Annotated in this window: 53 protein-coding genes, 6 tRNA genes and 1 riboswitch (2 of these 60 running past the window's edge); of the genes, 53 read left to right on the top strand and 6 right to left on the bottom strand. The window is 29.2% G+C overall.

Annotated features, from left to right (window positions below):
• Nucleotides 1-206, top strand: partial view of an oligoendopeptidase F gene (gene pepF, locus SCHRY_RS04315; RefSeq protein ID WP_016339238.1) — the end only. 1,597 nt of this gene lie to the left of the window's left edge; 206 of the gene's 1,803 nt are visible here — the last part of the coding sequence; the start codon falls outside the window, past its left edge; its stop codon occupies nt 204-206.
• Between the two features lie 25 nt (nt 207-231).
• Here the strand turns inward: pepF and SCHRY_RS04310 are convergent, their stop codons facing one another.
• Nucleotides 232-771: a cob(I)yrinic acid a,c-diamide adenosyltransferase gene (locus SCHRY_RS04310; RefSeq protein ID WP_016339237.1), complete on the bottom strand. Its 540-nt coding sequence runs from the start codon at nt 769-771 to the stop codon at nt 232-234.
• Between the two features lie 12 nt (nt 772-783).
• Complete coding sequence (locus tag SCHRY_RS04305) at nt 784-2,157, bottom strand: YitT family protein (protein ID WP_236607987.1); 1,374 nt, start codon at nt 2,155-2,157, stop codon at nt 784-786.
• 185 nt (nt 2,158-2,342) lie between these two features.
• Here SCHRY_RS04305 and SCHRY_RS04300 point away from each other — a divergent pair, with 185 nt between their 5' ends.
• From SCHRY_RS04300 to SCHRY_RS04285, 5 genes are all read left to right on the top strand, one after another.
• Entirely contained in the window at nt 2,343-3,554 is a 1,212-nt protein-coding gene (locus tag SCHRY_RS04300; protein ID WP_016339235.1) for a hypothetical protein, read from the top strand.
• A 125-nt stretch (nt 3,555-3,679) separates the two neighbouring features.
• Nucleotides 3,680-4,666: a fructose-bisphosphatase class II gene (locus SCHRY_RS04295; RefSeq protein WP_016339234.1), complete on the top strand. Its 987-nt coding sequence runs from the start codon at nt 3,680-3,682 to the stop codon at nt 4,664-4,666.
• Between the two features lie 45 nt (nt 4,667-4,711).
• On the top strand, nt 4,712-5,212 hold the full coding sequence (locus SCHRY_RS05605) for an aldo/keto reductase (RefSeq protein WP_016339233.1): 501 nt from the start codon (nt 4,712-4,714) through the stop codon (nt 5,210-5,212).
• Between the two features lie 39 nt (nt 5,213-5,251).
• Entirely contained in the window at nt 5,252-5,518 is a 267-nt protein-coding gene (locus SCHRY_RS05600; protein ID WP_236607986.1) for a hypothetical protein, read from the top strand.
• Between the two features lie 50 nt (nt 5,519-5,568).
• Nucleotides 5,569-6,711, top strand: coding sequence for a hypothetical protein (locus SCHRY_RS04285; RefSeq protein WP_016339232.1), 1,143 nt, complete (start codon nt 5,569-5,571; stop codon nt 6,709-6,711).
• 31 nt (nt 6,712-6,742) lie between these two features.
• Here SCHRY_RS04285 and SCHRY_RS04280 read toward each other — a convergent pair whose 3' ends face one another.
• Complete coding sequence (locus SCHRY_RS04280) at nt 6,743-7,603, bottom strand: Cof-type HAD-IIB family hydrolase (protein WP_016339231.1); 861 nt, start codon at nt 7,601-7,603, stop codon at nt 6,743-6,745.
• Nucleotides 7,604-7,769: 166 nt separating this feature from the next.
• On the opposite strand from SCHRY_RS04280, the gene SCHRY_RS04275 reads away from it, so the two are divergent.
• From SCHRY_RS04275 to dnaJ, 5 genes are all read left to right on the top strand, one after another.
• Nucleotides 7,770-9,911 carry an ATP-dependent Clp protease ATP-binding subunit gene (locus SCHRY_RS04275; RefSeq protein WP_016339230.1) on the top strand — a complete coding sequence of 714 codons (2,142 nt, stop codon included), beginning with the start codon at nt 7,770-7,772 and terminating at the stop codon, nt 9,909-9,911.
• 93 nt (nt 9,912-10,004) lie between these two features.
• Nucleotides 10,005-11,027 (top strand): heat-inducible transcriptional repressor HrcA, encoded by a 1,023-nt coding sequence (hrcA, locus tag SCHRY_RS04270; RefSeq protein WP_016339229.1) that lies wholly within the window; start codon nt 10,005-10,007, stop codon nt 11,025-11,027.
• Nucleotides 11,028-11,045: 18 nt separating this feature from the next.
• A complete protein-coding gene (locus SCHRY_RS04265; protein WP_016339228.1) occupies nt 11,046-11,690 on the top strand; it encodes a nucleotide exchange factor GrpE in 645 nt (214 codons plus the stop codon).
• Between the two features lie 56 nt (nt 11,691-11,746).
• Nucleotides 11,747-13,522 (top strand): molecular chaperone DnaK, encoded by a 1,776-nt coding sequence (gene dnaK / locus SCHRY_RS04260; RefSeq protein WP_016339227.1) that lies wholly within the window; start codon nt 11,747-11,749, stop codon nt 13,520-13,522.
• A 72-nt stretch (nt 13,523-13,594) separates the two neighbouring features.
• On the top strand, nt 13,595-14,728 hold the full coding sequence (gene dnaJ / locus SCHRY_RS04255) for a molecular chaperone DnaJ (RefSeq protein WP_016339226.1): 1,134 nt from the start codon (nt 13,595-13,597) through the stop codon (nt 14,726-14,728).
• Between the two features lie 29 nt (nt 14,729-14,757).
• On the opposite strand, the gene SCHRY_RS04250 is transcribed toward dnaJ, so the two are convergent.
• The gene (locus SCHRY_RS04250; protein ID WP_144060289.1) at nt 14,758-15,081 is read right to left on the bottom strand and encodes a rhodanese-like domain-containing protein; all 324 of its coding nucleotides are present in this window, start codon (nt 15,079-15,081) and stop codon (nt 14,758-14,760) included.
• Between the two features lie 109 nt (nt 15,082-15,190).
• On the opposite strand from SCHRY_RS04250, the gene SCHRY_RS04245 reads away from it, so the two are divergent.
• The 24 genes from SCHRY_RS04245 to trxA all read left to right on the top strand — a co-directional run bounded on the left by SCHRY_RS04245 (nt 15,191) and on the right by trxA (nt 38,383).
• Nucleotides 15,191-17,299, top strand: coding sequence for a polyribonucleotide nucleotidyltransferase (locus SCHRY_RS04245; RefSeq protein WP_041611901.1), 2,109 nt, complete (start codon nt 15,191-15,193; stop codon nt 17,297-17,299).
• A gap of 96 nt (nt 17,300-17,395) precedes the next feature.
• Nucleotides 17,396-18,400: a phosphate acyltransferase PlsX gene (plsX, locus tag SCHRY_RS04240; protein ID WP_016339223.1), complete on the top strand. Its 1,005-nt coding sequence runs from the start codon at nt 17,396-17,398 to the stop codon at nt 18,398-18,400.
• Between the two features lie 2 nt (nt 18,401-18,402).
• Nucleotides 18,403-19,143, top strand: coding sequence for a ribonuclease III (gene rnc / locus SCHRY_RS04235; protein WP_016339222.1), 741 nt, complete (start codon nt 18,403-18,405; stop codon nt 19,141-19,143).
• Nucleotides 19,144-19,218: 75 nt separating this feature from the next.
• A complete protein-coding gene (locus SCHRY_RS04230; RefSeq protein WP_016339221.1) occupies nt 19,219-22,737 on the top strand; it encodes an ABC transporter permease in 3,519 nt (1,172 codons plus the stop codon).
• A gap of 82 nt (nt 22,738-22,819) precedes the next feature.
• Nucleotides 22,820-23,086, top strand: coding sequence for a hypothetical protein (locus tag SCHRY_RS04225; RefSeq protein WP_016339220.1), 267 nt, complete (start codon nt 22,820-22,822; stop codon nt 23,084-23,086).
• Between the two features lie 354 nt (nt 23,087-23,440).
• Nucleotides 23,441-23,827 (top strand): hypothetical protein, encoded by a 387-nt coding sequence (locus SCHRY_RS04220; RefSeq protein WP_016339219.1) that lies wholly within the window; start codon nt 23,441-23,443, stop codon nt 23,825-23,827.
• Nucleotides 23,828-23,897: 70 nt separating this feature from the next.
• Nucleotides 23,898-24,566 carry a hypothetical protein gene (locus SCHRY_RS04215; RefSeq protein ID WP_016339218.1) on the top strand — a complete coding sequence of 223 codons (669 nt, stop codon included), beginning with the start codon at nt 23,898-23,900 and terminating at the stop codon, nt 24,564-24,566.
• 71 nt (nt 24,567-24,637) lie between these two features.
• A riboswitch (purine riboswitch) is annotated at nt 24,638-24,736 on the top strand.
• Nucleotides 24,737-24,800: 64 nt separating this feature from the next.
• A complete protein-coding gene (locus SCHRY_RS04210) occupies nt 24,801-26,234 on the top strand; it encodes an NCS2 family permease (protein WP_016339217.1) in 1,434 nt (477 codons plus the stop codon).
• Nucleotides 26,235-26,356: 122 nt separating this feature from the next.
• On the top strand, nt 26,357-27,493 hold the full coding sequence (locus tag SCHRY_RS04205) for an SPE_1075/MLC_0560 family membrane protein (RefSeq protein ID WP_016339216.1): 1,137 nt from the start codon (nt 26,357-26,359) through the stop codon (nt 27,491-27,493).
• 149 nt (nt 27,494-27,642) lie between these two features.
• Nucleotides 27,643-27,718: transfer RNA gene (locus SCHRY_RS04200), tRNA-Asn, on the top strand.
• 27 nt (nt 27,719-27,745) lie between these two features.
• Nucleotides 27,746-27,821 (top strand) — tRNA-Glu (locus SCHRY_RS04195).
• 4 nt (nt 27,822-27,825) lie between these two features.
• Nucleotides 27,826-27,901 (top strand) — tRNA-Val (locus tag SCHRY_RS04190).
• A 15-nt stretch (nt 27,902-27,916) separates the two neighbouring features.
• Nucleotides 27,917-27,992, top strand: a tRNA-Thr gene (locus SCHRY_RS04185).
• 38 nt (nt 27,993-28,030) lie between these two features.
• Nucleotides 28,031-28,106, top strand: a tRNA-Lys gene (locus tag SCHRY_RS04180).
• A 19-nt stretch (nt 28,107-28,125) separates the two neighbouring features.
• A tRNA-Leu gene (locus tag SCHRY_RS04175) sits at nt 28,126-28,210 on the top strand.
• Between the two features lie 258 nt (nt 28,211-28,468).
• On the top strand, nt 28,469-29,341 hold the full coding sequence (locus SCHRY_RS04170) for a MurR/RpiR family transcriptional regulator (RefSeq protein WP_016339215.1): 873 nt from the start codon (nt 28,469-28,471) through the stop codon (nt 29,339-29,341).
• An 89-nt stretch (nt 29,342-29,430) separates the two neighbouring features.
• Entirely contained in the window at nt 29,431-30,225 is a 795-nt protein-coding gene (locus tag SCHRY_RS04165) for a hypothetical protein (protein WP_016339214.1), read from the top strand.
• Between the two features lie 18 nt (nt 30,226-30,243).
• Nucleotides 30,244-32,091, top strand: a complete 1,848-nt coding sequence (locus tag SCHRY_RS04160) for a PTS fructose transporter subunit IIC (protein ID WP_016339213.1) — start codon at nt 30,244-30,246, stop codon at nt 32,089-32,091.
• Between the two features lie 17 nt (nt 32,092-32,108).
• Nucleotides 32,109-34,808 (top strand): glycoside hydrolase family 38 N-terminal domain-containing protein, encoded by a 2,700-nt coding sequence (locus tag SCHRY_RS04155; protein WP_016339212.1) that lies wholly within the window; start codon nt 32,109-32,111, stop codon nt 34,806-34,808.
• Entirely contained in the window at nt 34,789-35,247 is a 459-nt protein-coding gene (locus SCHRY_RS04150; RefSeq protein WP_016339211.1) for a PTS sugar transporter subunit IIA, read from the top strand. Before SCHRY_RS04155 ends, SCHRY_RS04150 begins: the two co-directional genes overlap by 20 nt.
• A complete protein-coding gene (locus SCHRY_RS04145; protein ID WP_016339210.1) occupies nt 35,248-36,105 on the top strand; it encodes an ROK family protein in 858 nt (285 codons plus the stop codon).
• A 379-nt stretch (nt 36,106-36,484) separates the two neighbouring features.
• Entirely contained in the window at nt 36,485-37,102 is a 618-nt protein-coding gene (locus SCHRY_RS04140) for a hypothetical protein (protein WP_144060288.1), read from the top strand.
• A 124-nt stretch (nt 37,103-37,226) separates the two neighbouring features.
• A complete protein-coding gene (locus SCHRY_RS04135) occupies nt 37,227-38,036 on the top strand; it encodes a Cof-type HAD-IIB family hydrolase (RefSeq protein WP_016339208.1) in 810 nt (269 codons plus the stop codon).
• A 38-nt stretch (nt 38,037-38,074) separates the two neighbouring features.
• Nucleotides 38,075-38,383 (top strand): thioredoxin, encoded by a 309-nt coding sequence (gene trxA, locus SCHRY_RS04130; protein ID WP_016339207.1) that lies wholly within the window; start codon nt 38,075-38,077, stop codon nt 38,381-38,383.
• Nucleotides 38,384-38,565: 182 nt separating this feature from the next.
• On the opposite strand, the gene SCHRY_RS04125 is transcribed toward trxA, so the two are convergent.
• Nucleotides 38,566-38,982: a hypothetical protein gene (locus SCHRY_RS04125; protein WP_016339205.1), complete on the bottom strand. Its 417-nt coding sequence runs from the start codon at nt 38,980-38,982 to the stop codon at nt 38,566-38,568.
• A 369-nt stretch (nt 38,983-39,351) separates the two neighbouring features.
• Between SCHRY_RS04125 and SCHRY_RS04120 the strand changes: the two genes are divergently transcribed.
• The 18 genes from SCHRY_RS04120 to SCHRY_RS04040 all read left to right on the top strand — a co-directional run bounded on the left by SCHRY_RS04120 (nt 39,352) and on the right by SCHRY_RS04040 (nt 57,207).
• The gene (locus SCHRY_RS04120; protein ID WP_016339204.1) at nt 39,352-39,582 is read left to right on the top strand and encodes a lipoprotein; all 231 of its coding nucleotides are present in this window, start codon (nt 39,352-39,354) and stop codon (nt 39,580-39,582) included.
• 640 nt (nt 39,583-40,222) lie between these two features.
• Nucleotides 40,223-42,649, top strand: a complete 2,427-nt coding sequence (gene leuS, locus SCHRY_RS04115) for a leucine--tRNA ligase (protein WP_016339203.1) — start codon at nt 40,223-40,225, stop codon at nt 42,647-42,649.
• A gap of 104 nt (nt 42,650-42,753) precedes the next feature.
• Nucleotides 42,754-43,602 (top strand): class II fructose-bisphosphate aldolase, encoded by an 849-nt coding sequence (locus SCHRY_RS04110; RefSeq protein WP_016339202.1) that lies wholly within the window; start codon nt 42,754-42,756, stop codon nt 43,600-43,602.
• Between the two features lie 174 nt (nt 43,603-43,776).
• A complete protein-coding gene (locus SCHRY_RS04105; RefSeq protein ID WP_016339201.1) occupies nt 43,777-44,931 on the top strand; it encodes a sodium:calcium antiporter in 1,155 nt (384 codons plus the stop codon).
• 62 nt (nt 44,932-44,993) lie between these two features.
• Nucleotides 44,994-45,806 carry an NAD(+)/NADH kinase gene (locus SCHRY_RS04100; protein WP_016339200.1) on the top strand — a complete coding sequence of 271 codons (813 nt, stop codon included), beginning with the start codon at nt 44,994-44,996 and terminating at the stop codon, nt 45,804-45,806.
• The gene (locus SCHRY_RS04095) at nt 45,806-46,171 is read left to right on the top strand and encodes a PTS transporter subunit EIIB (RefSeq protein WP_016339199.1); all 366 of its coding nucleotides are present in this window, start codon (nt 45,806-45,808) and stop codon (nt 46,169-46,171) included. The genes SCHRY_RS04100 and SCHRY_RS04095 overlap by 1 nt, the downstream gene beginning before the upstream one ends.
• A 51-nt stretch (nt 46,172-46,222) precedes the next feature.
• Complete coding sequence (locus SCHRY_RS04090; protein ID WP_016339198.1) at nt 46,223-47,053, top strand: aldo/keto reductase; 831 nt, start codon at nt 46,223-46,225, stop codon at nt 47,051-47,053.
• 113 nt (nt 47,054-47,166) lie between these two features.
• A complete protein-coding gene (locus tag SCHRY_RS04085; protein WP_016339197.1) occupies nt 47,167-47,664 on the top strand; it encodes a DUF1129 domain-containing protein in 498 nt (165 codons plus the stop codon).
• Between the two features lie 140 nt (nt 47,665-47,804).
• Nucleotides 47,805-49,697 carry an ABC transporter ATP-binding protein gene (locus SCHRY_RS04080; protein WP_016339196.1) on the top strand — a complete coding sequence of 631 codons (1,893 nt, stop codon included), beginning with the start codon at nt 47,805-47,807 and terminating at the stop codon, nt 49,695-49,697.
• Nucleotides 49,698-49,783: 86 nt separating this feature from the next.
• Nucleotides 49,784-50,488: an ATP-binding cassette domain-containing protein gene (locus SCHRY_RS04075; RefSeq protein ID WP_016339195.1), complete on the top strand. Its 705-nt coding sequence runs from the start codon at nt 49,784-49,786 to the stop codon at nt 50,486-50,488.
• Nucleotides 50,488-51,351, top strand: a complete 864-nt coding sequence (locus SCHRY_RS04070) for an ABC transporter permease (protein WP_016339194.1) — start codon at nt 50,488-50,490, stop codon at nt 51,349-51,351. The genes SCHRY_RS04075 and SCHRY_RS04070 overlap by 1 nt, the downstream gene beginning before the upstream one ends.
• A gap of 78 nt (nt 51,352-51,429) precedes the next feature.
• Complete coding sequence (locus SCHRY_RS05425; protein WP_016339193.1) at nt 51,430-51,582, top strand: hypothetical protein; 153 nt, start codon at nt 51,430-51,432, stop codon at nt 51,580-51,582.
• Between the two features lie 97 nt (nt 51,583-51,679).
• A complete protein-coding gene (locus tag SCHRY_RS05295) occupies nt 51,680-51,904 on the top strand; it encodes a hypothetical protein (RefSeq protein ID WP_051090940.1) in 225 nt (74 codons plus the stop codon).
• 21 nt (nt 51,905-51,925) lie between these two features.
• Nucleotides 51,926-52,609 carry a DNA alkylation repair protein gene (locus SCHRY_RS04060; RefSeq protein WP_016339192.1) on the top strand — a complete coding sequence of 228 codons (684 nt, stop codon included), beginning with the start codon at nt 51,926-51,928 and terminating at the stop codon, nt 52,607-52,609.
• A 144-nt stretch (nt 52,610-52,753) separates the two neighbouring features.
• Entirely contained in the window at nt 52,754-53,959 is a 1,206-nt protein-coding gene (locus SCHRY_RS04055) for a hypothetical protein (RefSeq protein ID WP_016339191.1), read from the top strand.
• A gap of 224 nt (nt 53,960-54,183) precedes the next feature.
• On the top strand, nt 54,184-54,957 hold the full coding sequence (locus SCHRY_RS04050) for a YwaF family protein (RefSeq protein WP_016339190.1): 774 nt from the start codon (nt 54,184-54,186) through the stop codon (nt 54,955-54,957).
• Nucleotides 54,958-55,118: 161 nt separating this feature from the next.
• Complete coding sequence (locus SCHRY_RS04045) at nt 55,119-55,943, top strand: DegV family protein (RefSeq protein WP_016339189.1); 825 nt, start codon at nt 55,119-55,121, stop codon at nt 55,941-55,943.
• 88 nt (nt 55,944-56,031) lie between these two features.
• Entirely contained in the window at nt 56,032-57,207 is a 1,176-nt protein-coding gene (locus SCHRY_RS04040) for an IS3 family transposase (protein ID WP_016338826.1), read from the top strand.
• Nucleotides 57,208-57,232: 25 nt separating this feature from the next.
• On the opposite strand, the gene SCHRY_RS04035 is transcribed toward SCHRY_RS04040, so the two are convergent.
• A protein-coding gene (locus SCHRY_RS04035; protein ID WP_016339188.1) for a DUF1295 domain-containing protein crosses the window boundary here: on the bottom strand, nt 57,233-57,671 show its 3' portion. Its footprint extends 431 nt past the window's final position; 439 of the gene's 870 nt are visible here — the last part of the coding sequence; its start codon lies beyond the right edge, outside the window; its stop codon occupies nt 57,233-57,235.

Raw genomic sequence — 57,671 nt, 5'->3', positions numbered from 1 at the left:
TTGCTTCATTTAAACTTTATAAAGATGTTTTGAATCAACATTCTGAACAGTTAATTAATTTCTTAAAACAAGGTGGAAATAAAGAACCACTTTTAATTTTAAAAGATATTGGGATAGATTATACTGATCAAACGGTTTATGATCCATTAATTCAAAAATTAACATCTTTAATTGATGAATTAGAATTGCTATTAAAAAATAAATAAAAAGTCCGAGAAATTTCTCGGACTTTTAAAATTCAATTCCTTTACGAGCAGGAACTTTATCGTAAAAATAGTGTTTTTCAGCAGAAACAAAACTAATTAAGTCAACAGCACTAGCTAAAGTTGGGGTCATATGATGACCTGAAAAAGCCATTTCAATTTTTGGATTTTTATTCTTTATTACAGCAATTAATTCTTCTTCAGTGATTAATTCATTAACAATACATCCTAATAATTCATCAACAATAATTAAATCAATATTTTCTTGCTGAGATAGTTCTTTTAATTCTTCAAAGCCTAATCGCATTTCGGTTTTTAATATCGCCTTTTCTTCATCATTCATTTCTCAAAAAAACTTTGTATTAGAAGAATAATAATTTTTAATTTCTAAATTTGGATGCTTAATTTCTTCAAAGAAAAGCATTTCCCCTGATTGACGATTTTTTAAAAATCGTAAATATTTAACATTTCAGTGATAGCCAAGGGCTCGAATTGTCATACCGTTTAAAATAGAAGTTTTTCCTTTTCCATTGCCATAATAAATATGGGTATAGCCTTTTAATTTCATTTATACTTCTCCTTATTTTTTATCCCGGGGCATTTCCCCAATTTTATATGCTGATTGGGAACGAATAATGGCTCCAGGGTCAGCTAGTAGAACAGTTTCTTTTATTTCCCGAAAAAAAACTAGCGGAATTGTAATCATAATTAGAATACTATCATCTCTAATATTATCATCAAATGTTCAATCTACTTTTCAAGCGCATTGATTATGAATTCCTTTTGTTTTTAATCGGTCTGAAACAAGAATTGGTTTTTCGGAAATAATAAATAATGTTGTATTACGATAGCGAGGGAAAATTTTGTTGGCAACCAAACCAGTAATAAAAATAACCATAAATGAAGCAAAGAGTGGGGCTGAGAAGTAGTAAAGACCAAAACTAGGGTTAGGTGTATTTGATTTAATCCCATAGCTAATTGCTCAAGACCCTAATAGTATTATGCTATTAACCAAAATTGAAATATTACCAATTGGTTTTTCTTTTTTTCGAGCAATATAGTTATTAATAAAGTCGGTTCCTCCTGGGCAAGAACCAACTTTATATAACATTCCATAAGCAATACCAGTTAAAATAGCTCCAATTAATCCAAAAAAGAAAATTCATAGGTCAAGGATTGTTTGATCTTTTATTGTATTTAGATTTTGTAAAAAGTAAAAGTCATTTGAATTAAGATAAGGAATACCATGATATGAGCCAATCCCATTAATAATAATATGAAATAGGATTTGACCAATCATATACATTAGACTTTTAAGAGTAAAACTAACACCAAGAACCTTTCAACTAAAAATAATTAAAGGAATATTTAAGACAATAAAAAAGATGTAATATAGTAGATTAGAATTATTGATATTATCAATACTTAATGGTGGAAAAATAAATTGGGCAAAAATACGTCCTAGGGCTCCAATTCCGGGAGGCAAAATTCGACTTGGTGAAAAGAAATAATCAAAAGCAATTGTTGCAATTAAAGCTGCTAAAAATATATAACCATAATTTTTTCAGTTTGTGACTTGAAAATATTTTTTTAATGAAAAGGGAATTTTCTCTTTTTTGCTTTTATAATTGGGTTTTAAAACGGCAATCGGATTTTTAATATTTAAGTAATTTTCAGCAATAATTAATTCTTGTTCGTATTCAACAATCTTTTCAACTAATTTATTAATTGTGCTTTTTTCTGTAATTTTTAATTGTTCAAGAGCAACTTTCAGTTTAAATTCTTTTTTTTGATCAGGATTTGCTTCTAATTTTGCCAATCGTTTTTTGATATTTTTTCGTGTTAATTCAGTTTGATTAATACAATGTTTTAAGGTTTTTTGTGCTTGGCGAATATTTTCTTTAATATTTTCATATTCTTGTTGGGTAATTTTTCGTTTCTTTTCCACCGTCATGACTCCTAAGTTACTTTAACTATACAATAATTAGTATATGCTTAAAATGCTTAAAATGTAAAAATATTTTAATATTTTTAACTATTTATTTTTTTTTATGTTATAGTAATAAGAAATAATTGTAATTATTTTTTTTCAAAACAAGCACAATATAGAAAATTAAATAGAAGAGGGAAAAAACAAGAATGAGTCTAAGAAAACTTGAAAAACCAAAAGCCACTCAGTTAGTTTCAGCCGCTGAGTTTAAAAAAATTAAATCAAAAAAAACAGTAATTGTTGGAATTTCCCATGGTCTTATTGCGGCCGTAATTTATTCCCTTGTGCCATTACTATTATATATCCTGCCGGCAAATGGAGGTTATGGTGATTTAAATTCAACTTTAAATACAACTTTTTATGTAACAATACAAGAAATAATGGCAGCAGTTGTAATGTTTTTATTTTATAAACCGACTAATTTTATTCGTTATTTTAAAAAATTACGTCATAAAACAGCGTGATTAATTATTTTATTTGGATTCCTTGGGGGACCATTCGCAATGATTTTTTTACAATTAGCAGTCTTAATGACAATTAATGCAGCTGGAAAAGTTGATGGAACTGTCCCAAATTTATTATTAAATTTAAATGTTATTTTAGCAGCAGTTGGAAGTATAATTTTCTTTCGTGCCCGTCAAAGTAAATATACATGAATTGCTTTAATTCTTTCAACAACATTAATTATTGGAATGTCAATTAACTTTGCTGTTGAACAAGGGTTAAGTTGAAGTTCAATTGGGGGAATGTGTTTAGCGTTAGTAACAGCTGGATTATATTCTTTAGAAGCATTAGGAATGTCACATTTAATGCGTAGCTCAAAAGTTAAATTTACTGACAAAGAAGCAGTTTCAATTAAAACTGGTTCATCAGCGCTTATTATGTTAGTTTTTGGGTTACCAATCGCAGCGTTAGTTGATAATCCTCATCAAGGTTTTTGAGTTGGTTATCAAATATTTAGTAATTTTCAATATTATCAATATTTAATAATCTTCTTATGTGGAGGAGTTATTATGGGAACAGGGCGAATGCTGTATTATTCAGGGTTATCAAAAGCGGGACCAACTTATACAACAGCAACGCAGTTATTAATGTTCTTTTGAACACCAGTCTTCCAATACTTATTTATTGCGATTGGCGTTCCAACCGAAATTTTACCACCAACATGATATTATTGAATTTATGTTATTCCAATTATTTTTTGTACCTTCTTGATTTCAATTAATGAATATATTATTTTTGCTACAGAAGTCGGTTGACGTAAGGCCTTATCCGAACTCTTTCATAAGGTTGAAGTGGTTGATTCCTTACATGATGAAAAAGCAAAAGATAAATTAATTGATAAAACTAATAAAGAATAGAAAAAAATAAATAAGGTTTTGCCGAAAAAAAATTTTAAAAAGATAAAATTATTCGCGCAAACCTTATTTTTTTATGATTAAATTATAATAACAAAAAAGAAATAATTAGATGGGCGAGGAAAAGTATGGAAACAAATAGTCTTTTATTTTTACGAGCGGTTGAATTAGCTGTCATTGCCGCGTCACCATTGGTTGGAAAACATGACAAAAATACCCTAGATCAAAAAGCGGTCGATATTATTAATAGACTATTAACAAATAACAATGCTAAAGCAAAAATTGCAATTGGTGAAGGAGAATTGGATGCGGCACCAATGTTATACCAGGGCCAAACGTTTACGGAAAATCAAGCTATTACAATTGATATTGCTGTTGATCCAATTGAGGGAACTTCGCCTGCTAGTAAAAATGAAGAAGGTTCAATTTCATGCATTGCCATTGCGAAATCAGATTCAATGTTGCAAATTCCTGAAATGTATATGGAAAAATTATTTATTGGCAAAAATTTAGCAAAATATGTTGATTTTAATTTAGAAATTTTTGAAATTCTTAAAAAATTAGTTTCAATTAAACCAAATTTATCATGTATTATTTTGGATAAACCACGTCATCAAGCAATAATTGCTAAAATGCGTACCTTAGGGATTCAAGTGTGGTTGATTAAAGAAGGAGATGTGTTAGGGGCTATTGATGTGGCCCTAAGAAAAGCGGATTTTTTATATGGGACTGGGGGTGCCCCTGAAGGGGTTTTAATGGCTTCTCTTGCAATTGCAACAAACCATCAAATGTGAGCAAAATTAGTTGGATATGATCAAATCTGGCCAAATGAACCAGAAACATTAGAACGGGTTGGAATTGAACAAAAGGTCTTACAACAAAAAAAATTGACTTTTAATACAATTTTCACTGAACATGATTTAGTTCAAGATGAAAGTACGATGTTTTTTGCCGCAAGTTTAACTGGTGGAACAGTTTTAAAACCACTAACAGTAATAAATGATGAATTTGTCGTGAATTCATTTATTGGCTATAACAATATTTATCATCAAATCATTTCAAAATATCCAATTAGAAAAACAATGGATGAATTATTAGTTCATTATAGTAAGTAACAATAGTACTAAATTTATTATTAATTAATAGATGGAGGTATTAAAATGTTGAACCAAGTGGAAAAAGTTGTGTTGGGAACTATGGACATTGAAGATGAAAATGTCATTATTAATGCTTTAAAAAATGGGTATGAAATAATTGATAGCGCGGAAGAATATCAAAATGAGAAAATAATCGGGCGAGCAATTAAGCATTATCTTAATGAAACCCATCATGAGCGCACAGACTTAATTATTGCGACAAAAATAAGTGCTCATAGTGTTGAGAAAAATCAAACTAAAAAAGTTGTCTACCAAGCATTAGAAAATCTGCAATTAGATTATTTGGATATTGTTTTATTACATCATCCTAGTCTTAATTTTGAAGCAACAATTAAAGCTTATCAAGAGTTATTGACCCTTAAAAAAGCAGGATTAATCCGGACGGTTGGAGTTAGCAATTTTGACAAAGATATGATTAAATTATTATATGCCAAAACAGGCTGCTATCCTGAAATTAATCAAATAGAATTTAGCCCATTTAACCAACGATGAGACCGGATTTAATTTTGTCAAAATAAAAATATTTTAGTTCAGGGTTATGCGGTGTTGAGAGGTTTAAAATGTAGCGGTTTATTATCACAAAAAACTTTACAAGCAGAAGCTGAAAAATATAATTGTACTGTTTTTCAGCTAATCTTATTATGAGTTAAATATTTTAATATTCAGCCAGTTGTTAGCGCCCATAAACTTAGTCATTTACAGCAAAATATTTTGTTACCAAAAGTTAAATTAGCAAGAAGTACCATTAAATTAATTAGTAGTTTAAATATGTATGAAAATATTTATCCAGAATTATTTAATGTAATATAATAAATTAAGTTATTCAAGCGTAAAAATTATTTTTAAAGGGGGAAAAAAAGATGGTTAAAACTACAAAAAATTTAGTTTTAATAATTATTTTAGTTTCAGCAATTGTTGCTGGGACAATTATTGGGATTGTTGTCTGGTACTTTACTAGTGTCGCAAGTCAACAAAATCCTTATGCAACAAATTGTCTACTATATCAAAATCATAGTTCAGAAAAAGTCGATTTAAGTCGAGAAAATAATTCAGAAGAATTATTAAATCAATTGGCATCCGACAATCTAATTTTAAACAATCAGCATCGAGTTGTTCCTGACATTAATAACGATGATGTTGCTTTAATTAAACGTTGTGAAAGCAACATGATTTATAAGGCTAGTTCGCAAGCGGTTAATAATTTTAATAAATTAGTTAGTAACCCAAAATTTACCGACCTAAGACAAATTGAACAAGCCTTAAGAAATAATAGCTATTATCAATATGAATTGACAAGTTTAAGTCAACAAGCAGATTTTGGGGATCAAGTGAATTTTAAAAATAATATCTTAAAATTCTATAATGCTTTTTATAACCTATATGGTCAAGAAATGTTTGAAAAATTACTTTATAATATTCAAATATTAGATGTGCTTGAAGACTCTATAGCTTATACTAATAGGTTAGCTGATCGCCGCGGATTTTTCCAATGTATTGTCTTTGGACCTTTAGTTGGTCAGGCCAGTCTTTCAAAAAAACAGTATGATCAAGGATGATGAGCGGCTCCCGATAATAGTGAAGTAGTTGTTCATGAAACAGGACATGCGTTAGCTAATTTTGCATATATTTTAAAAGGAAGCCGTAATTTAATTCATAGTAATTTTAATCCCAAACCAGGTGTTTGTTCAAAGTTAGATTCAATTGGGGGCGATGTCGAAATATATGTTAATAAAGTTGATCCTAATGATTATCTTGTCAAATATTTAGGGGAACGAGCAGGAATTAGTAGCGCTTTTCCCAAACAACAAACATTAGCAGCATGATCATTTGTTCAGTCAGAATATGGCCGTAGTGGAGTTAAAAATTATGGGGGGAATAGTGAATTATTTGCTGAATCTTTTGTCCAATGATTTTTAACACCAGACGATAAAAAAGGACTAAATTGAGAAATTTTAAATGAATTTTTTACTAGTGCTTTAAAAGATAATTATTTATTATCATAAAAAAATAGGTTTAATAACTAAACCTATTTTTTTATACTTCTTCTCCAGCCAGTAGTTTTTCTAAATAGTGACCAACCCCACCTTCTTCATTAGTTAAATGGGTAATTCCCCGTGCTACAGTTTTTAGGGCGTCATTACCATTTTTCATGGCCACCCCGTAGCCAACAGCTTCTAACATTTGTTGATCATTCAACTCATCACCAAAAGCAATCACATCACGAATATCAACATTATAGTATTGGGCTAAAATAACAGCGGTAAAACCTTTTGAAACAATTTTATTAGTAATATTAATCATTAATTTACCATCGTTACTTTTTGCCCCAATGTGGGCATGAACTGAATTTTTATAATTTTCTAAAGCCCGAAAAATTGTATCTTTGTCTTTTTCATCTTTAAGATATAAGGCCATATTACTAGCAGGACCACGTCATAGTTCATAAGGGTTAGCAATAAAATATTCATCATCAATTTCATTATCAAGATGAAAATAGTTTTCAATTGTGGCATCTTTTTTTCAACAAATTGCTTTGTCATAGTGCTCAATTAGTAAGTTATCAAGTTTACCAATAATATTGGGATGATTTATGATCCCAATAATAACATCATAGGAAATTGAAAAGACAATTCGTTTAAATTCTCGTTTTAACGGATCATGAATATGACCACCATCAAAATTATTTAATAGTGTATCTAAGCCTAATTGACGATAAAAACGAATACTTGCCCGGTATGGGCGTCCAGTAATGATACAAACTTTATGACCATCCATTGTCGCTTTTTGTAAGACAGTTAATGTTGTTGGGTGAATTGTTACTCCATCATTCATTAATGTTGTGCCATCAAGGTCAATTAAAATTAAGCGCTTCTTATTTAAATGTTGTAATTGCATTGTTATCCCACCTTACTATTTCCACATTAATTATATCCAATATTTATTATAATTGGAAAATTTTGATAATTTTAGCAGTAATACCTTGTATTTGCTAGAATATCTGCTATGATTAAGATATATTAGCAATCATAATAAACGAGTGCTAACTAGGGAGGTAGGTATTATGGAATTTCAACAACAGTATGAACCAGGCAAAGATCCAAAAATTCTTGAAAAATTTACCAAAAACTTAAATAAAGAGGCAAGTATTGGTAAATTAGAACCAATTATTGGCCGTGATGATGAAATCAATCGTGTTATTCGAATTTTATCACGGAAAACTAAAAATAATCCCGTTTTAATTGGGGAACCAGGGGTTGGGAAAACAGCCATCGTTGAAGGCTTAGCCCAACGTATTATTAAAGGAGATGTTCCAAGTAATTTAAAAAATAAAGTAATTTATGAATTAGATATGGGAGCTTTAATTGCTGGGGCTAAATTCCAAGGGGAATTTGAAGAACGATTAAAAGCTATTATGAATAAAGTTAAAGAATCAAATGGAGAAATTATCTTATTTATTGATGAGCTACACTTAATTGTTGGAGCAGGTAAAACGCAAGGAAGCATGGACGCTGGAAACTTATTAAAACCAATGTTGGCCCGTGGTGAACTACACTGTATCGGGGCCACAACTTTAGATGAACATCGCTTATACATTGAAAAAGATGCGGCGTTAGAACGAAGATTTCAAAAAGTAATGGTTAATGAACCAACCATTGAAGAAAGTATATCAATTTTGCGGGGATTAAAAGAGCGTTTTGAAACTTATCATGGGGTTAAGATCCATGATAATGCTTTAGTTGCGGCGGTTAACTTATCTTCACGTTATATTAGTGATCGTTTTTTACCTGATAAAGCAATTGATTTAGTTGATGAAGCATCAGCGACAATTAAAACGGAAATTGCCTCAGTTCCAACAGAATTAGATACATTAAATCGTAAAATTATTCAGTTAGAAATTGAAAAAGCAGCGTTGCAAAAAGAAGCTGATCAAATTTCAAAAGGTCGTTTAGCTGATATTGAAACAGAATTAGCGCCATTAAAAGTAAAACAAGAAAAACTAGAAGCGCAATGAAATAGTGAAAAAAATGCCATCAAAAATCTAAAAGAAGTTAAATCACAAGTTGAAAAATTAAAAAAAGAACTAGATTTAGCCCAGTTAACAGGGGACTTTAATCGTGCTGGGGAAATTAAATATTCATTATTACCAGCATTAGAAGAAAAATTACACCAAGAAGAACAGATGGCTTCGGAATCACATTTATTAAAAGAAGATGTGACAGAACGTGATATCGCTAAAATTGTTGGCAAATGAACAGGGATTCCTGTTGATCGCTTAGTTGAAAAAGAAAAAAGTAAATTATTAAATTTAAATAAAATTTTACGAAAAAGAGTCCGTGGTCAAAATGAAGCAATTGAAGCTGTTGCTGATGCAATCTTAAGAAGCCGTAGTGGCATTAAAGACCCTGACAAACCAATTGGAAGTTTTCTTTTTTTAGGACCAACTGGAGTTGGTAAAACAGAAATTGCTCGTAGTTTGGCATATGTCTTATTTAATTCAGAAAAACAAATGGTGCGACTAGATATGTCAGAATATATGGAAAAACATGCCGTAAGCCGCTTAATTGGAGCACCTCCGGGCTATGTTGGTTATGAACAAGGAGGACAATTAACAGAAGCCGTTCGTCGTAACCCATATTCAATTGTGTTATTTGATGAAATTGAAAAAGCTAATCCTGAAGTATTAAACATTTTATTACAAATTTTAGATGATGGTCGTATTACTGATGGCCTTGGTAAAACCGTTGACTTTAAAAATACAATCATTATTATGACTTCAAATATTGGATCAGAATATTTATTAAATGAAAACAATGAAGGGGTTGGGGTGAAAATTCAAAAAGAATTAGCAAAACATTTCAAACCAGAGTTTTTAAACCGTATTGATAATGTTATTGTCTTTAGTGCTTTATCAAAAGAAATTATTAAAGAGATTGTTGAAAAAGAATTAGGGGAATTAACACAACGAATTGAAACAAATAAAAATATTCGATTAGTATTTTCCGAAGCTGTTTTAGAAAAGATCATTACTGAAGGTTATGATCGGGAATTTGGGGCTCGACCAATCAAACGTTATATTCAACGCAACATTGAAACGCTAATTGCTCGCGCAATTATTACCGAAGAAATTAAAGAAGATAATTCATACACAATTGATGTTGATAATAAAGAATTAGTAATAAAAACCAGCACAAAATTAAATTAGCACTTGAATTATTGAAATGATAATTTATAATGTTATTGTTAGCACTAAATAGTGTTAATTGCCAGAATATTATTTGGAAAAGGAGGTGCTGATATGTTAACATCACGACAAGCTAATATTCTAAAGATTATTGTTGAGGAATATACAAAAACAGCACAGCCAGTTGGTAGTAAAACAATAATGGAAGCAGATTTAATTGATGCTTCTTCGGCAACAATTCGCAATGATTGTGCATTACTTGAAAAAGAGGGTTTTTTAGAAAAAGAACATGCTTCTTCAGGACGAATTCCTTCAACAAAAGGTTATCGTTATTATGTTGATAATTTAATGCATAGTAAAAATATTGATGATATTAAAAACCGGATTGAGTTATTGTTTTCAAACCGAAATATGACAATTAATGATATTTTAGATCAAACAGGCCAAATTCTTAGTGAAATGACAAATTTAACAACAGTAGTTGTTGGACCTAACTTTCAAGAAGAACGGTTAAAAAAATTGGAGTTATTACCAATTTCAGATAAACAAACTTTAATTATCTTTGTTTTATCAAATGGCCATGTTCAAAACAAGTTGTTCACAATTGATGATAATATTTCAATTGAAGACTTACAAATTTCAATTGAATTATTTAATACGCGGTTGGAAAATACCAAATTAAATGAATTATCAGCTAAATTTGAGGTGATTCGCCCAATTTTAGAACAACAAGTTCAACACCATGAATATATTTTAAAACAATTTGCTAATGCCTTAACAAGTATTATTAAACCATCATATTCAACCCATGGGATGCAGTATATGTTACAAAATCCTGAATATAATAATCCAGAACGAATTAAACAAATTATTCAGTTTATTGAAAATGTTTCACCGTTTAACTTTTTTAAAAAAGTTCAAAATGGTAAAAGTAATGCTGTTTCAATTCAAATTGGTAATGAAATCCAACTTGATAATGGCAATGATGATGTTGCCTTATTATCAACAACATATAAAGTTGATAATGTTCAAGAAGGAGGAATTGCCTTAGTAGGACCAAAACGATTGGAATATGATAAGGTTCATGAAATTCTTGAGTGATTAGCTAATAAAATCCGAGAAACATATCAAGAATAAGAGAAGGAGGTCTAAAAAGTGAGTAAAGAAAATATAAATGATACTTCACCATCAAAGTTAAAAGAAAAAATTGAACATTTACGTAGTGAACTTGTTAAAAATCAAGATTTAACAAGTAAAAATATTCGTCATGAATTAGATCCAGCCGAAGAAGGTTTAACAAAAATTACGGAAGTTAAAGATAATTTGGAAGTTGTTATCTCTGAATTAGAACAAGAAATTGACTTATTATTAAAAGATAACAATCGCTTACGCGAAGAAAAGTTGTTGGTTTTAGCTGATGGGGAAAATTTAAAGAAACGAATTCATGAAGAACTTGGTGAAGTTAAACGATTCCGTGCCTTTGGTTTTGCCGAAAAATTATTACCAGTGTTAGATAACTTTGAACGGGCTTTAGAAGTTGAAAATGTCAGTAGTGAAGTTAAAAACTTTTTAACCGGGTTTGAAATGATCTATAAATTAATTAAATTAACATTTAGTGAAGAGGGAATTGTTGAAATTCCAGTCAAAACAGGTGACGAATTTAATCCGCAGTTACATGCGGCAATTGAAACAATTGAAAGCCAAGAAGTAAAATCAGGGTCAATTATTCGTGTCTTGCAAAAAGGTTATTACTTACATGGTCGTGTCTTACGCCATACCGCGGTAGAAGTCGCAAAATAAAAAATTAAAAAAATAAATTATGAGAAAATAAATGCAGAAAAGGAAGGAATGATATTATGTCAAAAATTATTGGAATTGATTTAGGAACTACAAACTCTTGTGTTGCTGTCATGGAAGGAAAGGAATTTAAGGTTTTAGAAAATCCAGAAGGGCAACGTACAACTCCCTCAGTAGTTTCATTTAAAAATGGAGAAATTATTGTTGGGGATGCTGCTAAACGTCAAGCAGTAACTAACCCAAATACAATTAGTTCAATTAAAAGAAAAATGGGAACTAATGAAAAAGTAGATATTAATGGTAAAAGTTATACACCAGAACAAATTTCAGCTGAAATTTTACGTTACTTAAAAACTTTTGCCGAAAAGAAAATTGGTCAACCAGTTACCAAAGCAGTTATTACTGTTCCAGCTTACTTTAATGATGCTCAACGTCAAGCAACAAAAGATGCTGGGAAAATTGCTGGGTTAGATGTTGAAAGAATTATTAACGAACCAACTGCTGCTGCTTTAGCATATGGAATTGATAAAACAGATAAAGAACAAAAAGTTTTAGTTTACGACTTAGGGGGAGGAACATTTGACGTTTCGATCCTTGATTTAGCTGATGGAACATTTGAAGTATTATCAACTTCAGGAGATAACCATTTAGGGGGAGATGACTTTGATGAAGTTATCATCAATTGAATGGTTGAAGAATTTAAAAAAGAAAATGGCATTGATTTAACAACAGATAAAATGGCAATGCAACGTCTAAAAGAAGAAGCTGAAAAAGCGAAAAAGAATTTATCAGCACAATTACAAGTTGAAATTGCAGCCCCATTTATTACAGCTCGTGATGGAAATCCATTACATATGAATTTAACTTTAACACGTGCTAAATTTGATGAAATGACAAAAGGTCTAGTAGAAAGAACAATTGAACCAGTCCGAAAAGCATTAGCTGATGCAAAATTAAAACCAAGTGATATTGATCAAGTTCTATTAGTTGGAGGAAGTACAAGAATTCCTGCTGTTCAAGCAGTAATTAAAAAAGAATTAAATAAAGAACCAAACCGTACAATTAACCCAGATGAAGTTGTAGCGATGGGAGCTGCAATTCAAGGTGGGGTTTTAGCTGGAGATGTTAAAGATGTTTTATTGCTTGATGTGACACCATTATCATTAGGAATTGAAACATTAGGGGGAGTCTCAACGGTCTTAATTCCTCGTAATACAACAATCCCAACTTCAAAAGCACAAGTATTCTCAACTGCTGTTGATAATCAACCTGCTGTTGATATCCATGTCTTACAAGGAGAACGTAAATTAGCGGCCGATAATAAAACGTTAGGTCGTTTCCAATTATCAGGAATTGAACCAGCGTCAAAAGGAATGCCACAAATTGAAGTTAAATTTTCAATTGATGCAAACGGAATTGTCTCAGTTTCGGCAAAAGACTTAAAAACAAACCAAGAACAATCAGTGACAATTACAAGTGGTCAAGGGTTAAGTGAAGAAGAAATTCAAAAAATGGTTCGTGAAGCCGAAGAAAATAAAGAAAAAGATGAATCAAAATTAAAAAATATTGAATTACGTAATAAAGCAGAAACATACTTAGCAACAATTGATCAAGCGTTAGTTGGGAACCGTGATAAAATGGCCCCAGAGCAAATTGAGCAAACAGAAATAATGGTAAAAGAAATTAAAGAATTATTAGAAAAAGAAGATTATGCTGGTCTAGAAGCAAAAATGCAAGTTTTAGAAGAAGCAATGGCCCAAGCAGCGCAATTTATGAATCAAGCTCCAGATAGTGATGAAGAAAAAATTGCTGAAGACGAAACAAAAGAAGACTAATCTAATTAGTTGAGATAACTAAAATTTTAGTTATCTTTTCTTTCGAGAGTAGAAAATAGGATGGTGAACAAAATGTCAAAAAAAGACTATTATGAAGTGTTGGGAGTTAGTAAAACAGCGACTGACGATGAAATTAAAAAAGCATTTCGCCAGTTAGCAAAAAAATATCACCCAGATGTTTCAAAAGCCCCTGATGCCGAAGCAAAATTTAAAGAAGTAAATGAAGCCTACGAAGTTTTATCTGATCCTTCAAAACGCGCTAACTATGATCAGTTTGGTCACAGTGGAATGGAAGGAATGGGTGGCTTTGGTCAAGGTTTTGGTGGCTTTGGTGGTTTTGGTGGTTTTGAAGATATTTTCTCTGGTGGTTTTGGTGACATTTTTGAAAACTTTTTTGGTGGGGGTGGCAAAAAGCAACGAGCAGGTCATAGCCAACCAATTAAAGGACAAGACTTAGCTGCCCAAGTATCAGTTTCTTTAAAAGAATTAATGTTTGGTAAAACAATTACATTAGAAGTTGAACTAGATAAACCATGTACTAGTTGTGAGGGAACGGGGGCTAAAAACCCAAAAACTGATATTCATCAATGTACAACATGTAAAGGATATGGTTATGTAAATATAGAACAACGCAGTTTGTTTGGAATTGTTCAATCCCAACAACCTTGTCCGGATTGTAAAGGAAAAGGAAAAGTAATTGTTAATAAATGTCAAAGTTGTAAAGGGAAAGGTCGTAGTTTAGCAAAAGAAAAAATTGATTTGGAATTACCAAAATCAGTAGCTGGAAACCATCTACGTTTCCGTCAAAAAGGAAACTATGGTTATAATGGTGGACCACGGGGTGATATTTTTGTTGATTTAATTATTAAACCAAATAGTTATTTTAGCCGTCTTGATGAAAATACTTTAGGATTAAAACTACCGGTTAGTTACTTAGATGCTTTACTGGGTGGCGAAATTACCGTCCCAACATTTGATGGGGATGTGCGCTTAAAATTACCACCAAATACAAAATCAGGGTCAGTTTTTAATATTCCAAATCATGGTTTTTTCCGTTCACCAACTGCAACAAAACGTGGGGATTTAATTGTCACAATTGATATTGCCATTCCAACGACTTTATCAAGTGCTGAAAAAGAAAAACTAAAAGATTTAAAAGAAACCAGTGATTTTAAAGTTAATAATAATTTTTATGAAAATTTATAAAAAAATTGTAGATATTACTACAATTTTTTTTATTTTAAACTATCTTGCCAACGATAATAGCCATAAATGCCATGTTCTAGAACAAAAGCATTATGATAACCGTGCTGACGTAATTCATGAGCGGCATCACTACTGCGATTACCTCCATTACATAAAGTGATAATTAACTCATCTTTATCATCAATAAAATTTTCAGGATTAGTTATTAAATCATAAAGATAAACATTTTTACTATTAGGTAAGGTTTTTAAGGAATTAAATTCAATTGCTGTTCGAACATCAAGGAGTAAAGCTTTATCTTTTAGATTTTCAAAAGTAGAATTATCAAGATAAATTGAATGATTTTTCATCATAACAGACCTTCTTTCTGCTAATTTCCATTATAATAATATCATAACATCTCTGAGGCAAATAGAAATAATGTATGATAAAATTAACAAGAATATAAAGAAAGGCGATACTATGGCAAAGCAAATATTTAAAAAAATAATTAATAATAAGGAAATTACCGTTGAACATGGCCAGTTAGCAAAACAAGCAAGTGGTTCAATTTTAATTCGTTTAGGTAAAACTGTTATTTTGGCAACTGCTACAACAAATCCAACTCCAACAGAATTAGATTTTTTCCCCTTAACAGTTGTATTTCAAGAAAAGTTATATTCAGTTGGAAAAATCCCAGGTGGGTTTTTAAAACGCGAAGGAAAACCTTCCGAATATGGAATTTTATCAGCACGAGTAATTGATCGGGCATTACGACCATTATTTTCCGAAAACTTCCGTAATGAGGTGCAAATTGTCATTAATGTCTTAGCTGTTGATAATGATCATGATGTTCGAATTGCCAGTTTATTTGGGGCTTCATTAGCTTTAGGAATATCAAAAATTCCCTTCAATGGCCCCGTAGCTAGCGCCTTAGTAACAATTGATGAAAAAAATCAAATCATTGTGATGCCAACATTAGAACAATTAAATAATGGGCGTATGGAATTGATTGTTGCTGGAACCGAAAATGAAATTAATATGGTTGAAGCTGGTTGCCAACAATCATCCGAAGAAGAAGTCTTGCAGGCAATAATGGTGGGTCATCAGTTTATTAAAGAATTAAATGCTTTCCAATCTGAAATTATTAGCGCCGTTGGTGAATCTAAAATGGTAGTTGAATTATTTACAATTCGAGAGGAAATCAGCAATTTTGTGCAGCAACATTATGCTGATCAATTAATTAAAGCTGCCCAAATTCGTGAAAAAATTGAACGCTATCAGACAATTAGCGAAATTGAAAAACAAGCAATTGTCAAATTTCCTTGGTCAGAAGAAAAGGATGAAAAATTAAAACGCCGAATGTTGTTAGAATTATCAACGTGTTTAAAAAATGTTGTTCGCGATGAAATTCGTCATCAAATTACTGTTCAAAAATTACGCTTAGATAATCGTCAGCTAGATGAAATTCGACCGTTAGATAGTGAAATTGATTTATTACCAATTGTGCATGGTAGTGCTTTATTTACAAGAGGAGAGACACAAGTTCTATCTATTGTTACTTTAGGGGCATTAGGGGAAAACCAAATTATTGATGGCATTACTGATGAAGAAGGTAAACGTTTTATGCATCATTATAATTTTCCGCCTTTTTCAGTTGGAGAAACTGGGCGAATGGGAGCACCATCACGTCGTGAAATTGGTCATGGGGCTCTTGGCGAAAAGGCGTTATTACAAATCCTACCAAGCGAAAAAGAGTTCCCTTATACAATTCGAATTGTTTCAGAAGTATTAGAATCAAATGGATCAACTTCGCAAGCCGCAATTTGTGCTTCAACATTAGCATTAATGGCAGCAGGGGTCCCAATTAAAACCCCAGTTGTTGGAATAGCTATGGGTCTTGTTAAAAATGATGAAAATTACACTATTTTAACAGATATTCAAGGAATGGAAGATCACTTAGGAGATATGGACTTTAAAGTTGCTGGTACAAAAGATGGAATTTGTGCTTTACAAATGGATATTAAGATCAGTGGAATTACACAAGAAATTTTATGAGAAGCTTTATTAGCGGCAAAAAAAGCTCGCACAACATTATTAGCAAACATCTTAGCAACAATTCCGGCACCGCGAATAGAATTAGCCCCAACAGCTCCAAAAATGAAAACATTTATGATTCCAGTTGAAAAGATTCGGGATGTAATTGGGACAGGGGGAAAAACCATTACCAGCATTATTGAAAAATCAAATAATGTTAAAATTGATATTGAAGATGATGGTCAAGTGACAATTTATCATAAAGACTATGAGGCAATAAATAGGGCTTATCAATTAATTAAAGATATAGTTTTCCCTGTTGAAATAAATCAAGAATTAATTGGAACAGTTGTTAAAATTGAAAAATTTGGGGCATTTGTTAATTTAAAAGAAAATCTAGATGGGTTAATTCATATTTCCAAACTAGCTGATCATCGCGTTGAAAAAACCGAAGATATTGTTAATGTCAATGACCAAGTTAAAGTTAAAGTAATTGAACTTGATAGTAAAGGAAAAATCAAACTTAAATTATTAGAAGTAATAAAAAGCAAATAGTTAGTTTGTTTTTTATTTTTTTAATTTCATCTTTTCAAACCGATATTTTGCTATAATTAGTATAATAAATGTATTAATAGAGTAGGAGCGAGAATTATGCACAAAATTGCAATTGATATGATGGGAACAGATTTGGGAATCCCCCCAATTGTTGATGCTTTAAAAGTTTTTGTTAAAAAATATTCAGATGTTTTCTTTGTCTTAGTTGGGGATAAAGCAGTGATTAAAGAAGGGCTCCATAATAAAAAAATTAATCCAAGTCGGTATGAAATTTTTCATACTAGTGAAGTAATTGCAATGACAGAAGGAATGATGGAAGTCCGTCGTAAACCAGATAGTTCAATGGTTCGTAGTGCGGAGTTATTAGCAAATGATAAGGTAGAAGCTTTTGTATCAGGAGGTTCAACAGCAGCTTATTTATCGGCTTGTCATTTTATTATTGGGGAATTAGAAGGAATTAATCGTCCAGCTTTTATGCCTTTTATTCCAACAATTAAAAAAGGTAAAAGTGTTATGATGTTAGATGTTGGAGCTAATTTAGAGAATAATGCACGTGATTTAGTTAATTTTGCATTAATGGCAACTGTTTATGCAAAAGTAATTATGAATTTAAATAGTCCAACCGTTGGACTATTAAATATTGGTCATGAAGAATCAAAAGGAAAAGACTATCATAAAGAAGCCTATAAAATGTTACAGGTAAATAATAATATTAATTTTTATGGTAATATTGAGCCTCGTGATATTACAAGTAATATTGTCGATATTATTGTTACCGATGGCTTTACAGGTAATGTTGCCTTAAAAACATTAGAGGGGATGGCTAAAAATTTAATGGCTGTTTTAAAGCAAGAATTAACAAAAAATATTTTTCGAAAATTAAAAGCCTTAAGTTTACGAAAAGCCTTTCGTGGTGTTCGTGAAACATTTGACTATCGTAATAATGCCTCGGCATTAATGTTGGGGCTAAAAAAAGTAGCGGTTAAAACCCATGGTAGTAGTGATGCTAAATCATGAATTAGTACACTAGAAATGACTAGAAAAGCTATAATCAATGATTTTGTTAAAAAAATTGAAGCTGAAATTAAAAAAGGAGTATAAAGATGACATTTCATTTGCAAAACCCTGCCCACTTATTTAATAATTTACAAAAGTATTTTGAACAGTATCAAATTAAGATTAAAAATGAGCAATTTTATTTTAAAGCTTTAACTCATAATTCATATGCGAATGAAAATAATCTTAATTATACATATCAGCGCCTAGAATTTTTGGGTGATGCTATTTTACAAAAAGAGGTATCACTATATTTATTTTTAAAATTTCCTGAAATGAATGAAGGAGAAATTACAAGTTTAAGAAGTAAAATGGTTCGAGAAGTAACATTGGCAGAATTAACACGTAATATTAATTTGGGACAATTTCTTTTAATTGGTAAAGGGGAAATCAAAACTAAGGGATATGAAAAAGATCGGATTTTAGCCGATATTTATGAATCAATGATTGCTGCTCTTTATCTTGATTTAGGAGAAGAAGCAGTGCGATATTTTATTGAGCAAACATTACTAAAGATGGTTTCTGACACTGATTTTTTAGAACAAATCCGCGATTACAAAACAGAGTTACAAGAATTTTTACAAGCAGGTGATAGCCGAGTTTTAGAGTATAAATTAATTGGGGAAGAGATTTTAGAAGGTAATCGATCAATTTATACTGTTGTTGCGGAAATTGATAAGGTTCGTTATGGGCAAGGACAAGGTTATACCCATAAAAGTGCTGAACAATTTGCTGCGCAAGATGCTTTGCAAAAACTAGCAAAAACTAATTTAATAACAAAAAATTAAAAAAAACAGTTTTTATAACTGTTTTTTATTTTTCTATTGCTATAATTAAAATAGATTTAGGTTGCAGGTGTTAAGATGGTTAGTTTAGTTTTGTTAAAAAATTTCTGAAAAAGTTTTTTAAAAAATAGTCTTCAAGTTTTAGGATTATTTTTAATGCTTGGCGCAGTAATAACATTATTTTGTGGAATGCAGCTTTCTCATGATTTAACAAGTACACAGTTAAAAATTATGGGAAAAGATCTTTTTGCCACAAATACTAGTTTTGAAATTACTCATCCCTTAGAAATTGTTAATAGTGATACTAACTTGTCTTATAGTTTAACTAATATTAATTATATTAATAATGATGGCACTCTTAACAGCAAAAAAGCCCATACTGCTAATTTTAAACTTACTCCAGTTGAGGGGACAAAATATTATCAAGTAACATTTGATTCGCATTTAGATAATACTAATAATTGAATTGGTTCAAAAAGCCAAAACCAATATTTTAAAGACCAATTAGAAGATAATGGCGAAGTTACTTTAAAATTTGATCCGTTATTTTTAGCCAATAATTCGTATTTCTTATCAGCAAAAGAATTTGCAGAATTACGTAGTTATTTAATTGACCCTAGTGGTTTAATTCCATTTGTGAGTTCCCCGGATAATGCTCAATTACAAAATGATGCTTATTATCAAAGTAAATATTACAAATTTGGAAATAATCAAGCACGGATTAATCAATTAGAAATTAAATTATTAACAAGTATTATATTTGGTTCAGTATCACAGAAAGCCTTAATTTCTCAAACAATGGATATTTATGATATTTTCCGCACCCAATATTTTTATTTGCAAAGTGTAAATGAAGATTTTTGAACAAACCCAATTATGATTAGTGGAAGTTATGATCAATTTATTAATTATCAATCTACAGATGATATTTTACCAGTTATTATCAATCCAACATATGCTGCTAGTCATGGTTATCGGATTGGAAGTCTTATTAATATTTATAATTATGATTTTGAAATTGTAGGTTTTGCAACAAATGCTTATCTTAATTCTAATTATTTTGCCAAACCTTTTAATCAAAATGCTTATGCCTGGTTACGCGAGGATGATTATAATCGAATCAAAAGTTCAATGAGTAGTGAAAATGACAAGTTTATTACAAATGATAGTTATAATTTTTATGGGGCAGTTTATTCACTCCAAGATGAATTAAACCCTGGTTTTTTAAAAGACCAAAATAGTTGATATGATCTTGCTAATTTATTTAATAACGCAAAATTTAATAATTGAGAAAAACCTTGAAGTCCGTTAGATGAAATTGCAAATTTTATTAAAGCAAAAGAGACAATGACGTGATCGTTAATTAGTGCAATTTCGATTTTATTAGTTGTTTCTTGTTTTATTATGATTAGTATGATTATTAATAAACTATTGGCAACGAATCGTACCATCATTGGTAATTTAAAAGCCCAGGGTTATTCAACAATAACAATAACAACTAATTTAGTAACATGTTTTTTCTTTTTGGCGTTGATTATTACTTCCTTATCGTTATTATCAAGCTGAATATTCTCCTTTATTTTAAATATTACATATAAAAACTTTTTAGAATTTACAGCTTATTTGTCAGTTCCTACCCATTGAACAATTCTAACAATTATTGTTTTTCCAATTTTAGCAATTTGTTTATATGCAACAATTTTTATTCTAATAAGCATTCGTGTTCCCGCTTTAAAATTAATGATGACTAATATCAAAAAACCTAAAATCCCAAAAAATACTTTTTGAGCTCATTTTTTCACCAAATTAAGTTTTCAGAAAAAAATAACCTTAAAATTTGCAACAACCGCAAAATGAAAATTATTATTAACGATTATTGCGACAAGTATTTCGGGGGCAATGTTGTTTTCAGCCTTTACAACTATTCTTAATTTTGGGCAAGTGAGCTATAATTTAAAAAATAATTTAAATTGACACTATGCTTATAATTATGATAATTCTTATGAAACCAAGTCGCCTCCATATGATTTTTTAGTTTATGAAAATTTTGATGAAATTAAAGACCCTAATGTTGCCGGGAAAAAAATTTTAAATCCCAATGAGGAAGTTTTTACAAAAGAACTAGTGTTAGAAAAAGTTATTACCCCTCAACAAACAGTTTGTGGTCCAACCTTGGGTGAGCCTTCAAAGATAACGAGTTTAAAATATTTATGATTTTATGCAAAAACATATGATTGATATGCTAAAAATTGTCAGAATACGAAATATTATGAAGAAATTACTAATCTAATTGATAATAGTATTTATGGATATATTATTGACCAAGTTAGTCAAGAAAATGGTATTATTACGATTGGTTATGAACCAATTATTTATGGGCCAGAATATCAAGAATTATTTGTAAACAATTATAGTATTAATGGTTATGAGGCACTAAATATTGGTGATTTATATGGTTTTTTAGATTCTTATCAAAAAGCCAATCGTAATTCGGCAGATGATTTAGCAATTAAAAATTTTTATAATAACTTTTCCCAACCGTATAACTTAAAATATTTACATGCCTCTTCGCTTGAATTTTATAATTATCGCGATGATAATATTTTATTTAAACCAAATTTATCAACAGATTTATCAATGGAGTGATTTTTTAATGGGATTGATAGTTTTGATGAGGGAAGTAATAGTTTATTAGAATATGCCAAAAAAGGTATGTTTAGTCCAAAAGTTAATACTGCGATTCGTAACGTTGCAGCGATGAAAGAGTTGATTCATTCCAAAAAATGATTTCATGAATCCGATCCAAATTGAGATCAAAATAATTATCCAGTTAAAGTTTATCCAATTATTATTAATAAGGGAATAAATTTTATTAGTAATTTTAATATTGGTGATATTATTAATCAAAGTTTTGAAGCTGAAGGGGCTAGTTTTTATATTGTTGTTGATAACTTTTGAAATGGACCCAAAAATAATGTTTTAGTTAACTGATATATTAATTCTCACTTAACCCAGAAAGATTTACGAACATTATATTCAACAGGTAAAACAAATAGTTTATTTAATTATTTAGGAATTTATGAAAAAAATGGTAATTATGAAATTAGCAAAGACCCCAGCTATGATGGAGCAATTGTTTATCAAGGGGCGATGAATTTAGACAAAACTATGAGTAGTACTTTGAATTTACAAGCCTTATTATTCATTATTTATATATTAATTTTAATTGCCACTATTTTAGCATGTATTTTCCAAATCTTTATTATTACAAATATCATTATTAAAGATAACTTAAAAGTCTTAAATACCTTTAAAGCCTTAGGATATTCTGATTGATGAGTCTTTAACCGTTTGTTTATGATTTACTTACCAATCATCTTAATTAGTTGAGTTATAGCAATTCCAATTGGGATTTGGGGAATCAATATGGTCCGTTTCCAAATAATTTGGAATATGATTGCTTATGTTTCAAACGATATTATTTGAGTTGATTATTTAATTAGTTTCCTTGGTTTATGATTAATGTTTATTATTGCCTTTTTAATTAATAAGAAATTTATGAGTAAACGTTACCCATTAACGCGGGTTTTAAATTAAATGGGGTTAGGAAAGCAAATTTATTTCTGACATAATTGTGATATAATGAAATCATATTAATCATAAGAAAGAAGGACGTATTATGTTAGTTAAAAGACTATTAGCATCTTTATTAAATATGATTTTATGTTGATTAAATTTTATTTTGTGGTTCTTTAATATTACACCAATTGGATGTATGCTGCTAGGAACAGAATGTCCAAGTGACCAGAAAGGAAAATTAATTTTTGGATTAACTTCACTGTTACAATGAATATTAATGGCCACAGTTATTGGAACAATCTTTATTATTATTCTATGAGCGCAAGATAAACCATCAATTGCAACAAGATTAGCAAAAATGGCTTAATGTGAAAAAAATAAAAACATACCTAAACAGGTATGTTTTTATTTTTTATTGATGTTAATTAAGTATTATTTTCTCTTTTTTTAAAATCATCTTGCTAAGATAAGACTAGTTTAAGGGGGCAATAATATTACAACAATTCAAGATGTTAATTTACAAGGGATTTTAGTTTTAAAAGAACAAAGCAAAAAGTTTGCTAATTTTTATTATCAACAACAACCACAAAGTAATTTAATTTTAAAATGATTAGAAGTTGATTTTGATAGTTTTTACTCTGTTTTAGAGTGCAGTAAATTTGTTCTCGAATCTTTATTTGAAATTTTAGAGCAAGAGCACTTAATTCTCTCAGAAGATATTATGATTCAAATTGGCATTTTATTATCATATAGTAATGGGGTTAAACTGTTATTTGAAAAGCTAGACAGTTATTTAATTGATCTTGAGCAAATTAATGATTGCTATGTTCAAACAATTGAAGAGATTAATGTCGGATTAATTTTGGAATTAACACAGTTTGATAGTCTTAATTTAAGTAAAGTTACGACTATTTTTCAAAAAATTATTAAAGCTAAAAAAATTTATGATTTTTTATCGTTAGAAAAAAAGTTTTGAGTGGAAGTTAAACAGATAATTTTAAATTGTAATCACCCAAAAAGTGAGTTGTACAAATTATTTTTATTATATTATTTTACATCGCAAGCTATTACTGACTTTTTTTATAAATTATCAGTTATAAAGTGCTAAATTATTCAACTTTTTGAGAAAGTTGTTATAATAAAGATAGTATTAAAATAACACCAGAAAGGAAGTTATCATGTTTGGTTTAGAACAACTAACAGGTTTAATTTTTTTTGTTTTTCTGACATTATTTGGGTTATATTGTCTGGGATGAATAATCATGACAATTGTTACAATTATTTTTAACAGAATTAAAACAGGAATCAAAACCCAACCTTTATTACAACAAATATTAAATGACAATAGTTTTAAAGATATTCGAATTGTTCATCGCAAAGGAATTATCAAAGGACAAAATTATGAACAAGATGCTAATGCGATTAAAATTCGTTATCGTGATCTTAATGATGACAGTTTAAGTAAAGTTTATGATATGCTATTTCATTTTTATTATATCTTTCAAATTAAAACAAAAGATACTAAGTCTTATTTTTGATTAAAAGTTACTTCATATTTCATTTGACTAGTAATTGGATTATTTGCAATAACAACAGGATTAGTGATTGGAGCAAATAATACAACAACAATTAACTTTGAATTAGCAATTCAAATTATTTCAATTATTGGAATTTTTTTCTTGGCAGTATTATGGTTTGTATGAACAAATATTGTTGAAAAATATCGCAAAGAAATTTTGGATTTAGCTAATGATTTTTTACCATCAGTTGTTGTTAAAAAGATTAAAGTGTTATCAACTTTTAAGGCTTTCATTCCATTATCAGAAAATGTTATTTTGTTAACATAAGTGAAATTAATTTAATAAATTGATTTTTAGGAATTGTTTTTTTCGTTTTAATTAGGTATATTAAAAGAGTAGAAGTAAATAATATCTTAACCTGTATATGCTAGAAATATGGTCTAGTGTCTCTACGTCTTACCATTAAATAAGACTCTATAGGTTAATGCTTTGAGCATTAACTTTATTAATTGGGTTAATGTTTTTTATTTTTACTCTTAACTAGACAGGAGAAGTAATTAAATGTTTATTACAAAGCAAGTTAAAAAGTTTTTTAAATTTGATGAATTAAAAACTACTTTTAAAAAAGAAATTATTGGGGGATTAACAACTTTTTTAGCAATGATTTATATTTTATCAGTGCAACCAAGTATGTTATCAGTGGCTAATGATATTAACTTTCCTGGTGATCCTAGTCATAATATGGCGTTTGGGGGAATCTTTATTGCCACAGCGATTGCCGCTTTTCTTTCTACTCTGATTATGGGGTTATCGGCAAATATGCCAGTCGGTTTAGCTCCTGGAATGGGATTAAATGCCATTTTTACTTTTAATGTAGCAAATAATGGGGTTGGTTATCAAGGAGCTTTAATTTCCGTGATGATTTCTTCAATATTATTTTGCATTATTTCGGCAACAAAAGTCCGAATTATTATTATTAATTCAATTCCAAAATCACTAAAATTAGCGATTGGTGCAGGGATTGGCTTTTTTATCGCTTATTTAGGGCTGCATAATATTGGTTTAGTTGGCGATACAGCAGTAACACCAGGGGGGAGCATTGTTAATGGAGGATTACCAATTGCCGCCTTAGGAGATTTAAAAACTAACTGGCCAATTATTTTATTAGGACTTGGGGTTTTAATTTTAATTCTAATTTTACACTTTAAAAAAGTCCCTGGAGCGATTGCTATCGCAATCTTTGCAGGTTTAGCTGTCTCAATTTTGGTTGGTAATTTAGGAACAAGTGACTTTATTAAACAAAATTTTTCGCATTGAACTGGCTGAAGTTATGATGATTTTAGTGGTTTTACTGGTAATATAAAATCAACATTTGCGGAATTTACTAATCGTGAAATTTGAACATCACCAATTATGTATATTTCGATTTTTGTCTTCTTGTTTGTTTGTTTTTTTGATGCAACAGGAACATTATATTCAATTTCTGAACAAATTTCTGAACAAACAGGTAATAAATATCAACTAAATTCGCGGGCTTTATTAGCAGATTCAACAGGAACATTAATTGGTGGGGTTCTTGGATGTTCACCAGTAACAACTTTTGTTGAATCAACAACAGGAGTTTCACAAGGAGCAAGAACAGGTTTTTCTTCAATTATTACGGCCCTAATGTTTTTAGTGGCAATTGCTTTATTTCCAGTTTTTAAATTAATTACTCCAGCAATTGTTGGGGCCGCAACTATTTTCGTCGGTTCATTAATGATTATGCAAATTAAGGATATTGAATGGCTTAAACCAGAATTTGCTATTTCAGCCTTTTTTACGATTATTATTATGATTGTAACTTTCTCAATTACAAACGGAATTGCTGTGGGCTTTATCTTTTATGCTATTGTGAGTTTAATTTGTAACAAAGGAAAAGGAGTTGGGATTCCAATCTATGTATTAGATTTATTCTTTATTGGATATTTCATTGCCTTTGCCTTTGTCCAGTAGGAAATCAGAAAATAAGAGTTTTTCATAGCTCTTTTTATTTTGTGTAAATAATTTTAGAAAACTTACATGATTAGGGAGGAAGCAAAATGGCAATTATGATAAACTTATAATGGAGAAAAAAGATGAGAATTAATGAACGCAAAATAAAAATAAAAAAAGAAAAGATAGCACGAGAAAAACGTAACAAAAAGCGAAAATACTTAAATTTAAAAGACTTTGGTCAATCATCAAAAGCATTTCGCCTATATGTTAATGAAAAGAGAATCTTTTTTAAAGCACATTGACGATCAATGTCTTTTCGAATTTTCTTTTATTTAGTTGGGGTTTATATTTTTGGATTAAGCGTTTCTTTATATATGGACTTAAATTTAGGAGTTGTTAATGAAGATTTAATAGTCTTTGCTTTAATTGCTGATATTTGGACAAAGGGTGGGGATAATGTTGAAGAATATTATGCAATAATGCTAGTTGTTGTATATCTTGGTTTCTGATTATTTGTTGTTCTATTTAAAGTAATTAAATTAATTCAATTTCACCGTAAAAAGCGATTAACTTTAACGTTAATTTATGATGAAATTTTTAAAATGATATTAGATTTAGTACCGGTCTTTTTATGACCTGCTGCTGTGCAATTAAATGTTTTAATTATTAATCCAGCAGAGACAATTAAACCGTTAGATCCTTCCCACATTACTGGCTCTCAGGCCCAGTGAAATGAATGAATTAGAAGTTGAATTTTATGAGCTAGTTATTTATTGTTTTGTTTAGGTTTAGCGATTATAGTTTCAACAAAAATGCTAGAGGGTCCATATAATGGTCTTTCTGGGGAACTAGCATTGATTACAAAAGTTCCTTATGCCGCTTGTCGGGTAATTGTTGATATGGTCTTATTAGTGGTTGGATTAGGAATTTTATTTCTTGGTCAATATCCAATTTCTGAACGGTTAAGTCATCTCTATAGTTGAGTTAGTTATGCAACAATTTTAATGGCCTTTTTTGCAGGACCATTAATTGGGTTAATTGTTGTTACCCTTGAACGTTATATTAAAATTGAATTAATTGATGTTAACCGTAAACTTTACCGCAAGTTACGTCGGGAAGTTATTCGGGAATTTCGTTATGATAATCCTGATAAAAAAACAAAATTGAAATGAACGATTTTACAAGATAATATTTTAAAGAAATATAATGTTATGATTAAAGAAACATTTATTGAGGAATTTGATGATGCTGAATTAATTGATAAAATTATTAAATAGTTGGCTTATAAAAAGTAAGATATTGATCTTGCTTTTTATTTTCCTTTAAAATTGTTTTATTTTTTGAAAAAAAACTAAAAATTTACAAAAATAGTTGCTAGTATTTACTTTTTTAGTATATAATAAAAAAGGTTAAAAATCACAATAATGCCTAGTTAGCTCAGTTGGCAGAGCATCCGGCTGTTAACCGGCAGGTCGTAGGTTCGAGCCCTACACTAGGCGCCATTATTTTTTTTGACAAAAATTTTATCCGGCCTGTTGGTGAAGCGGTTAACACACATGCCTTTCACGCATGCATTCACGGGTTCAAACCCCGTACAGGTCACCATTTTCGGGTGTTAGCTCAGTTGGGAGAGCGTCTGCCTTACAAGCAGGTGGTCAGCGGTTCAAGTCCGTTACACCCGACCATTTTTTATTTTAAGTGCTGGCTTAGCTCAATTGGTAGAGCAACTGACTTGTAATCAGTAGGTTGGGAGTTCAAGTCTTCTAGCCAGCACCATTAAAATTAATGATTAAAAATTACCAAAAAAATACTATCTCCTGTTAGCTCAGTCGGTAGAGCTGCTGGCTTTTAACCAGTAGGTCGTAGGTTCAAGTCCTGCACAGGAGACCATTTTATAAAAAAAGATTCTCCGGGTTTGGCGGAATTGGCAGACGCACCAGACTTAGGATCTGGCGGGGTAACTCGTGGGGGTTCAAGTCCCTTAACCCGGACCAAATTTAAAATTAACCTTCAACACTTATTATTTGATAAGTGTTTTTTATTGTTGAATAATATCAAAAGATGTATTAAATTTCCAAGAATTAAATGATATTATTAATAAGATTAAAATATTAATTAGTAATTGCTACATTTATCGATGGAATAGTTATAATAGTTATCAACAATTGAGCTTTTAAAGCATTTTTATCAATTTAAAATTAATTTTTATTAATTTTCCACCAATTTTAATAGTAATGCTTTGGAGGTAAAAAATGGTTTCAAATAATGATGTTTTTTTAGATTTAAGCATGTTAGCAGGCCGGGAATTAGATTTTTATTATTTTACAATAAATAACTATGATTTTTTAATTAATTCAAATCTTCAGACTTTAAGCCAAAAATATGGTGTTGGTATGAGTTTTATTTATGGTTTTTTTAAAAAATTAAATGTTTCGGGCTTAAAAGAATATATTTTTAAATTAGGAATTTTACATGGTGTTAGTTTAATTACCAAAAAAAATGATAAAAATAGTTGTAATTCACAAGTTTTAACATTAATTCAAGACAATTATCAAGTTTCGAATAATATTAATGTTGTGATGTTTCAAGATCAACAAGCAAAATTTGACCAATTAATTACTATTTTATCGCAAGCAAAAATAATTTATGCTTTTGGGGCGGGTCATAGTTTAATTGCGTTAACAGATTTATGTGGGATGTTAACCCATTTTGGGTTGGTCACTCAAATTTTGGAACGGGGAAAAAATATTACTAAAACAGTATTATCGATGACAAAAAATGATGTTTTAATAATTTTTTCAATGCGAGGGCTAAATGATTTTCATTTACAATTATTAAAATTATTTAGAAGAGAACAAATCCCCGGCCAAGTTGTGTTAATAACAAGTAATTTAAATTCAGAGTTGAATAAATATACCAATTTATCAATTTTTATAGATAATCAAATTCGTCGGATTAATGATTTAGAGGATAATTTAATTTTTTCACCATTATGAAGTTTTCTCTTTTTTACTGATTATCTAAAAAACCTTTTTTATATTAAAAACAAAAAACTAATTGATGAGAAAGATAGCTTTTTACAAGAAATGAATAGTTGGCATGATAATAAAAGGATTGAAAAATAAAAAAAATGGAATAAGATTCCATTTTTTTTATTTTTCTTTTTTAAATTATTCTAATAAGTTAAAATGTAAATATGAAAGGAGGCAACATTATGCGAAAATTACTTTTAGTCTTGCCAATGGTTACTTTACTTAATACAACTGCAACAACTTTAATTGCGTGTTCATGAGGAACACCCCCTTTAAATGTTGAAACAATTTATCAAATAATGAATCGTTTGCAAGAGCAAGCGGGATATCAAACATCCTCAGTCGGAGAAATCACTAATCCTGGAACAATTGCGGCTCTTCCAATGCCAAAACCAGTAGTTAGTGATTTACAAGACCCAACTCAGCAAGATTCAATTGCGCATGCGCGAACTGCTTCCGATGCCATTACTAATCTTGCTAGCAATTATATTACAACAAATGTTAAAGAACAAAAAAACATAACAGGAGAAGAAGACAGTTTTTATCAAAACAAAAATATTGATGCTAGCTTATTTCAAAATTACTATTTTACAACAAGGATAGCAAATTTAAAAGCAGCACAAGTAGGGCCAGAAACCCAAGAAAAATGGATATTTGATTACCAAGATGATAGTAATACAATGGAAGATTTTAAATGAACAAATGGTGATAATAACATTGTTCGCTTTAAAAATGATAACCAGAACGCTGACTCTGGTCAGGGTGAAAACTATTCATATTTAAATATTCAAAAACTTTGGTCGAATGGAAAAATGTTTAATTTGGATGATAAAAATAATATTATTACAATAGTTAAACCGTATGAAAAAGAATCATCACAAATATATACTGTACGATTTTTAGTATCATTTTCTCCAATAGCCAAATTTGGTTATGATCCAATTAAGTTTTACCTTGATTTTGATTTTAGTAGTTAGTAGAAAGGAGACAAAAAAATGACAACAGATAAAATAAAAATTGTGGCAATTACCGCTTGTGCGGCGGGAGTTGCCCATACTTATATGGCCGCTGATAGTTTAAAAAAAGCAGCCAGTGAGAAGGGTTTTGAAATTATTGTTGAAACGCAAGGAACAATTGGGGCCGAAAATGTCTTAACCCCTGAACAAATTGCCCAAGCGGATCTTGTTATTATTGCTGCTGATGTCAAAATTGATTTATCCCGTTTTAATGATAAAAAACTTTTTAAAACAGGAGTTAATTTTGCCATCAAAAATCCAGCCCAGTTAATTGAAACAGCTTTAGAACAAGGCACTATTCACGGAAAAAAAGGAACAAAAGTGGGGGCTGTTACTTTTGGAACAACAAAAAAAAGAGGAATGCTATCGCATTTGATGACAGGGATTTCATGAATGATTCCGATGACAATTGCGGCCGGGATTCTAATGGCGATTGCCAATCTATGTGCTTTTCAAACCGAATATGTAGATAATTATGGTGATTATGGCCAAAATTGAGTATTGGGAACAAGAAAACTACCCCAATTTATGATGGATGTTGGAGCTTTAGGATTTAAACTAATGATCCCATTATTTGCTGGGTTTACTGCTTATTCAATTGCGGATAAGCCAGGATTAGCTCCAGCAATGATTGCTGGATGAATTATTAATGATAATAAAATGTTAGGAATTGATGTAACAGTTGGAACAACTAATTCTCCAATTGAACCAGGAGCTGGTTTCATTGGCGCAATTGTCGTTGGACTTTTAAGTGGATACTTAGTTCAATTATTAAAAATTATTCGTTGACCAAAAGTTTTACAACCAATTGTTCCATTGATGATTATTCCAATTTTAGCAACATTTATTATGGCAACTTTTGTTAAATTTGTTATTGGAGCACCAATTGCAGGTTTAGTATTAGGAATGTTTGATGGTTTAAGTGCTTTACAAGAAAAATTTGCCTCAACAGGAATTATTATTGCGATTGTTGTTGCAATAATGATTGCCTTCGATTTAGGAGGGCCATTAAATAAAACCGCTTTAGTTTTTGGAACAGTTATATTTTACCAAACATTAGCGCAAGCAATGGCGGAAGGGAAAACATTCTGAGATGCAAACTTTATTCCCGGAACAGCAACCCAAGCCGCAATTTCGGTACCACCACTAGGAATGTGATTATCAACTATTATCTTTAAAAATCGTTACCCAAAAAATCAAAGAATTATGGGGAAAGCGGCTTTTGGAACAGGAATGGTTGGAATTACAGAAGGAGCAATTCCATTTGCTGCTGCTGATCCAATTCGTATTATTCCGGCTAATATTGTCGGTTCAGTTGTTGCTGCGATTCTAGTAACATTATGAGATGTTAAATTTGCAGCCGGATTAGGATCACCGTTAGGAACTTTTTTAGGATATATTCAACAGAATTCAGCTCCATTTTGACCAATGGCATGAATTTTAGCTATTTTAGCCGGAGTAGTAACAACAGCTGTTATTGCGGGGTTATTAAAACCAAAAATCAAAGGTGAAGAAGCTGAATTATTGAAAGAAGAAAAATTATCACGTAAAATAGCTCGTAAAAATGCTAAAAATAATTTAAAATTATTATTTACAAAACCAAAATTAGCTGGGGAAAAAATGAATCATTGATTCAAAAGAACTTGGCAAAATCGAATTCAAAGTACAAAAGAATATTGAATTTGAATTGGAACAGGAATTAAAAATTACTTTGTAGACTGAGGTTATTCAATTCAAAGAGGATGAATTTCATTTACTAATTTATTCCGTCGTAAAAAAAATAAAAAAGATCCGTCAGTTGTTGGTGTTAAAATAAAAAAAGATTAAGAATAGGATATTGCAAAATGAAAAAATGAACAATTACCGTTGTACCACATACCCATTGAGATAAAGAATGATATTTTACAAAACAAGATTCGGATGTTTTTTTATCAGCTAATTTATTAGAATATTTAAAGTTATATCATCAGAATCCGAATTGTTTTAGTTTTACATATGATGGACAAACATCAATCATTGAAGATTATCTAACATATTTTAAAGATGATAATAACGCTATTTTATTTAAGGCGTTAGCATCCAAAAAATTAATTGTTGGACCGTGATACACACAACCAGATTTCTTTAATTTAACATCTGAATCAATTGTTCGGAATTTATTACTTGGAATTACTTTAGTTGAAAAATATCATGGTCAATATTTAGCAACAGCTTATGTGCCAGATTCATTTGGGCATACTTCACAAATGCCCCAAATTTATCGCCAGTTTGGTTTAAATCAATTTATTTATTGACGAGGAGCCCGTCCAGCTGATCTAGAACAGGGAACAATCCACTGATGGGAAGGGCTTGATGGGACAAAAATCCTCGCTTACAATTTCTATTTTGGTTATTGAGTAATGGGAAGCCATTTTCCATATCAAAGACTAACAAGCGAAAATCTTGTAACAGAAGCACAGTTATTTTTAACAAGTTTTAGTGATATTTTAAATACACTAAAAGCAAAAATAAAAGTAACAAATAATATCTTATTACCATTTGGGGGTGACCAAGCCCCTATTTCAAAATTATTAGCTGAATTCATTGATAAACTAAATGACTTGGACCAAGAACATGCATGAAAATTAGCAGATTATGATGAATATTTTGCTGATAATCAATTTACTAATTTAGCAACAGTTAGCGGGGAACTAAAATCCTCAGCTTTTGCTAGAGTTCATAAAACGATTGGTTCACAACGCGTGGATCTAAAAATTAAAACCAAGGCAGTTGAATATAGTTTATATAATGCTTTTGAACCATTAGCGACTTATTACCATATGATGGGAGGAACTTATCCTGCTGAATTAATTCGTGAGATTTTAAAATTATTGACAACATCACAAGCGCATGACTCATTAGGGGGATGCAATAGTGATGAAACTAACCGTGATATCGCTAATCGCCTTGATCGGACAAATGATTTAATTGCTAGTTCAACAACAAAATTATTAAAAACCTATAGTTATTATCACCAGTTAAAAAATGAAGAGTTTTTAATTTTTAATCCTAGAATTACCCAAAACCAAAATAAACAAAATTATGAGGTTACTTTATTTACCAAACTTAAAAAATTTGCAATTCATCTTGCGACTGAAGAAGCTGTTAATTTTGTCTTATTAGAACAAAATTACTGTGATGGTGGTTATGATGTTGTGGCAACAAATAATGGTGAGAAACATGTTCAAAGAGAAGGATTTTATCAAAATAAAGTTTTATTACTAGATCTTGATTTGCCGTTATTTACAATCAGTAAATTTAAAGTTACAAAGACAGCAAATTATAATAATCGTTTGGTTAACATAGCAAAACTTAAAACAAAACATTGAGAATTTACAATTAATCCAGATGGAAGTTTAGATATTTATGATTTGAAAACATGCAGGCTTTATAAAAAGCAATTTTTATTAGAAGCAGATTATGATATGGGTGATTCTTATGATTATTCTCCATCTCATCAACAACCAGGACCAGTTAGTCAACTTTTCAAAACAAAATATGACTTTCGACAATACCAAGATTATTATCAACTTGTTTTAAATAATACATATTTAATCCCTAGTCATGAACAAGGAAAAATGATAAAACAACAGTTTGAATTGAAATTTGCTATTAATAATACTGATTTTATTGAATTAGAAATAACAACAAAAAATGTCGCCCGCGAAATTCGTTGAAGAATTAATGCGACAGCGCCATTTATGACAAATAATTCTTATGCTAATCAAGCTTACGGAACAATTGAAAGACCAGTTATTTTAACAGAAGATTTAAAAAATTGAGAAAAAGAACAATGAAAAGAAAAACCTGTAGCAATTGAAACAAATGAATCATTTGTTTATTTAACAGATGATATAATCAAAGTGGGATATTTGACACGGGGTAATAATGAATATGAAGTAATTAATGATGATCATTATTCAACACTATGAATTACCTTATTCCGTTCAGTTCCCTTCTTAGGTCGAAATAATTTGATTAATCGGCCAGGGCGAGCATCTGGGGTTAACGAAATTTCAGTTAATACCCCAGATGCACAGTTATTAACGACTTTAACCTTTAATTTACAATGATTTGTATCAGCAGATAATAATCTTTGAAATAAAGCTGAACAGGCAAATACGCCAGTTGTATTTTACCAACAACAAACCTATAATTCAGTATATAAACATGCTGATCGGTTTTTATTAGCTAATTTAGAAGAACTTGATTTAACAACAAAAACTGATTTAAAATTATTTGAAAATCCAAATTTTGTTATTAAGGCCGTTAAAAAATCCGAAAGAAATAACACAATAATTGTCCGAGGTTTTAATGCTAGTTGTAATGAAATTAAGTTTTCTTTTGAGAATTTACCAGCAAATATTCAACAAATTAATAAGGTTAATTTATTAGAAAAAGAAAACGAAACTAATATTAAAAATGATTCACTAAAAAAATATCAAATTCAAACATATGAAATTATTTTAAAAGAGGAGAGAAACAATGCAACAAGAATTATTTAATTTAAACCATATCTATTTTGATGTAGATTGTAAAACTCAAAAAGAAGCCTTTACATTTATTGCTAACGCTTTTGTCGAAAATGACGTTAGTAACAATTTAAAAAAATGTTTTAAAGGATTAGTAAAACGTGAAAAAGAAGGAACAACAGGTTTTAATGATGGTATCGCCATTCCCCATGCGCGAATTAAAGAAATTAGCCGACCGGGGTTATTTGTGTTCTTATTTAAAGATGGAATTGAATGAAAATCAATTGATGATTCAAAAGTTAAATTAGCAATTGCTTTAGCAATTCCAGAAACTAATTCAGGAAGTGAACATATTAAAATTTTATCTTCAGTCGCTCGAAAATTAGTTGACCAAGAGTTTTGTCAAAACTTACTATCAGCAAAATCAAAAGAAGCTGTTTATAAACTAATTAGTGAAATAGAGATTAAATAGATGAACTTAGTTTTTGATATTGGGGGATTAAGTACAAAGTATTTATTATTTACCTCTGATAAAACAACAGTTATTTGTGAAGGGCAAGTTGAATACCAATCATTGATTGATAATGATCAAATTATTACGATTGTTAATAAAGTATATCAAAAATTACAAATTAGTTATCAAATTGAAAATATTGCCTTTTCTTCATTAGGAGTTATTAACCCGCTTACGGGTGAAATTTCTGGACTAGGAGCCATTAAAAATTATCATTTAGTTAATTGAAAAGATATTTTTAAAGATAAAGTAAATGTTTACATTGAAAATGATGCTAATTGTGCCGCACGATATGAGTTAACAATAAATCAAAATATTACCAATGCCTTGATGTTTGTCATTGGAACAGGCCTGGGGGGAGCTGTTATCATAAATCGGCAAATTTACCATGGCAGCCATTTTATGGCTGGTGAATTTGGTTGCGGACTAGAAGAACAAAAGGGGACTATTTATAAAAATATTTCCAGTTGTAGTTCCACCTATTCGGCAATCATACGCTATTATGAAAAAACAGGAATTAAAAAAACGGGCCGAGAACTATTTGCCTTATATGACAAAGACGAAAATGCTCGTACAAGTATTGATGCAATGGTTTCTACCCTGGCAAAAGGGATTATTAATTTTGCATTAGTAATTGATCCTGACACTATTTTAATTGGAGGGGGAATCTCAGAAAATACGTTTTTTCTGAGATTATTATCAAAAGAAATTGAAAAACTAACTAAATCGTTAGGAATTTCGCAAACTTTTGTTCTTCAAGCGTGTCAAAAAAATAATAAAGCTAATCTTTATGGAGCTTTAACTTTAATTCCTTAATAGTTTTTTTGGAGCCTTTTTTATTATTAAAATAATAAGTTTATAATCTAATTATAGAACATCATAATATTAATTTATTTTTAATTAATTCATAAGATGTAGTTTCAAAAATAAAACTAATTATTTATTAAAAAAATGGAAAATCTTTACCTTTTTATTATAGCTAAATTATTTAAAATAAAAAGAATTTAAAAATAAAAGAAAATATACATTTAAAAAAATTAGTCCTGTTTTAAAAACAGGACTAATTTTAGGATTAACAGTATTAACTATTTTAATATTATGTGAAGTTATTCTTAGTTTTACCTTGTTATCTTCAAATCTTCAAAAATCAACTGCTATAGATTCGTTAACTTATGTCTTTACTTTTATAATACTATTGCCATTAGTTTGAACATGCATAACATTTAAAACCATTAAAGATAAATTATTTTTAGGGATTTTTTATTTAATAATATCATCAATTGGTTATTCAACGTTCGTTACTTTATTAGTATTATTTTCTGATAATGTATCAGTTGGTGATAATAATGATTTTACTTATTTAAAATTTATGAAAAATGTTGTTATAACACAAATTATTGTTATTTCAATTACATGACCTTTTTTACTCGCTGCTGGAATTTTGATTACAGCTGGTAAAAAAACAAAACCAATAATGGTAATAGACCTTGTAACAAACAAGCCAATTATTAACTATCAAAAACAAGAGCTAGGTTATTTATCTAAAGGAAAAAGTTGATTAATTGCTGCTTGTGTTTTGGGAACAATTTTTACTTTTGGAATAGGGTTATTATGATGAGTACCAATTACTTTAATGACAACAACCCGTGCTTGAAAACTACAAAAAACAGCTAATTTAGGAATTATTATTGCCTTATTATCAGTAATTAGTTTAGTTATTATTTTTATTCCAGTTGGAATTATGGCGGCAGTTTATTATGCAATGTTTGAACCAGATAATTTGGATAAAGAAATTAAAAATTTTGAAGAATAATAATTCATAAAATCTAAAGAAAGAAGTTCTTTAGATTTTTTTGTTTATTTTGCTTTTTTACTAATAATCAACTATAATTAAGCGGATAGGATAGTTATTGATAGGAAGGGAGTTTAGGAAAAAAATGAGTAAAGCAATTTTTTCAGATTTAGATGGAACATTATTGCTGGATAATCATCGCTTTAGTAAGGAAACAAAAAAGATTGTTAGCAAAACTCAAAAAGAAGGTATTCATTTTGTTGTGACAACTGGTCGTTTAGCAAGTGATGCTATCCGCCAAGCAAAGAAATTAAAGGCCCATAAATATAATGGTTTTGTCTTAGCAAATAATGGGGCAATTGCTTTTTCATTTAAAACAAATAGTTTTATTTGAATGATGGTTTTTTCAAATAGCGAATTAGAGAAAATTTTTAATTTTACCTATAATAAATATAAGGTTCATTTTTTTAGTAATAATTCAACATATGTCTATGAACATGGGGAAAATTCTTATTATTGATCAAAGATAATGAAAACAAACTATTATATTGTTAAAGATGTGAAAGAAATTACTGAAGATATTACCCACGCAAGTGTGATTGCTCCTAGTTCATTAACTGATCAAGAAGCACAAGAATTAATTGAGACTTTGCAAAAAATTTTACCACAGTTAGATATTACACAATATAATAATCGGGTTTTTGAACTGTCATGTAAAGGAATTTCAAAAGGAAGTGCACTACGATTTTTATCGCATCATCTTGGGGTGGAAATTAATAATACATACTCTTTTGGTGATTCATATAATGATTTAGAATTAATTCGCCAAGCAGGGGTTGGAATTGCTGTTGATAATGCAATTGATGAACTTAAAAAATTAGCCCATGAAACAATTCAATCAAATCAAAAAAATGGCCCCGCAAAATATATTAAAGAAGTAATTTTAGAAAAATAAGTTATAATAAAGATATAGAAAGCGGAGGAAAGTTAGATATGGCAGTAAATTCAATTACCGATAAAGAAAATTTTGATTCAATGATTACAAAGGATAATATGACATTAATAGATTTTTATGCAGATTGATGTGGCCCTTGTAAAATGATTGCCCCAATTGTGCATGAATTAGCAGAAGAAATGACAAATGTAACTTTTGCAAAAGTAGATGTTGATCGATTAGGGAATATTGCCCAAGAATATGGAATTATGTCAATTCCAACATTAATTGTTTTTAAAGCTGGAAAAGAAATCAAACGTCATACTGGATTTATGACTAAAGATGAGCTTAAAAAAATCTTGGCATAAATATTTTAGAGAAGTAAGGGATGTGATTATTTAATGGCAATGGCAATGAAAAAACGTCGTAAGTTAATAGCCGAAAAAAAAGCGGCAAAAGCATTAGCACGTAAAGAAGCAGCAAAAGAATTAGCGGCAAAAGCTAAAAAAGCGGAATAAAAAAATATTAAGAATAGCTCTTAATATTTTTTTTATTTTAAAACTGCAAAGATAACGGCAGTAATTAAGGTAAAAGCCAAATTTAAACTCGTTGTAACAATTAAAATATAGCCTTTTTTCTTTAAATAAATTAAATAACCAGAAAATTCATTTTCTAATGTTGGATCTTGTGTAATCATATTAAATCCTAAATCCTCTTGTCAGGGGGCTAGTTTTTGGTTTTTAATAACCTTTTGAGCGGGGAATTTAATTAAAAAATAATGGCTAAGAAATAACAAAATAATAATAACGACTAAAATCCCAAAAATAATTTGTGATATATCGCTATTATTTAATTTTAGGTCTATTTTATAAAGGGCTAATAGCGTAACAAGAGATATTTGGATTAATAAAAATAAACTGTTAGCAATAAAAGACCAGATTGTAAATTTTTTTAATGTTGCTTTCATAGTGTATATTTTAACATAAATGTTAGTAAGAGGAGAAAATAGTTATATTTTTATGTTTTATGAGGAATTGTAATTTACCAAAATTTCGCATATGAAAAGCAAAATTTTATTATTTTATTTTATTAGCCGTTTTTTTTTTTTTTTTTATTTATAATAAAACTATCTCAAAAGATAAATATAAATTTTATAAATTGTGTTTTATTTTGAGATAGATATTTTAGTTTTAATTAATATTTTAACTTTAGTATCGCTTTACTAATAATTTTATTAATAAAAATTTAAAACCAAAAATCTTTATGGTAATTAATGCAAATTATTAGTAAAAAAAGTTTTAACAAATTAAATATTTGTTAAAGAAAAAATATTATTATGAAAAAACTTTTAAGTATTATAGGAGCAATTTCTTTAACAGCAACAGGTACAACAAGTGTAGTGGCATGTAATGAAAAGAATCAAGATAAGCCAAAAGCTGTTGCTAGATTAGAAACAGCACCAAACCTAAAAAAAGATTTAAGCAAAATCACACCTAAAGAACAAAAGTTATTATCAGTAAATAATATTTATAACAATTATAGAAAGAAACAAAGGTATTATGGTTAACGCTAATAAGGTTGTAAGCCAATTCAATAAAATGAAAAAGGTTTAAAATTAATCAGAAAATTGTTTAATTTACTAAAATATTATGCCATTTGTATGACAAAGCAATTTTTACAGTTAAAAACAGCCTAATGTTAGTTTAAAAAATATCTAATGTTAATGTAAAATAGGTGAAATTAAATTAGAAGAAATAGCAAAAAAAGACGTAAAAATTATTGCACGCTAAACAATAAAATATAATTACTAAAATGATTTTAAATCCATTGATCCTTTATTAAAAATTATAATTTTTGTAAAACAAATATTTTGATAATTTTTACAGAACTTTTTAGAACTTCTAAATGTAACAAAAGATAAAAAATACAAAATTAGTAACTTACAACTAAAATTGAATATATTCCTTATTAACCAAACAAGGGAACTATAACTTTTTCTTTCAAATTAAATTCAATAAATCAATAAATCAACAAATCAAAAATCAATGAACCAACAAATAAACAAATAAGTAAAAATATTTTTCTAATTAGAAAAATATTTTTATTTTGAAGATTATTTTTTTAATTCAATATTACCGTACTGTTATAACCCGGAAAAAATGTTATAATTTTGTTTATAAGATTAAAAAGTGAGAAGAGGAATATCAATGGAATTTTCGCATAAAGCAATTGAACAAAAATGACAAAAATATTGAGCAGAACATAATACTTTTGCTACAAATACAAACTTTAGTAAAAAAGCATATATTTTGGACATGTTTCCATATCCTTCAGGGGCTGGTTTACATGTTGGTCATCCAAAAGGTTATACTGCAACAGATGTAATTAGTCGTATGCGTCGTTTACAACAATATAATGTTTTACACCCAATTGGTTGAGATGCTTTTGGTTTACCAGCAGAACAGTATGCTTTACAAACCGGCAATGATCCAGCTGATTTTACACTTAAAAATATTGATAATTTTCGCAATCAATTGAAAGCTTTAGGGTTTAGTTATGATTATGAAAAAGAAGTAAACACTTCAGCACCATGATATTTTAAAACAACTCAATGAATTTTTGAAAAATTGTATCAACAAGGATTAGCAGAAGTACGAGAAGTAGATGTTAATTGATGTCCAGAATTAGGGACAGTTTTAGCTAATGAGGAAGTTTTTGTTGTTGATGGCAAAATGGTTTCTGAGCGAGGAAGTTTCCCAGTTTATAAAAAGCCAATGAAACAATGAGTGTTAAAAATTACGGCTTATGCTGAGCAATTAATAAGTGGTTTGGATGAATTAGATTGACCCCAATCAGTTAAAGATTTACAAAAAAATTGGATTGGTAAATCAGTTGGTGCTGAAATCAAATTTGCTGTTGCTGATATGCCAAACGAAGTTACAGTTTTTTCAACAAGAGCAGATACAATTTTTGGCGTTGAATATCTTGTCCTAGCTCCTGAGCACCCACTAGTTTTATCATTAGTAACACCAGAAAATTTAGCATCCACAAAAGAATATTTAGAATTAGTTAAAACAAAAACAGAATTAGATCGTCAAGATACAAGTAAAGAAAAAACAGGAATCTTTTTAGGCAGATATGCCATTAATCCAGTTAACAATAAAAAAATCCCAATTTGAACAGCCGACTATGTTTTATCCCATTATGGGGCTGGGGCAGTAATGGCTGTGCCAGGACATGATGAACGTGATTATCTATTTGCAAAGAAATATAACTTGCCGATTAGTTATGTTATTAAAAATAGCAATCATAATGGCCCATTTCTAAAAGATGGTGAACACATTAATTCGGATTTTTTGGATGGTCTAAATACCAAACAAGCTAGCGAAAAAGCTTTATCAGTTTTAGGGGAAAAAAAGATTGCACAACCAAAAATAACATATAAACTAAAAGATTGATTATTTTCGCGACAACGTTATTGAGGAGAACCGTTCCCAATTATTCATTGAGAAGATGGCTCAATTTCTCTAGTTCCGGAATCAGAATTACCATTAACATTACCGAAAATGGATAATATTACGCCTTCGACAACGGGGGAGTCACCTTTAGCAAATGCGACAGATTGATTAACTGTTACTGATGCAACAGGTAAAAAAGGGCGACGCGAAACAAATACAATGCCTCAATGAGCGGGAAGTTGCTGATATTATTTAGCTTATCCTTTAATGATAGGGCAAGAAGAAATGTTAGATCTTGCTTCTCCTGAGGGTCAAGCAGCATTAAAAGAATGACTACCAGTTGATTTATATGTTGGTGGTCAAGAACATGCTGTTTTACACTTGTTATATGCTCGTTTTTGGCATAAAGTTTTATTTGATCAAAACTTAGTCCCAACTTCGGAACCTTTTATCAAATTAGTAAATCAAGGAATGATTCTTGGTCCTGATGGTTCAAAAATGAGTAAATCAAAAGGGAATGTGATTAATCCCGATGATATTATTAAATCACATGGCGCCGATAGCTTACGTTTATATGAAATGTTTATGGGGCCAATTGAAGCATCGTTGCCATGGAATGAGACAGGGCTAGATTCAATGCGCAAATGGTTAGATCGGATTTATCGCTTGGTAAAAAATAATAATTTTACAACAGTAAACGATAAAACATTAGACTTTGCGTATCATCAAATGGTTAAAAAAACAACCGAAATGCTGGAAAATTTAAGTTTTAATACGGCAATTTCACAGTTAATGGTTTTTATCAATGCCTGTTATAAAACTGATCAACCAATTTATCAACCATATTTTGAAGGTTTTACAAAAATATTGTCATGTTTTGCCCCACATTTAGCCGAAGAAATTTGAAGTAATTTTGGATATCAAACATCAATTAACAATGGGCAGTGACCAATTTATGAAACAAAGTATTTACAAAAAACGACATTAATTGTTGCAGTACAAGTAAATGGTAAACTGCGAGCAAAATTAGATGTTCCCGTTGATACCCCAGAGGCAGAATTATTACTATTAGCAAAAGAACATGAAAATATTCAAGGAATATTGGCAACGCACGATATTTTAAAAGAAATAGTTGTTAAAAATAAAATAGTTAACTTTGTTGTCAAAGCAAAATAATTTAAAAAGTCTTATCATTAGTTTATATGTGATGAGATTTTTTTATTTTTATCATAAATTATCACTATTTAGCATATAATTACATTAGAAAGAAGGAGACAATTTTGAAAACAACCTTAAAAGCGCAATTAGATAAGGCCCAAAGAGAAGCATATGCTGTACCAGCCTTTAATTTTGATAATTTAGAAATGCTAAAAGCAATTATTGAAGGAGCAGAAGAAGAAAAAGCCCCTGTAATTATTATGGTGACAGAATCAGCTGCTAAATATATGGGTTTTGAATATGTTACTGCCTTAGGTCAAACAGCGGTTGAAAATGCAAAGGTTCCAGTCATTTTACACTGAGATCATGGTTTTGATTTGGAGTTAATTAAAAAAGCGGTTGATAATAAATATACTTCTGTTATGTTAGATGCCTCAGCCAAACCAACAAGCGAAAATATTCGTGAAACGCAAGAAATAGTTAGTTATGCTCATCAACGAGGGGTTGAAGTTGAATCAGAAATTGGTCATGTTGGGGGAAAAGAAGATGATCGCAGTACAACGGGGGGTAATTATACTACTGTTAGTGCAGCGATTAATTTTGTTCAACAAGCAGCAGTTGATTGTCTGGCAATTGCTGTTGGAACAGCTCATGGAATTTATCATGATGAAGTTAAACTACAAATTGACCGCATTGCTGAAATTAAGGCTGCCGTGAAAACTCCGCTTGTTTTACATGGCTCATCTGGAGTACCAAGTGACCAATTAACCTTAGCAATTAAAGCAGGGATATGCAAAGTTAATATTGGGACTGATCTCAAATTGGCAAATGTAAAGGGAATAAGAACTTGACTTGGTGCTAATCCAACTGGTTATGATGCCCGGAAATTTGGACGACTAGCAATTGATGAAATGAAAATAATAGTTAAGGAAAAAATTAAAATCTTAAATGCAACTGGAAAAGCAAAATAAAATAGTAATTAATAATTACTATTTTATTTTATAAAAACAAATTAAATTTCTCAGTAGTTTACTACTATTATTGTAATAAATTTATTATAATAATATAGTAGATAAAGTTTAGGAATTATATATAATTTTTAATAATATAATACAAAAATTTAAAGTAGAAAAGGAGGGTGAATAATGACTTTATTTTCATGGAATATCGATTTTTTTAAAAAACTTGGTCTATATGATGGGCCAGTTGCCCAAGGGGTTGTTTGATTGATTTTTTTGGTTTTAGCAGTTGGAGTTGTATTTAGTGCAATGTATTTATCAAATTTTTTAATTGCTTATACAGCCCGTAAAAAAATTGGTCAGTCATTAGCAGGGGGAATCATTTTAGCAATCATTACATCTCTCCCAGAACTAACGATTGCAATTACAATGGGAGCAAATAATCGCCCAGAGTTTAGCTTAGGAAATACAATAGGTTCCAATTCATATTATATGGCTTTATTTGCCTTAGCAAGCTTAATTTTTATTAAGCGTCAGAAATTTGTTAAAATTAATAAGTTTCATTGAAGTCTATTAATTGAAGCACTTATTTTTATGACAATTTTATTTTTAGCTTTTTTACCAAATTCATTTGGTTTAAATGCTAATGCGTTATTACCATTTTTAACAGCGACAATTCCAGGGATTAAAATGTCATGGCTATGGTTAGTTTTTTTAGTTTCGTATATTACTTTAATTGCTGTTGTTATTCATCGTCAACGAAAAAGAATGAAACACCAACCAGGGCTAGAGTTTCATATTGAACCAGAGCAGCATGAAGAAAAAGATTATAAAAATCATCTATCAGTTAAAAGAATTGCAATAATTTTTGTTGGGTTATCTTTTTTATTAGTCTTTTTGGCTTTTGCCTTATCAATTACCGCTGATATTTTACCACATGTTTATGGTATTCCTGAAACTTCAGTTGGGGGTCTTATTTTATCTTTTGTCACAAACTGCCCAGAATTAGCAACAACATTTGTAATGTTTAAAAAGAATAAAAGAATGATTGCTTTTGGTGGTTTAGTAGGAAGTTTAAACTTTAAAATTGTCATTAACTTTTTTACTGACTTGGCTTTCCGGCCAACAGGATCATTGGGATATATAACTGGTGATGATCCATACTTTTTACAGTATAGTGCTTTAATGCTATTACAATTAGTAATGTTATGATTAACTTTTGCCACTGTTACTAAAAAAGTTCAACATAATAAACCGGCCTACATCGCAATTAATGCCAGTATTATTGCCACTTATGTAATAACTTGAATTTTGCTATTGTTGTTAATCCCACAAGTTTAAGAAAAGCAACCTTTTTTCTTGCAAATCAGTTATAATTTTAATAGCCAGAAGGGGATGAAAAAATGTTTAAGTATGTAATTATTGCCAATGATTATCCCGAATCATTAGCTTTAGCCCAAAAATTAAAAATAATTTTGACAGACCGCCAAATGCAAGAAGATATTATTACGCCTGAATATGTTTTTGTGATTGGGGGAGACGGAACCTTGTTACGAGCAGTTAACGAATTTCAAGATATTTTAGATGAAGTTTGCTTAATTGTTGTTAAATCAGGTTCGCTTGGTTTTTATGCCAATTATGATGAAAAAACTGTTACCCAAGCAATTGATGACATTATAAATGATACTGCCCATATTCAGCAATTACCACTATTAGAAGTTAAATTTAATAATAACCAAATTCGTTATGCCCTTAATGAAGTTAAAATTGTTGATCATGTTAAAACAATTCGTACTGATATTTATATCAACGATGAGTTATTAGAATATTTTCGTGGCAGTGGTTTAGTATTTGCAACTTCAACAGGTTCAACAGGTTATATGCGAGCAATTGGGGGAGCGATTATTTTATCAAATAAGTATAAATTATGAGAAATGAAAGAAATTGCCCCAGTTGCTAACTCAACTTTTTCGACAATAACGGCGCCTTTAATTCTTGATGATAGCCAAAGCGTAATTCTAGAAGGAGAATTAATTCATAAACAAATCATAATTGATACTTATGAATATAAAGTTAGCAATAATTTAGTTAAACTTAAATTTAGTGAAAAAACTTTGAATTTAATTTACAATCACCGTCAAAATCAAACAACAACTGCTAAATTGCAAACTTTATTTGCTTATTGCAATAATTTCAATAAGCGAGGTGAACGTTAATGTCAGTATGAAAAATTATTTTAATTGTTGTTGGAATGATTATTATGTTATTATTTATTTTCATGATGGTTTTTTGAAAAAAAATCTTTAATTATCGCAAAGAACTATTAGGAAATAAAACAATTAATTTTTCAGTTAGTGATTTAATTACGATTCTAGGAGCAGCTGAAAATATTATTGATGTTCGAGCAACAATGACGCGATTAAAAGTGACAGTTAAGGAAATTGAGGAAATTGATTTAGCGTTACTACAAAAAAAATTTAAACTTAAAAAAATTCAAATTATTAATCAAACGTTAATTTTGCCATTAGGAGAAATTAGTTTAAAAGTTGAGGCAGCAATTAAAACTGAACTTAAGCGATAAAAAGATTCTAAAGATTTAGATATGATTATAAACAATGAAGGAGAGAATGTTATGCCAGAAATTTTAACAAAAAAAATTACTTTAAATAATGGTGTTGCAATGCCAATAATTGGTTATGGAACATACTTAGTAACAGATCAAGCAAAAGGTTTAGCAGCGATTACACATGCCATTAATTATGGTTATCAATTAATAGATACTGCTGATATTTATCATAATCATGCATTGGTTCGTGAAGCAATTTTAAATTCTAACCAACCACGCGAAAACTTATTTATTACTACTAAAATTTGAATTACAAATAAAACCCCAGAAATAGTCAAAGCTGATATGGATCGGATCTTAAAGGAATTAGGAACAGATTATTTAGATTTAGTGTTAGTTCATTGACCATTACCAGATGGGATAATGATTTATCAAACATTAGAAGAAATTTATCAAACAGGTAAAATCCGAGCTATTGGTGTTTCAAATTTTATGATTGATCAATTAAAAAATTTATTGGAACAAACAACAATTGTCCCAGTTGTTAACCAGGTTGAATTGCATCCCCAACTACCATTGTTAGAATTACAAGAGTTTTGTCAAAAACATAATATTGTTTTAGAAAGTTGACAAACAATTATGAAAGGGAAAGTTGGTGATTTACCATATTTACAAACTTTAGCAGCGAAGTATAATGTTGATGCGCCAGCGATTGCTCTAAAATGAGCTATACAACGTGGTATTATTGTAATTCCAAAATCAGAAACATTAACTCGTATTGAATCAAATGTTCAAAAACTTGCGCAATTTGAATTACTAGCCAAAGAAATTGAGGCAATTAATGACCTTGAGCCAATTTTACGATTAGGACCTGACCCATATCATTTTGTTGGTTAAAAAAATCTTTTTACTGTTTTTTTAAAAAAAATAAAAAGAACGGTGGTAAAAAAATAAAAATGATATAATTAATAAAATATTAATAATTTAGCAAAAGTATTACGGAGGCATTAATGCAGATAAAAATTAAAAAAATTATTATTAACTCAGATATTTTTAGTTTTAATTTTGGTTTTATTGGAATAACTTTTGGTCTTTTAAGTTTATTATCATTAGAACCTTTTTGAAATAGTAGTAATGAAGTTAGAGATTATCAATCTTTTATTTTTACAATTCTAACAATTATTTTTGATACTCTAAGTGTTATTAGCGCAATGATTGCCTTTATTTACGGAAAAAAAATGTATCGTTTACGTCAACCAAATAAAAAAGAAAAGCGTTGAATTGACAAACGTTTTGAAAAATTATCTTACTGGTTTGATTTTTGGAGTTTTATTGTCGGAATATTAGGATTAATTTTTGGTTTAATAAGTTTGGTAACATTATTACCATATACAATTAATGAGTTCGTTTCATGATGAGCAACTTTTACTTCAATTTTTTTAGATACTTTTAGTGCAATTGCGGCAATTTTAGCCTTGACTTGCTTTTTAAAAAGTTGAAAAAAATAATGGTGCTATAATTATTTTGATCATTAACAAACTAAGAATAAAATTAGGACTTTACAAAGACAAACCTGAATTTAAGGGTTGCTATGTTATGATTTATTTAAGATTTAATTTAAATAAAACAATTTTAGAAAGAGGTTACTATGGATAAAATAGGAAATAATCACGAAGATTATATAATTGAAAAACTGAAAATTAAAAATGAAGATATTAATAATAGTAAAACAAAAATTAATAAAAAAGGTTTTTGAAAATTAGTATTACCATATTATGCAACATATTGACCTCTTTGTACAATATTTTTACTTTTTTCGGTAATTACTTCTGGAATTCTAGTGGCAATGCCAATTCTTGTAAACCAATTATTAAATACAATTAATATTAATGTTGCGGCCGGAAAAATTGGATTAGAATGAATGACAGTCATTTATGCCGGAATTGGGTTATTAATAACATATGTTTTATATGCCATGTTTTGGATTTCCCGCTATACAATTAGTGGAGTTTTAGCTCGTCGGATTGAAACGAAAATTCGGGTAAGATTATTAGCTAAACTCCTACGCTTAGACTTACATTTTTATCATAATAAGAAAACCGGAGATATTTTAACAAAACTAATTTCCGATACCCAAATCTTAGGAGATCAAGCTGAACAAATTCCGTTACAAGTAACTTATAGTATTTTTTCATTCTTTGGCGCATCAATTGTAATGTTTTTATTGGATAATAGTGTAATGGTAAATGGGGTACAAGTAAATATGAAAGATACTGTTTATATTGTTGCCGCGATTGTTTTAGGATTAACATTGTTAATTACAATTGCGATTATCTTTTTATATAACTATTTACGAAAATTACAATATCGTGTTCGTCGTGTTCTATCATCAGTTAATGGTGATATTCAGGATCGCATTCACAATATTCGTCTAATTAAAGCTTCAGGGACATTACGACATGAAACAGAACGTTTTGAAAATATTAATGAAGATTATTTCAAACTAATTCGCCATTGAGAAATTCGTCAGGGAGTTATTTGAGGATTAATTTTAGCAATGTTATTCTCAGTTAATGGGGTTGTAATTATTGTGGGAGTTGTTTTTGTTAATAAAAATGCCTTAAATCCGATTGTAATGGTTTCAGTTTTAATGTCTGTTAACCAAATGATTAACCCGTTAGTTAATTTAATTGGTTTGATGAATAATATTATTTCTGCATCTGTTTCTGCTTCGCGTTTAAATGAAATCTTAACTGAACCAGAACGGATTTTAGCCAATGAAGGAGAAATTATTGTTGAAAAAATTACGGGCGATATTATTTTCCAAAATGTTGATTTTAAATATTCTCCAGATGGGGAAAAAGTTCTTGATAACTTTAATTTTACTTTTAAACAAGGACATAGTTACGCTTTAGTTGGCCAAACTGGGAGTGGTAAATCAACAATTTCAAGATTATTATTACGCTTTTATGACCCAATTGCTGGGGCGCTATTAATTAATAATGATACTAATTTAAAAAATGTTAATTTAAAATCATTTTTAAATCATGTTGGTTATGTTGAACAAGAGCCACAAATCTTATTTGCCACAATTGCTGAAAATATTGCGTATGGTTTAGAAAATATTAGTCAAGAAGCAATTTATGCGGCAGCGAAAAAAGCAAAACTATATGATTTTGTTATGAGTTTACCAGAACAGTTTGAAACTGTTGTTGGTGAGCGTGGCCATATTTTATCAGGGGGTCAAAAACAACGCTTAGTTATTGCCCGGATGTTCTTACGAAACCCGGAAGTTCTAATTTTAGATGAAGCAACTAGTGCTTTAGACAATCTTGTTGAAAAAGATATTCAGAAAGAATTAGACGCTTTAATGAAAGGACGAACAACAATTGTTATTGCCCATCGTTTAACAACAGTTAAAAATGTTGATCAAATTCTTGTTTTAGCTCCTGGGAAAGGGATTTGCCAAACTGGGACATTTGAAAAACTTCGCAAAGAAGAAGGTTATTTCCGTGATATGTATGAAGCTAGCTTTAGTTAAAGCTAGCTTTTCTTTTAAAAATTTTAAATTTAATTAATTGTTTTTGTAGTATAATGATTGAAACTTTAGCAAAGGAGAGCAAAACTATGTCAACAATTATTGAAATCAAAAATCTTTTTAAAAGCTATCAAAAAAATGAGGTTTTAAAAGATATTAATGTCGAAGTGTTTGCAGGTGATCGCGTTGCGATTTTAGGGGCTAATGGTAGTGGAAAAACAACATTTGTTGAAATGATTTCAAGTTTTTCAAAGCCAACAGCTGGAGAAATTAAAATTAATTTGTCGGGTAATGTTAAAAAAGATATTGGGATTCAATATCAAGAAGGAAACTGACCAATTGGAATTCGAATTAAAGATATGATTAAGTTTTATCGCAAGGTTTATGAAAATTTTTCCCCAGTTTATGAAAAGATGCTTGAGGAAGTTTTTGAATTAGATAAAATCAAAAATATTAATTTGCAAAAACTATCTGGAGGGCAAAAGCAACGTTTTAATGCTATGTTAGCTGTTATCAATGATCCAGAAATTGTTATTTTAGATGAATTAACAACGGGTCTTGATATTGAATTACAGTATAAAATTTTAAACTTTTTTAATGATTATATTATTAATAATAATAAAACTTTGTTAATAGTTTCCCACCATCCAGAAGAAGTTGAAATCCTATGTAACCGAATTCTATTGTTTGGGAACAAATCAATTTTGTTAGACTGCTCAATGATAGAAGCAATAAAGAAATTTGGCTCAATTCGAAGTTTAATGAATTTATATTTTAAAGGAGAAATTAAATAATGTTAGCAAAAACAAATAAAAAAAACAATTTTCGGGCTAATTTTTCAATTTTTCAAGAATTAATGCTATTAATTAATAAATCCTTTTTTCGGGAAAAACGGGGTCCAATTTTCATTTTTGTTATCCCAACGATTTTTTTAATTATTTTTTACTATGTTTTTAATATATATCCAAATAATACTAATGGTGTTGCTATTCGGACATTAACGCTTTTTATTTATATGCTTTTACCAACGTTAAGTATTATTGTTTCTCTATCAACAACCTTAGTTGACTGAAAAAAATCAGTTTTTTTAAAACGAATTGATGCGACAGGAATTAAAAAGGGAACTTTCCTTTTTCTGTTATTAGTTTATTATCTATCGCTAGGTTTGATTGCTGTCTTTTTTGAAATGATAATTGCGATTATTATTGGTGGTCATAATTTTATTGAAGCTTTAAAAACTACCAACTGAGGCTATCTTTTATTAGGAATAATTGCCGCGATTCTATTATCGATTACAATGGCTTTTTTGATCGGGGGAATTTTTAGTAACGAAGGAATTACAAATTCAGTTGCTATTATTATTTATATTTTAACAATTTTACTATCAGGAGTTTTAGTCTATCCCCCTTTAATTAGTGATACGCTAGGAGTACGGGTGATAACTTATTTTATTCCGCATAAATATCCAATCTTTTTAATTTTTTATGCAATTACTGGTGTTAGTTGGGAAGCCCAATTCAATACAGGGGCTGGATATTCAACTGACTTATATCATTATTTTACTGCGACATGGCAACCAGTCGTAGGAATTATTTTGTTTCTTTTGTTTTTTACTTTTTTAGCTAAATTTTCCTTCCGTTGAAATGTGCGCCGCTAAAACTTTTATTTAAAATTAACCGATTATCGTGATAAGAAGAAATACTCTGTGATAAACTATGAAAAAGAGGATAACAAAATGGATGTAAACGTTCTACAAACAATTTTAGCAAAGAAAAAAATCACAACAAAAGGTCAATTTGTTTTTAAATTAATTAGAAATGTTCTAACGACATTATTTATTGATGAAAATTACCAGTCATTGTTACAAGCTGTTTATAAAATCATCTAAATCAATATCTCTGATTTCTAAACTTTAGTTTGGATGATAAAAAAAACAAAATATTAGGGATGGTTATGCTAACTATCTTTCTTCAGATAGTAATTTTTTGCATCAGTTTACAGTAACTTCAACTGTTAATAAACGCAAAAACCAAAGGGAAAAATATTGCCAAAATAAGATTCATTTTGTCACATTTGGTAAAATCAATGATATGAAAAAAGGAATAGGATATCATTTTTTAGGAATTTTTATATTTGTTGGTTTTATAGGCGACGATTGCCAAACAATGATTTATCAAAAAGTTAGTGAGCATTATCAATTGGTTAGTTAAGGATTAAGCGGGAAAGATAATATGAATGATTTTAATAGTGAAATTAAAGAATTAAAAACTATTTTTGAAAAGAACTGTGATCAAGAAACAAAAGTTAAACAAGAAAAGTTTTTGTTAAATAACTTTCCATTTTATGGGATATTAACCAGCAAACGTAAACCGTTAGTTAAACCATATTTATCAGAATGAAATAAAAAATATCCTAATTTTACTGATAAAAAGGCTTTATTTACAGCTCTTTATCACCAACCACAACGAGAATTTAAGTATAGTGCAATTGAATTTTTAAATTTATGATGACAAAAAACCCTTACTTTTAATGACTTAGATTGATTATTAGCTTTAATTAGAATTGATATTTGATGGGAAACAGTTGATAATGTTGACGATATTTTTGGTCAAATTCTGTTTAATCATAACGATCAAACAGTGGCTCGTGCTTATATTAATAAATTAATTAGCGATCAAGATGACTGAGTTAAACGGATTGCTATTCAATTACAATTAAATTTTAAGGAAAAAATGGATATTGATTTAATTTTTACTTTAGTTCAACCGTTATTAACAACAACCAACTTTTATTTAATTCGTTCAATTGGTTGAACGCTTCGTAATGCAAAACGGGTTGCCTCTGAAAAAGTTGAAAGTTTTATTATTACAAATAATATTAGTAACAAAATTATTGCTGTTATTAATGAACATTAAAAAGATGAAATATTTCATCTTTTTTCATAACTGGGGATTTCTTGTTTTTAAGAATAATTTAAATTATAATTTAATCAACATAATCACTAGGGGAACTTAATGGTTTTGTAATGTATTAAAATAGAAAGAACATAGGTGGATTTAATGACAAAAGAAAAAAAGCAGCGTAGTTTGCTTGGTACACAGTATTTTGTAATGATGATCTTTTGATTAATTTTAACAGCTGTTATTATTACATTTTTAATTCTATTTTTAAATGAACGGCAAAGTGTTAATGACAAATATGATGTGACCAAAAAACTTGCTGATATTGCCAATGGTACAACAACCGGGCAAGATGCACAAGCGGTATATCAGATGTTAATGAATATTAAATATCCATTAATTGATTTCTCCTTATTATCATTTACTTTTTTTGCGGCAAGTACTACGCAAATTTCTGATTGAGGAGTAGCATGAACACAACGAGAAACAAGTATTAATTTAGCTTATTCATATTTATTTATTACAGCTGTAATTGCAATTATTGGCTTATGCTATTATATTGTGATTAATATCAAAATCTTTCGTTATCGTAGTTTTCAATGACGTTATGGGTTAGCAACAAATTACCAAAATGATTTACCAATTTTCAATACTAAAATCTATTTAACATTTATTACAAACTTAACAATTATTTTTAGTTTCTTTAACTTTTTAACAACAATTATTGCTTTAGCTTATGGGGCAGTCTTGGTATTAGTATCATATTTTTTCTGATATATTCTTAAAAATAAAACAGAAGTTTTAGTGCCACATAAATGATGAAAAGCATCAAACTTTGCATTTTTTGCAACAGTTTTAATAATCCAAAATGGTTACACATTAATTAAATCAATTTTTTCTGCTAAATTTGGGGTTAATTTAGATTTAATTCTCCAAATTATTATTCCAATTGGAACAATTACTGTTATTATTGCTGTTTTTATTAAGAACTTATTATCAACAAAAGTGACAGCTGTTCGCAATGCAATTAAAACAATTGGGAGCAAAGTGGCAACCTTCCGGATTTTCTATTATACTCAACAAGAAAAAACTTTAGAAGATTATACTTTTGTTACTCAACTGCCCCCATTAATTAAAAAATCATTAGCAGCCAAAGCAATTACAACAAAACAAGCTTTAGAATTAATGGATACTTTAGAAGATGGGGCTAAATTTATTGAACAACACTTTAAAAAACCCAAAGAAGCGAACTATATGCTATATCATTTATTTAATGAAGTAGTTGATGTCGCAGAAATTAGCGAAATTAAAAGTAATATTTTAAAAGTTGAAGCGAAAAAAAATAAGGAAGCAATTAATAAATAAAAAGAACAAATTTAAAACTAAGTTTATCAGAAAGTATGGTAGCTTAGTTTTTTATTTTGAATTTAAGATAATTAGATAAGTGGTTATTGTTGGTAAATATTTCAAAAAATTTTAAATATTAATTAAATTGAAGTTTTATTTTTTTGTATAAATTCCTTTATTTTATTTTTAAATTTTTTATAATGTATGTGGGGATATTTTAAAAGGAAAAGGAGAAGAATATTTTGATTACATTTGCCCATATTATTGCCGTAATTATTTCATTTATTGTCATGGCAAGTTTATTTATGTTTACAAAATTTTATGCTAACAAATATGTTAATATATCAATTAGAGTAACAAGTATTATTTGATTATTAATTACCCAATTGTATTTTATTATTAATCGGATAATAGATAATCCACATGACATTAATTCATATATTTATTTGGAATTATGTAATATGGTTGGATGATCAGCAATTATTATTTTGATTTTTCCAACCAAAATTCAAATGGATACATTTTTTCCATTAGCAATCATTGGACCAGCGTTAACTATTTTAATCCCAAAAGATTGAAATTCGTTAGTGTTTAGTAATTTTTGATATTATCAATTTTACTTTGGTCATTTAGTTGGAATGTATGCCTATTTTTATATTTATTTATATGGGCAAACAAAATTCAAGTTTTCAAAACAGTTAATTTCGAGATCAGTTTTAACAGGGACATTAATTTTATCTTTAGTTGAAGTCTATAATTTAACATTTGGAAATAATGCAAATTATATTTTCAAAGATATTGTTGGAGCGATTGGACAAGATCAATGACCACAAGGATGACAATTCCTCTTTGTTCTATGCGTTGCTGGCCCAGTCTTCTTAACAGTTAGTTGAACAGTGATTTATTTCTTTAAACCAATTTATGAAATAAATTGAAAAGTAAGAAATCAGATTAAATTACGTGATACATTATGAGAAAAAGCTTTTGCAAAAATCAACTTTTATAAAATTAGATAAAAAATAGGTAAACTTTTGTTTACCTATTTTTTATTTTGCTAAAACTAGTAAGAATGATAATTCCTGAAATTTTAATTGATTTATCTGCTAAAATTTAAGTAGTAGAACAAAAATATATTAATCTAAAGAAGAATACAACACTACGGAAAAGGAGAAAAAAGATGAAGATTGCCATTGTTACAGATTCTTCATATGGAAAAGGGAAATTATACGATAATTTATATATTGCCCCTTTGTTAATTAATTTAGATGGTACAGAGAGTATTGAAGATAATCCTGAGTTTACTAAAGAAAAGTTTTTAACCTTGATCAAGAAAAACAGCTTAAAAACAAGTCAAACTCCAATTGGAAAAATTATTGAATTATATGATAATTTATTAAAAGAATACGATCAAATTGTTGTTTGTGGATTGGCAAAGTCATTGTCAGGGCAACATAATGGCTATCTTCTTGCTGCAGAAGAACCCCAATTTAAAGATAAAGTTTTTATTATTAATAGTAATGGGGTTAGCATTATTTTAGAACATGAAATTGCCCTGATTGTTGATTTAATTGGACAGGGAAAAACCGGCCCAGAAATTTTAGCAGAAATAAATGCAATTAATAATGCATATCAATGTTATATTTTACCAAAATCTTGAGATACCTTTGTTAAATCAGGGCGTATTAGTCGGATTAAGGCAATACTTGTTACAACATTAAAAATTAACATAGTTTTAAAAGTTCAAGATGATAAGATTGTTTTTGATAGTAAACACCGTGGTTTTTTTGCCTCAGTAAAGTTTATTGTTAATAGTTTAAAAGAGGTTTGTTCAACTGACATGATTGATGTGGCATATGGTTATTTAGATGATGAGACAGTTGAAAAAGTTAAAGAGATAATTACTACAGCTGGGTTTAAAATCAATTTATGAAGTGAATTACCCAAAACAATTTTAGTTAATACCGGCCCAGAGACATTAGCTTTTAGTATTTGAAAAAAATAAACAGTAACGGCTATGAATACCTAAAATAAAATAGACACATAAAAAGTTACTTATGTGTCATAATTTTATTGAAAGGTATTCTTTTATTATGGGAACAAAATGATTTACAAAAAACGAAAAACTTAATATTTTAAAATATTACAAAGAAAATGGTTGAGCAAAAACAATTAAAAAATTTGAAATTTCAACACCAACTTTATCTCGTTGAAAAAAGGCAGTTAAAATTAGTGGAGAAAAAGCGTTAGAACCAGGAAATGGTCTACAATCTAAAGGAATTCGTCGACCAGGGCGTCCAAAAAATCTTAATTTTGAATTAATGACAAAAAAAGAATTAATTGAGTATATTGAAATGATTCAAGATGTAAAAAAGTCCTTGCCCAAATCGAAAAAGAAGAAATTTCAAACGATTTGGTCCTTAAAGAAAAAATACAAGATTAAATATTTATGCAAAATTTTAAATGTTTCTAGAGCTGGTTATTATAAATGATTTAATGCTGGAATGAAACTTTTTAATAAATGGAATAATACAATTGCAAAAATAGTTAAAACGTTATTTCTAACTTTTAAGAAAATTTATGGATATAATATGTTAACACTAATTATTAATAAACTATATAATTGAAATTTAAAACCTCATATTGTCTATAGATATATGAAAAATATGAATTTAAAATCAATTATTAGAATAAAAAAATTTAATTATAAATTATCTTCTGGTAACAAAAGACATGAAAATATCATGAATCAAGATTTTTCAACCACAGATATTAATCAAAAAATAGGAACAGACATAACATATTTATTAACAAGCGACAAAACCTATTTTTTATCAATAGTAAAAGACTTTCATACTAATGAAATTTTGGACTACCAAATCAGTAATAATTTAGAAAAAGAATTTGTCTTTAAAAACATAATTAATTCTTGAGTAAAAGCTGGAAAGCCATCAACTTGAGTTCTACAATCAGATCAAGGTTTTCATTATACAAATTCTGATTATGAAAAATTATGCAATTATCTTGGAATTACGATTTCAATGTCCAGACGTGGAAACTCTTATGATAATGCCCATACAGAATCATGATTTGGTACTATGAAAACTGAATTTTTATATCATATAAAAAGAAAAAAACGAACAGCCAAATGAATTATTGAAAATCTACCTAAATATATCTATTTTTACAATAATTTTAGACCACAAGCCAAATTAAAAGGAATGAGTCCTGTTCAATACAGAAAATCATCCCTTCAAGTAACTTTTTAATTGTCTATTTTTCTTGACATATTCACTAAGCATTACTGTTTATTTTTTTATCATTAATCATTTTTTTAACTCGTAAGATATGACCTTTTTTACCACAATATGGAATAATAGCACTAGTTTTTTGAACATAAGTCTGATAAGCAGCATTATCTTTCAATTTTTTATAAGCACTAATTTCTAATAATGGCAAACCAGAGACAAAGTTTAGTAATAATAAAATGTATAAAGGTGATAATAATCATAATAATTGTAATAGAATCATTTTATTATCTGAATAGTTTTTTAGAATTAGATTAAATAGAAAGGCAATTGTTAAAAACATTCAGAAAACTATTTCACCAAAATAGTTTGGGTGGCGTGAATTTTTTCAAAGACCAGTTTGAATAAATTCGCCTTTTTTATTTTGGAAAAAGATGAATTTTTGTGCATCCCCAATTGTTTCGTATAGTAAACCAAATAGCGAA

Origin of the sequence: Spiroplasma chrysopicola DF-1 (assembly GCF_000400935.1) — a bacterium.
Classification (GTDB): domain Bacteria; phylum Bacillota_I; class Bacilli_A; order Mycoplasmatales; family Mycoplasmataceae; genus Spiroplasma; species Spiroplasma chrysopicola.
Note: the sequence above shows the minus strand (reverse complement) of the source record. Positions and strands in the feature narration are given on the sequence as shown.